Origin of the sequence: Streptomyces exfoliatus, assembly GCF_000725545.1 — a bacterium.
Classification (GTDB): domain Bacteria; phylum Actinomycetota; class Actinomycetes; order Streptomycetales; family Streptomycetaceae; genus Streptomyces; species Streptomyces exfoliatus.
The window spans coordinates 57,672-115,342 of record NZ_JNZP01000012.1 but is presented as its reverse complement, the minus strand read 5'-3'; the positions used below and the strand labels follow the sequence as shown (position 1 = coordinate 115,342).

The 57,671-nt window shown below is 73.6% G+C and carries 42 protein-coding genes and 1 pseudogene (2 of these 43 cut by a window edge); 20 read left to right on the top strand and 23 right to left on the bottom strand.

Annotation, left to right across the window (positions count from 1 at the left end):
* Positions 1-22 carry the final stretch of a family 2 encapsulin nanocompartment cargo protein terpene cyclase gene (locus IO20_RS0114780; RefSeq protein ID WP_030545353.1) on the top strand. Its footprint begins 1,124 nt before the window's first position, so the window shows 22 of its 1,146 coding nt (coding positions 1,125-1,146); the start codon falls outside the window, past its left edge; the stop codon is at positions 20-22.
* Between the two features lie 3 nt (positions 23-25).
* On the top strand, positions 26-922 hold the full coding sequence (locus IO20_RS0114775; RefSeq protein ID WP_030545350.1) for a geranyl diphosphate 2-C-methyltransferase: 897 nt from the start codon (positions 26-28) through the stop codon (positions 920-922).
* An 87-nt stretch (positions 923-1,009) separates the two neighbouring features.
* On the opposite strand, the gene IO20_RS0114770 is transcribed toward IO20_RS0114775, so the two are convergent.
* The 4 genes from IO20_RS0114770 to IO20_RS0114755 form a co-directional block, all read right to left on the bottom strand.
* Complete coding sequence (locus IO20_RS0114770; RefSeq protein WP_030545348.1) at positions 1,010-1,750, bottom strand: class I SAM-dependent methyltransferase; 741 nt, start codon at positions 1,748-1,750, stop codon at positions 1,010-1,012.
* A 220-nt stretch (positions 1,751-1,970) separates the two neighbouring features.
* Positions 1,971-2,879, bottom strand: coding sequence for a non-homologous end-joining DNA ligase (gene ligD, locus IO20_RS0114765; RefSeq protein WP_030545347.1), 909 nt, complete (start codon positions 2,877-2,879; stop codon positions 1,971-1,973).
* Positions 2,876-3,238: a hypothetical protein gene (locus tag IO20_RS40985; protein WP_063761366.1), complete on the bottom strand. Its 363-nt coding sequence runs from the start codon at positions 3,236-3,238 to the stop codon at positions 2,876-2,878. The genes ligD and IO20_RS40985 overlap by 4 nt, the downstream gene beginning before the upstream one ends.
* Before the next feature lie 46 nt (positions 3,239-3,284).
* Positions 3,285-4,079 (bottom strand): nucleotidyltransferase family protein, encoded by a 795-nt coding sequence (locus tag IO20_RS0114755; RefSeq protein ID WP_078945774.1) that lies wholly within the window; start codon positions 4,077-4,079, stop codon positions 3,285-3,287.
* 300 nt (positions 4,080-4,379) lie between these two features.
* Here IO20_RS0114755 and IO20_RS40980 point away from each other — a divergent pair, with 300 nt between their 5' ends.
* The 7 genes and pseudogenes from IO20_RS40980 (at position 4,380) to IO20_RS0114720 (ending at position 10,575) form a co-directional block, all read left to right on the top strand.
* The gene (locus IO20_RS40980) at positions 4,380-4,532 is read left to right on the top strand and encodes a hypothetical protein (protein WP_211270374.1); all 153 of its coding nucleotides are present in this window, start codon (positions 4,380-4,382) and stop codon (positions 4,530-4,532) included.
* Between the two features lie 248 nt (positions 4,533-4,780).
* Positions 4,781-5,398 carry a UdgX family uracil-DNA binding protein gene (locus tag IO20_RS0114745; protein ID WP_425423723.1) on the top strand — a complete coding sequence of 206 codons (618 nt, stop codon included), beginning with the start codon at positions 4,781-4,783 and terminating at the stop codon, positions 5,396-5,398.
* 51 nt (positions 5,399-5,449) lie between these two features.
* Positions 5,450-5,752 (top strand): annotated as a pseudogene (locus IO20_RS0114740) (thiamine pyrophosphate-binding protein); the annotation flags it as partial.
* 181 nt (positions 5,753-5,933) lie between these two features.
* A complete protein-coding gene (locus IO20_RS0114735; protein WP_051874203.1) occupies positions 5,934-6,278 on the top strand; it encodes a DUF3040 domain-containing protein in 345 nt (114 codons plus the stop codon).
* An 89-nt stretch (positions 6,279-6,367) separates the two neighbouring features.
* On the top strand, positions 6,368-6,955 hold the full coding sequence (locus IO20_RS36580; protein WP_063761371.1) for an SRPBCC family protein: 588 nt from the start codon (positions 6,368-6,370) through the stop codon (positions 6,953-6,955).
* A gap of 22 nt (positions 6,956-6,977) precedes the next feature.
* On the top strand, positions 6,978-7,403 hold the full coding sequence (locus tag IO20_RS0114725) for an STAS domain-containing protein (protein WP_211270373.1): 426 nt from the start codon (positions 6,978-6,980) through the stop codon (positions 7,401-7,403).
* Between the two features lie 145 nt (positions 7,404-7,548).
* A complete protein-coding gene (locus IO20_RS0114720) occupies positions 7,549-10,575 on the top strand; it encodes a hybrid sensor histidine kinase/response regulator (RefSeq protein ID WP_078945773.1) in 3,027 nt (1,008 codons plus the stop codon).
* 15 nt (positions 10,576-10,590) lie between these two features.
* On the opposite strand, the gene IO20_RS0114715 is transcribed toward IO20_RS0114720, so the two are convergent.
* From IO20_RS0114715 to IO20_RS0114700, 4 genes are all read right to left on the bottom strand, one after another.
* The gene (locus tag IO20_RS0114715; protein ID WP_030545328.1) at positions 10,591-12,873 is read right to left on the bottom strand and encodes a SpoIIE family protein phosphatase; all 2,283 of its coding nucleotides are present in this window, start codon (positions 12,871-12,873) and stop codon (positions 10,591-10,593) included.
* A gap of 161 nt (positions 12,874-13,034) precedes the next feature.
* Positions 13,035-15,224, bottom strand: coding sequence for a catalase/peroxidase HPI (gene katG, locus IO20_RS0114710; protein WP_030545326.1), 2,190 nt, complete (start codon positions 15,222-15,224; stop codon positions 13,035-13,037).
* 187 nt (positions 15,225-15,411) lie between these two features.
* Positions 15,412-16,974, bottom strand: a complete 1,563-nt coding sequence (locus IO20_RS0114705; RefSeq protein ID WP_030545324.1) for a DUF4139 domain-containing protein — start codon at positions 16,972-16,974, stop codon at positions 15,412-15,414.
* Between the two features lie 8 nt (positions 16,975-16,982).
* Entirely contained in the window at positions 16,983-19,076 is a 2,094-nt protein-coding gene (locus IO20_RS0114700; RefSeq protein WP_051874201.1) for a DUF4139 domain-containing protein, read from the bottom strand.
* 226 nt (positions 19,077-19,302) lie between these two features.
* On the opposite strand from IO20_RS0114700, the gene IO20_RS0114695 reads away from it, so the two are divergent.
* Both IO20_RS0114695 and IO20_RS0114690 read left to right on the top strand, forming a co-directional pair.
* Positions 19,303-20,781, top strand: a complete 1,479-nt coding sequence (locus tag IO20_RS0114695; protein WP_030545320.1) for a glutamate-cysteine ligase family protein — start codon at positions 19,303-19,305, stop codon at positions 20,779-20,781.
* A gap of 110 nt (positions 20,782-20,891) precedes the next feature.
* A complete protein-coding gene (locus IO20_RS0114690) occupies positions 20,892-21,734 on the top strand; it encodes an SDR family NAD(P)-dependent oxidoreductase (protein WP_030545319.1) in 843 nt (280 codons plus the stop codon).
* 122 nt (positions 21,735-21,856) lie between these two features.
* Here IO20_RS0114690 and IO20_RS0114685 read toward each other — a convergent pair whose 3' ends face one another.
* From IO20_RS0114685 to IO20_RS0114675, 3 genes are all read right to left on the bottom strand, one after another.
* Entirely contained in the window at positions 21,857-22,774 is a 918-nt protein-coding gene (locus tag IO20_RS0114685; protein WP_030545317.1) for a S1 family peptidase, read from the bottom strand.
* Positions 22,775-23,284: 510 nt separating this feature from the next.
* Positions 23,285-24,451: an EstA family serine hydrolase gene (locus IO20_RS0114680; protein ID WP_030545314.1), complete on the bottom strand. Its 1,167-nt coding sequence runs from the start codon at positions 24,449-24,451 to the stop codon at positions 23,285-23,287.
* Positions 24,452-24,587: 136 nt separating this feature from the next.
* Positions 24,588-25,205, bottom strand: a complete 618-nt coding sequence (locus tag IO20_RS0114675; RefSeq protein ID WP_030545312.1) for a TOPRIM nucleotidyl transferase/hydrolase domain-containing protein — start codon at positions 25,203-25,205, stop codon at positions 24,588-24,590.
* 194 nt (positions 25,206-25,399) lie between these two features.
* Here IO20_RS0114675 and IO20_RS0114670 point away from each other — a divergent pair, with 194 nt between their 5' ends.
* Together IO20_RS0114670 and IO20_RS0114665 are read left to right on the top strand one after the other, a co-directional pair.
* Positions 25,400-26,506 (top strand): glutamate--cysteine ligase 2, encoded by a 1,107-nt coding sequence (locus tag IO20_RS0114670; RefSeq protein ID WP_106978503.1) that lies wholly within the window; start codon positions 25,400-25,402, stop codon positions 26,504-26,506.
* A gap of 105 nt (positions 26,507-26,611) precedes the next feature.
* Positions 26,612-27,046, top strand: a complete 435-nt coding sequence (locus tag IO20_RS0114665) for a DUF4383 domain-containing protein (RefSeq protein ID WP_030545308.1) — start codon at positions 26,612-26,614, stop codon at positions 27,044-27,046.
* 42 nt (positions 27,047-27,088) lie between these two features.
* Here the strand turns inward: IO20_RS0114665 and IO20_RS0114660 are convergent, their stop codons facing one another.
* The 5 genes from IO20_RS0114660 to IO20_RS0114635 all read right to left on the bottom strand — a co-directional run bounded on the left by IO20_RS0114660 (position 27,089) and on the right by IO20_RS0114635 (position 36,403).
* Positions 27,089-27,757 (bottom strand): hypothetical protein, encoded by a 669-nt coding sequence (locus tag IO20_RS0114660; protein ID WP_030545306.1) that lies wholly within the window; start codon positions 27,755-27,757, stop codon positions 27,089-27,091.
* A 324-nt stretch (positions 27,758-28,081) separates the two neighbouring features.
* Positions 28,082-28,588 (bottom strand): DinB family protein, encoded by a 507-nt coding sequence (locus tag IO20_RS0114650; protein WP_030545304.1) that lies wholly within the window; start codon positions 28,586-28,588, stop codon positions 28,082-28,084.
* 113 nt (positions 28,589-28,701) lie between these two features.
* The gene (locus IO20_RS37615) at positions 28,702-34,830 is read right to left on the bottom strand and encodes a non-ribosomal peptide synthetase (protein ID WP_051874200.1); all 6,129 of its coding nucleotides are present in this window, start codon (positions 34,828-34,830) and stop codon (positions 28,702-28,704) included.
* Complete coding sequence (locus IO20_RS0114640) at positions 34,827-35,588, bottom strand: class I SAM-dependent methyltransferase (RefSeq protein ID WP_245684953.1); 762 nt, start codon at positions 35,586-35,588, stop codon at positions 34,827-34,829. The genes IO20_RS37615 and IO20_RS0114640 overlap by 4 nt, the downstream gene beginning before the upstream one ends.
* A gap of 53 nt (positions 35,589-35,641) precedes the next feature.
* Entirely contained in the window at positions 35,642-36,403 is a 762-nt protein-coding gene (locus tag IO20_RS0114635) for a thioesterase II family protein (RefSeq protein WP_051874198.1), read from the bottom strand.
* A 149-nt stretch (positions 36,404-36,552) separates the two neighbouring features.
* Here IO20_RS0114635 and IO20_RS0114630 point away from each other — a divergent pair, with 149 nt between their 5' ends.
* The 5 genes from IO20_RS0114630 (at position 36,553) to IO20_RS0114610 (ending at position 46,264) form a co-directional block, all read left to right on the top strand.
* Positions 36,553-37,314 (top strand): class I SAM-dependent methyltransferase, encoded by a 762-nt coding sequence (locus IO20_RS0114630; protein WP_030545298.1) that lies wholly within the window; start codon positions 36,553-36,555, stop codon positions 37,312-37,314.
* A gap of 152 nt (positions 37,315-37,466) precedes the next feature.
* Entirely contained in the window at positions 37,467-40,610 is a 3,144-nt protein-coding gene (locus tag IO20_RS0114625; RefSeq protein WP_051874197.1) for a type 2 lanthipeptide synthetase LanM family protein, read from the top strand.
* A gap of 186 nt (positions 40,611-40,796) precedes the next feature.
* Positions 40,797-41,000 carry a hypothetical protein gene (locus IO20_RS0114620; RefSeq protein ID WP_030545296.1) on the top strand — a complete coding sequence of 68 codons (204 nt, stop codon included), beginning with the start codon at positions 40,797-40,799 and terminating at the stop codon, positions 40,998-41,000.
* 85 nt (positions 41,001-41,085) lie between these two features.
* Positions 41,086-44,097: a helix-turn-helix transcriptional regulator gene (locus IO20_RS0114615; RefSeq protein WP_030545295.1), complete on the top strand. Its 3,012-nt coding sequence runs from the start codon at positions 41,086-41,088 to the stop codon at positions 44,095-44,097.
* 247 nt (positions 44,098-44,344) lie between these two features.
* Entirely contained in the window at positions 44,345-46,264 is a 1,920-nt protein-coding gene (locus IO20_RS0114610) for an AfsR/SARP family transcriptional regulator (RefSeq protein WP_030545294.1), read from the top strand.
* Positions 46,265-46,304: 40 nt separating this feature from the next.
* Here IO20_RS0114610 and IO20_RS0114605 read toward each other — a convergent pair whose 3' ends face one another.
* The 7 genes from IO20_RS0114605 to IO20_RS0114575 all read right to left on the bottom strand — a co-directional run bounded on the left by IO20_RS0114605 (position 46,305) and on the right by IO20_RS0114575 (position 55,319).
* A complete protein-coding gene (locus tag IO20_RS0114605; protein ID WP_030545293.1) occupies positions 46,305-47,216 on the bottom strand; it encodes an ADP-ribosylglycohydrolase family protein in 912 nt (303 codons plus the stop codon).
* Between the two features lie 81 nt (positions 47,217-47,297).
* The gene (locus tag IO20_RS0114600; RefSeq protein WP_078945772.1) at positions 47,298-49,469 is read right to left on the bottom strand and encodes a prolyl oligopeptidase family serine peptidase; all 2,172 of its coding nucleotides are present in this window, start codon (positions 49,467-49,469) and stop codon (positions 47,298-47,300) included.
* Positions 49,466-50,827, bottom strand: coding sequence for an MFS transporter (locus IO20_RS0114595; protein WP_051874196.1), 1,362 nt, complete (start codon positions 50,825-50,827; stop codon positions 49,466-49,468). Before IO20_RS0114595 ends, IO20_RS0114600 begins: the two co-directional genes overlap by 4 nt.
* Complete coding sequence (locus IO20_RS36570) at positions 50,824-51,879, bottom strand: DUF6895 family protein (protein WP_037635491.1); 1,056 nt, start codon at positions 51,877-51,879, stop codon at positions 50,824-50,826. The genes IO20_RS0114595 and IO20_RS36570 overlap by 4 nt, the downstream gene beginning before the upstream one ends.
* 2 nt (positions 51,880-51,881) lie before the next feature.
* Positions 51,882-53,111 (bottom strand): radical SAM protein, encoded by a 1,230-nt coding sequence (locus IO20_RS0114585; protein ID WP_051874218.1) that lies wholly within the window; start codon positions 53,109-53,111, stop codon positions 51,882-51,884.
* A gap of 14 nt (positions 53,112-53,125) precedes the next feature.
* Complete coding sequence (locus tag IO20_RS0114580; RefSeq protein WP_245684952.1) at positions 53,126-54,142, bottom strand: DUF6895 family protein; 1,017 nt, start codon at positions 54,140-54,142, stop codon at positions 53,126-53,128.
* Positions 54,114-55,319, bottom strand: a complete 1,206-nt coding sequence (locus IO20_RS0114575; protein WP_030545280.1) for a glycosyltransferase — start codon at positions 55,317-55,319, stop codon at positions 54,114-54,116. The genes IO20_RS0114580 and IO20_RS0114575 overlap by 29 nt, the downstream gene beginning before the upstream one ends.
* Positions 55,320-55,969: 650 nt before the next feature.
* Here IO20_RS0114575 and IO20_RS0114565 point away from each other — a divergent pair.
* Both IO20_RS0114565 and IO20_RS0114560 read left to right on the top strand, forming a co-directional pair.
* Positions 55,970-57,055: a radical SAM protein gene (locus IO20_RS0114565; protein WP_030545278.1), complete on the top strand. Its 1,086-nt coding sequence runs from the start codon at positions 55,970-55,972 to the stop codon at positions 57,053-57,055.
* Positions 57,052-57,671, top strand: partial view of an iron-containing redox enzyme family protein gene (locus IO20_RS0114560; RefSeq protein WP_030545276.1) — the 5' portion only. 43 nt of this gene lie beyond the right edge of the window; the window shows 620 of its 663 coding nt (coding positions 1-620); it begins with the start codon at positions 57,052-57,054; its stop codon lies beyond the right edge, outside the window. The genes IO20_RS0114565 and IO20_RS0114560 overlap by 4 nt, the downstream gene beginning before the upstream one ends.

Here is a 57,671-nt window from a genome sequence, read left to right as displayed (position 1 = left end):
CAGCCTGCCCGATTTCTGGTAAGAAATGGATTTATCTGTGACCAGCACCGAGTACACCACCGTCAACGACACCTCCGCCTTCGTCCCCTCGCCGGCGACCCCGTACCAGGGGGACATCGCCCGCTACTGGAACGCCGAGGCCAGGCCGGTGAACCTGCGCCTGGGTGATGTCGACGGGCTCTACCACCACCACTACGGCATCGGCGACGTCGACCACGCGGCCCTCGGGGACACCGAGGACAGCGAGTACGAGAAGAAGCTGATCGCCGAGCTGCACCGCCTGGAGTCCGCGCAGGCCGAGGTCCTCCTGGACCACCTCGGGACGATCGGGCGCGACGACACCCTCGTGGACGCGGGCTGCGGCCGCGGCGGTTCGATGGTCATGGCCCACCAGCGCTTCGGCTGCAAGGTCGAGGGCGTCACCCTCTCCGCCAAGCAGGCCGACTTCGGCAACCAGCGCGCCAAGGACCTCGGCATCGACGCGCATGTCCACTCCCAGGTGTGCAACATGCTCGACATGCCGTTCGAGACGGGTCAGGCCGCGGGTTCGTGGAACAACGAGTCGAGCATGTACGTCGACCTGCACGACCTGTTCGCCGAGCACTCCCGCGTCCTGGCGGTCGGCGGCCGTTACGTCACCATCACCGGCTGCTGGAACCCCCGTTACGGCCAGCCCTCGAAGTGGGTCTCCCAGATCAACGCCCACTTCGAGTGCAACATCCACTCCCGCCGCGAGTACCTGCGGGCGATGGCCGACAACCGCCTCGTGCCCCAGGCCGTCATCGACCTGACGCCTGACACCCTGCCGTACTGGGAGCTGCGCGCCACCTCGTCCCTGGTCACCGGCATCGAGGAGGCGTTCATCAACTCCTACAAGGACGGCTCCTTCCAGTACGTCCTGATCGCGGCCGACCGCGTCTGAGCCGTCGCCGACCGCACTCCGCGGGGCCGGGTCCCTCAGCCGACGGACCCGGCCCCTTCGGCGGTCGCGTCGAGGCCCGCTCGCGGTTCAGGCGCGGCAGCGCAGCATCTCCAGTGGCGGGTTGGCGAGGGCGTCCGCCCAGAAGTCCGCGCCCAGGGCCTCCACCCCGGCCTCGGAGACCCCTAGCGGGACCCAGGTCAGCTCGCGGAAGCCGGCCGCCTCCAGACACTTCTCGTAGACCTCGCGGCGCGGGAGGGTGCTGACGATCGTGACCGGCGGGTCGAGCAGCCCGGTGGTCCGCACCCGGGGCCCCGCCTCGGCCTCCTCCCCGGTCAGCTCGGTGACGAAGCCGTACCTCGCCAGGGACGGCCCGTCGAAGTCGTAGTCGGGCGACTGGACGAACAGGAAGAACTCGGCGCCGGGCGCCAGGTTGCGGTGCGCGTTGCGGCACATCCGCTCCATGGCGGCGATGTCCTGCGCGTAGTTGAGCAGCTGGACCGCCACCGCGACGTCGAAACGCTTGCCGAGCGGCCGCAGTTCGGCCGCGTCGCCCACCTCGTAGCGCACGCCCAGCGGCTCGCGCTCCTCGAGCCTCCGTGCCGCGGACACCATCTCGCCGGAGATCTCGACCCCGAGCACGTCGACGGCGCCGCGCCGCCTGAACTCCCTGCTGTAGAAGCCCGTGCCGGAGGCCAGGTCGAGCACGGACTTCCCGCGTACGTCTCCGACCATGCCCAGGAAGCTGGGAACCTCCCCGTACCGCACGATCGGCAGGGCCTTGAAGCCCTCGAACGCCCCGCCGATCTCGTCGTACTGCTGCCTGCCCATCGCTGGTGCCCCTCCCGTGTACCGCGTCATGACCCCGGTCATGGCCCCATCTCCGGTGCGGGGTGCGGTTTCTGACGGGCAGTCTCGCCGCACGGGGGCGGGCCGTCGCACTGGCGGAAGCCACGAAGATCCGGACCGCCTCACGGGCTCCCGTACGGGCGGGCCCCGCCCACCTGCCCCGGCGCGCCCGCCCCGCCCGGCATGCTCCGAACGAGAGGCACTAGGTCAGCTTCGCGAGCCTGCGGCGTGCGGCGGTGAGGGAGCGGCCACGGCGGGGCACCTCCCGCCAGGGGTCGCCCTCCGTGAGGCGGTCACCGATCGTGGCGAGGGTCCAGCGGCGGGCGGTGAGGCGTGGATCGTCCAGTTCTTCCCAGCTCACGGGGGTGGCGACGGGGGCGCCGGGCAGGGCGCGTACCGCGTAGGGGGCGACGGCGGTCTGGCCGTAGCCGTTGCGCTGGACGTCGAGGTACAGGCGGTCTCCGCGAGCCTGCTTGCGTGCCGCCGTGGTGAGCCGGTCGGGGTGCCGGTCGGCGAGGAGCCCGGCGACGTCGCGGGCGAACGCGCGGACCTCGTCGAAGTCGGCGCGGCGGTCGAGGGCGACCATGACGTGCAGACCGCGGGAGCCCGTCGTCATCAGGACGGTCGGGAGCTCCAGCTCGTCGAGCAGCTCGTGCACGAGTGCCGCCGCCTCCCTGACCTGGTCGAAGTCGTCCCCCGGTGGGTCGAGGTCGAAGACCAGCCGGTCGGGACGGTCCGGCCGGTCGGCCCTGGAGAGCCACCGGTGCGGGGTGACGCACGCCTGGTCGGCGAGGTAGAGCAACGTGGCCAGGTCGTCGCAGACCGGATAAGTGACGGTGCCGCCCTCCTTGGGCAGTTCGGCGCGGTGGATCCACTCCGGGAAGTGGTCGGGCGTGTCCTTCTGCATGAAGCGACCGCCGCCGACCCCGTCCGGATGCCGTTCGAGCATCAGCGGACGACCCCGGAGGTGGGGCAACATGCGCCGGGCGACCCTGCGGTAGTGCTCGGCCAGATCCTTCTTCGTGATGCCGTCGCCGGGGAAGATCTCCTTGTCGGCCCGTTTGACCACCACGGTCCGTCCGCTCGCTTCGAAGGTCTCCGTCGTCGTCATCGCCTGTCTGGATCCCTTCCGTCGTCGGGGAACCGGCCCCGGCTCCCTCCGTCGCCCGATGCCGGCTCGGCATGGGCGTCCTCGCGCGGCGGTGCCTCCGGCCGGCGGTAGGCCGTGCGCCGACCTCGTACGCCCGCGCGCCGGCGGCGGGCCGTGCCGGCGAGGATCAGTGCCAGGGCCAGGCCGAGGACCAGCGCGATGCCGATGCCGGCGAGGAAGGCCCCCAGGGGGTTCACCGTCGCCACGGTGTTGTCGAGGACCGTGGCGTCGTACCTCGGGCCACCGGAGATGTTGTCGGCGATCAGCAGACCGGTGAAGGCTCCGGCGGCGAGGAGCAGGAGAAGTCCGATGATGATCATGAGGGCTCCCTTCGTCGCCGTGGTCGACTGCCCGGAGCACGCGCGCTCAATCCGACGGTTCGCCCCCGGAGTCCTCGCGAGGGCGAATCACATCGAGCAGTTCGAGCAGGTACAGGAAGGCGGCGGCCATCGGCCCGTCCCCGGTCTCCTCGCGTACCCGGTCCCAGGCGACGCGCTCGCGCAGTCCACGGGCGACCGGCAGGAGCTTCCCGTAGTCGCAGTGGTGCTCGGACAGCGCCGCGAGCCGCCCGACCATGAGGTCGGTCGGGTCGATGACCGGCATGTGCACCGAGTCCACGGGCAGGGTCCACGCCCGTTCGAGCAGCTCGGAGGTGACCGGCCGGCCCGCGAGGGCGAAGATCAGGTCGATGTGTTCCCCGCCCCGGCGGGCCTTCACCAGCCAGTCCTCCGGGGGATCGACGATCTCGATCCCGTGGTCACGAAGTAGCCCCACGACGGTGTCGGCGTCCTCGCGCCGGACCGCGAAGTCGGTGTCGTGCTGGAGCCGGACCGGGATCCCGTAGGCGTACGCCGCGACGCTGCCGACCAGGGCGAACGGGCAGTCCGACGACTTCAGGATGCCGGCGATCTTCTTGGTGACCTCCAGAATGGCCTGGGTGTGGTCGAGGGGCAGGTCCTGTGCCGGGGGATCGTCCGCCGTGCCCGGGTTGTCCGGGGCGCTCGGAGTGCTCGGCGTGTGGGGCGAACGCGCGGCGTCGGGGCCTTCGGACCGGTCCGGTGCGCCGCCTCCCGTACTCGCCGCGAGCCCCGTGAACCGTGCGGGGAGCGGGCCGGCCGGCGTCGTGCGGGCACCCGCGTGGCGCCCTTCGACGAGGTTCATGGAGTTTCCTCCTCACGCATGCCGCCACGGATGCCGCCGCTGTTCGGCGAAGGGCGGGGACCTGCCGCTACCCCGTACGCGGGGAAGAACGCGCGCGACGGGTCACGACGTTCCCGGGCAGACGCTCCGCGCCCGTCCCCTCCCACGAGGGCGGTTCCCACGTGACCCCCGACAGCACAGCCGCACTCCTCCTGAAGGGCAACACGTGGCTTCCCGACCTGCGCCGCCGCCACGACGGGGCCCGGTGCGAGCACGTCTGCTCGGCGCCGGCCGGTACGGATCCTGCACGGGCCCCGGGACGTGGACTTCTTCCACGAGGAGCGGCACGTCCGCAGGACCGGGGCCCTGCCCGGCTTCGTCCTGGACACCCTCTTCGGTCGCGGCGCCGTCCACACCCTGGACGGCTCGCACGCCTTCCGCGTGCCCCGGACCGGTGGGGGACACGCGGGGTGACCGCGTACGGCCGCCGCGATTGGGCGCCTGGCCGGCGGGCAGCGGGTGGGAGAGACGAGAACGACACACCCCTGCCGGGGAGGCACAGGGTGCCAGGCAGCAGCGCACGCCGACCGGCTTCCGGGGCGTCCGGTACGACGACGCCCGCCGCGACGCGGACGGATACGGCGTGGCGTCGTACGGTCGCGCGTCGGACCGATACGGACCCGTCCGACGCGCGACCGTACGACGCCACGCCCTATCTGCCCGTGCGCGGTGGCCTCCCCGCGCACCGGCGGGCCGCTGCGGGCTGCCAGGGCTGTCCGCTCTACCGGGACGCGACCGGAACGGTCTTCGGGCAGGGCGGCACGGACGCGCGCGTGATGCTGGTCGGCGAGCAGCCCGGCGAACAGGAGGACCGCGAGGGCGTGCCCTTCGTCGGGCCCGCCGGACGACTGCTCTCCCGGGCCCTGCGGGACGCGGGGATCGACGAGGACGGCCTGTACGTCACCAACGCGGTCAAGCACTTCAAGTTCACCCGCGACGAGAGCCGGAAGCGGCGCATCCACAAAGCCCCCAGCCTGCGCGAGACCCTCGCGTGCCGGCCCTGGCTGATGGCCGAACTGCGACTCGTCACGCCCGAGTTGGTGATCGTCCTCGGGGCGACGGCCGGCCGCTCCCTGTTCGGTCCGTCCTTCCGCGTGGGCACCGACCGCGGAGTGCCCAGGCCGATGCCCGACGCCGAGGACGGACCACGGGTGCTCGCGACCGTGCACCCCTCCGCGGTCCTGCGCGCCACGGACAGGAAGGCCGCGTACGAGGGCCTCGTCGCCGACCTCCGCACCGCGGCCGGGTCCCTGTCGACGAACGGAGGCGACCGGTCATGACGGAGGCGACCGTCGGCGACCACCTGCTCGACCGGCTCAGGGCCTGGGGCGTCAGCGTGCGAAGCCGTCGGCCACGCCAAGTTGTCCGGACACGTCGGCGTCTGCGTCGCGACCTCGGGCCCCGGCGCCGCCCACCTCGTCAACGGGCTGTACGACGCCCAACTGGACCATGTCCCCGTCGTGGCGATCGTCGGCCAGACCGCTCGCAGCGCCATGGGCGGCTCCTACCGGCAGGAGGTCGACCCGCGCACGCTGTTCAAGGACGTGGCGAGTGCCTACCAGGAGACCGTGACCGTCCCCGAACAGCTCCCCAACGTCCCTGCCCCTACTCCGAGAGCGCCTGGCGCGAGGCGCTGGCGGCGGACGGACCCGGGGTCCTGGACTTCCGCACCGACCCCGCCACTGCAGCCGCTCCCGCGCGGTCCCGGCTGCCGGTGACAGGACGGGGCGCGGGCGGGAGCGGTTGAACCGGATCCTCCGGGGCAGCCGCGGGACAGGACAGGAGCCGCTCGGGGAACGGCGGGAGGTGTCCGCGATGGAAGAGGCACGGCTCTCGGAACGAGAGCGACGCATCCTGGCGGAGATCGAGGAGCAACTCGACCAGGACGAGCCCCTCGCCCACCGGCTGCGCACGATGCGGCGCGGACCCCGACTGGCCCGCCGCCCGGCCTCCGCCGCCCGCCGCCGGATGACCGCCCTCGGCGTCGCCGTTCTCGGCGCGCTCAGCCTCACCCTGCTGGTGCTTGCCGTGGCCACCGAGGCGCCGCCGCTCATCTGGGCCTTCGCCGCCACCTGGGTGCTGACGCTCGTCATACTGCTGCGACTCGTCGTCCGCTGGTCGAAACGCATGGCCGACTCCCGCAGAACGCCCGACCGCTGAGGCGAGGCCGCGAGGCGGGATTAGGAGGTGCCCCGTCCGGGTAGCCGCGCAGCGGTCCGATATCCCGGCGATCGAGGGAGATGACCGCGATGGTGCACGACACGATCAGGGTGGACGCGCCCCTGCGCGAGGTCTACGACCAGTGGACGCAGTTCGAGGAGTTCCCCCGTTTCATGGGCGGTGTGGAGGAGGTCCGGCAGCTCGACGACCGGCACTGCCACTGGCGGACGCGCGTCGCCGGCGTGACCCGCGAGTTCGACACCGAGATCGTCGACCAGCTCCCCGACGAGCGGATCTCCTGGCGCACCGTCGGCGGAGACGTGAAGCAGAAGGGTGTCGTGACCTTCCAGCGCCTCGACGAGGCGCACACCGAGGTGACGCTGGCGATGGAACTCGAGCCGGAGGGCATCGCCGAGAAGGCGGCGGCGGCCGTGGGCATGGTCGACAGCCGCGTCGGCAGCGACCTGCTCCGGTTCAAGGAGTTCATCGAGGAGCGTGACAGGGCGACCGGCGCCTGGCGCGGCCGGCTGCGGCCCGCCGACGCGGAGGGCACCCCGGAGGGCATGGACACCACCGGCACCACGGAGGCGGCGGACACTCCTCCCATGCCGCCGTCCGACGGCACGCCCGCTCCTCCGGCCCGTCCGATGCCCCCCGTGGACCCGGGGCATCTGTGAGGCGTAAGGAGGTACGTGACCCATGCAGGGTGACAACGGAAGGGCGTATTTCGCCCCGGAGAGTACCGCCTCGGCCGCACCTCGCGTGACCGACCCGGAGGTGGCCGATCCGCTCGTCGTCCTCGTCCGGCCGGGCACCCCCGCGGGCACGGTCGTCCTCCTCCTCCAGGGAGAACTCGACTACGGAACGGCGGCACCCCTGCGCGACGCCCTGGAAGGGAACACCGGCGCCGACCGCGTGGTCGTCGACTGCGCGGGCCTGCGGTTCTGCGACTCGACCGGCCTCAACCTGCTGCTCAGGGCCCGGCAGCGGATGCTGGAGCACGGAGGGCGGCTCGACCTCGCGGGGCTGAGGCCCTCGGTGGACCGGATGCTGGAGATCACCGGGGCCCGGACGGTCTTCCGCGTGTACGGGGACGCCGCGGAGGCCCTCGCGGCGGACGACTAGGACCCGTCCACTCGGCCCCAGGACGCGGATTTCCGGAGGACCACCGTCCGGTCCGGTCCTAGAGTGGACTCGTGGGGTACGACCGGAGGCGGCGGCATGCCGGTTACCGGCCCCGGCGCGCACAGCCCCGTACGCGAGGTCATCCATGGCAGAGCGCAGAATGGTGCATCCCGGTGGTGAGATGCCGCCGCATGTCCGGCAGTCCCCCCGCTTCCGGGCCGGTCACGAGGGCGAGAGCGGGGGCGGTGAGAGCGGCGAGGACGGGTTGCAGCGGCTGCTCGCCGGGCTGATCGCCGTACGGGACGGGGAGCTGTCCGTACGCCTCTCCGAGGGGCCCGACGGCGTCCTCGGCGAGATCGCCGCCGTCTACAACGACATGGTCGACCGGCTCTCCCTGCTCACCTCGGAGGTCACCCGCGTCGCCGGAGAGGTCGGCGGGCAGGGCCTTCTCGGCAGCCGGGTGCGCGAGGCGAGGGCCCTCGGCGTCTGGCAGGAGGTCACCACCGGCGTCAACACGATGGCCGACAACCTCACGTCCCAGGTCCGCGCCATCGCCCAGGTCGCCACCGCCGTCGCGCGCGGCGACCTCACGCAGAAGATCCGGGTGGACGCCCGCGGCGAGGTCCTGGAGCTCAAGGAGACCATCAACACCATGGTCGACCAGCTGTCCTCCTTCGCCGAGGAGGTCACCCGGGTGGCCCGCGAGGTCGGCACGGAGGGCAAGCTCGGCGGCCAGGCCACCGTCCGCGGTGTGTCCGGCACCTGGAAGGACCTCACCGACAACGTCAACTCCATGGCCGACAACCTGACCAACCAGGTGCGCAACATCGCCGAGGTCACCACCGCCGTCGCCCAGGGCGATCTGACCAGCCGGATCGACGTGTCCGCGCGCGGCGAGATCCTGCAGCTGAAGACCACGATCAACACCATGGTCGACCAGTTGTCCTCGTTCGCCGCGGAGGTGACCCGGGTGGCCCGCGAGGTCGGCACCGAGGGCAAGCTCGGGGGCCAGGCCGAGGTCGAGGGCGTCTCCGGCACCTGGATGCGCCTTACCGAGAACGTCAACGAACTCGCCGGGAACCTCACCCGCCAGGTCCGGGCCATCGCCGAGGTCACCAGCGCCGTCGCCGAGGGCGACCTCACCCGCTCCATCACCGTCGACGCCCCGGGCGAGGTCGGCGACCTCCGCGACAACATCAACGCCATGGTGGAGTCCCTGCGCGCCACGACCCGGGCCAACGAGGAACAGGACTGGCTGCAGACCAATCTCGCCCGGATCACCGGCCTCCTCCAGGGAACCCGCAGCCTGCCCGAGCTGGCCGAGCTGGTCATGGCCGAGGTACCGCCGCTGGTCTCCGCCCAGTACGGCGCCTTCTTCGCCGCGGACGAGGACGAACACGGCCCCGGCCTGGTCATGGCGGCCTCGTACGGGCTTCCCGACGCGACGGGTGACGACGGACCACGCCGCTTCCGCACCGGCGAGGGGCTCGTGGGACAGGCGGCGCGCGGCCGGTGCCCCCTGGTCGTCGACCCGGTGCCGCCCGGATACGTCACGATCTCCTCCGGCGTCGGCTCGGCGGAGCCCCGTGCGCTGATCGTCCTCCCGGTCGTCGTCGAGGGACAGGTCCTCGGCGCCGTCGAACTCGCCTCCCTGCAGCCCTTCACGAGCCTGCACCGCGACTTCCTCGACCGGTTCGTGGACAGTGCCGGCGCCGTCCTCAACTCCCTGGTCGCCAACCTGCGCACCGACGCGCTGCTCGGCCAGTCCCGCAGCCTCGCCGACGAACTCCGCTCCCGCACCGAGGAGTTGCAGGCCCGCCAGCGCGAACTCCAGCGCTCCAACGCCGAACTGCTGGAGAAGGCCGCACTCCTCGCCGATCGCAACAAGGACATCGAGTCGAAGAACCGGGTCATCGAACAGGCCCGGCAGGAGCTGGAGACCCGGGCCCAGCAGCTCTCGCGCACCTCCATGTACAAGTCCGAGTTCCTCGCCAACATGAGCCACGAACTCCGCACCCCGCTCAACAGCCTGCTCATCCTGGCGCGGCTGCTCACCCAGAACCCCGACGGCAACCTGACGCAGAAGCAGGTCGACTACGCCGAGGTCATCCACTCCGCCGGATCGGACCTGCTCCAGCTCATCGACGACATCCTGGACCTGTCCAAGGTCGAAGCCGGGAAGATGGAGGTCCGGCACGAGCCGTTCGCCATGTCCCAGCTCCTGGAGTACCTGGAGTCGACCTTCGGCCCGGTCGCGGACGAACGCGGGCTCGACTTCTCCGTGACCGTGGCGCCGGACGTACCCCACCACCTCACCACCGACGAGGGACGGCTGCGCCAGGTACTCCGCAACCTCCTCTCCAACGCACTGAAGTTCACGGACAAGGGCCGGGTCGAGCTGACCGTCGCGCACACACCATCCGACGAGATCCCGGCCGCCCTGCGTGACGGCCGGCCGGTCCTCGCCTTCCGGGTCACCGACACCGGGGTCGGCATCGCCGCCGACCGCCTCCGTCACATCTTCGACGCCTTCCAGCAGGGCGACGGCACCACCGCCCGCCAGTACGGCGGAACCGGCCTCGGCCTCTCCATCAGCCGGGAGGTCGCCACCCTCCTCGGCGGCACGATCGAGGTCGAGAGCATGCCCGGCCGGGGCAGCACCTTCACCTTCCACCTGCCCGAGCGCGCGGGTCCCCGCACGCCCGCCGCCACCGAACCGGCGGACGGGCCGCAGGACCGCGGCGGCGACCTCCCGGACCCGGCCGCCGGAATCGACAGCCCGTACACACGGGGGAGCACCGTGCTCGTGGTGGACGACGACACGCGCAACGTGTACGCGCTCACCGAGGTCCTGGAGGCGCAGGGACTGCGGGTGCTGACCGCCGACGGAGGACGCCGGGGCATCGACCTGGTGGCCGAACACGACGAGATCCGGCTGGTCCTGATGGACGTCATGATGGCCGGGACGGACGGCTACCGGGCCATCGGGGAGATCCGGCGGCTCCCGGGCCGGGCCGGCCTCCCGATCATCGTCGTCACCGCGAAGGCCATGCCGGGCGACCGCGCCGACGCGCTCGCGGCGGGCGCCGACGACTACCTCGCCAAACCCGTCGACCAGGCGGAACTCCTCGTCAAGATCCGGCAGGGCCTCACCAGCGGCCCGCTCACCTGACGGCGGTCCCCTCGCTCACGCGCCCGTGTCCCGCAGCCGTACCGCCACCACGCTCGTGTCGTCGTCGGTGTCACCGGTCACCATGCCGAGCAGCCCGTCCACCACCTGCTCCAGGTTCTCCACGGCGGCCAGGTCCTCCGCCGCCGCGACCAGCCGCCCGAGCCCCGAGCCCAGGCCGTCGTGACGCCGCTCAACCAGGCCGTCCGTGTACAGCAGCAGGGTGTCCCCGGGCCGTAGCGCGGTCCTGCGCTCCTGGTACGCGGACGAGGGCACGGCGCCCAGGAGGATGTCCTGCGGCGGGTCGAGCAGCGTCGCCCGGCCGTCCCTGAGCAGCAGCATCGGCAGGTGCCCCGCGCTCGACCAGACGAGATCGCCGTCCCCGGGGTCGTACAGCGCGCACAGCGCCGTCGCGGTGCTCCCGCCGCCCGTCCGCAGCGTGACCTCGTTGAGCCAGCCGAGGAGCTGCCCGGGGCCTTGACCGGTGAACGCGAGCGCCCGCTGGGCGTTCCGCAGGGCGACCATGCCGGTGACGGAGTCGATGCCGTGCCCGGCGATGTCACCGACCGCCACCAGGACCTTGCCGCTCGGCAGCGGCAGCACGTCGTACCAGTCGCCGCCCACCTGGTACTCCTCGGCCGCCGGCCGGTACCGGACGGCCACCACGAGGCCGCCCGGCAGCTCCTGGACGGCGGGGACCTCGGGAACGATCGCCTGCTGGAGCTGGAGGGCCAGCTGATGGCGCACGTCCGCCTGGTCGCGGACGGCGGTGAGGTGGTCGAAGGTCGCCGTCAGGGCGAGTTCGGTGCGTCTGCTCGCCGACACGTCCTGGTACACCCCGACGCAGCCGGTGACCGTCTCGCCGTCGAGCAGCGGCTCCGCCGCCACCCGGACATGGCGCACCGAGCCGTCGGGGAGCAGCACCCTCAGCACCGTCTGGGCGCCGGCCCGGCGTTCCGTCAGTGTCGTGAGCAGCCGGGTGAGGGCCTCGCCGTCCCCCCTGTGGATCCGCCCGCGCAGCGCCAGGATCGGCACCGGCGGGTCGTTCCGCGACATCCCGAAGATCCCGTACGCCTGCTCGGACCACACCGTCTCGCCCCCGTCCAGGCTGTCCTGGAACGTGGCGACGGTCTGCAGCCTCGCGACCGCCCGGCCCATCGCGAGCCGCGGGTCGCCCGTGGTGTGCCAGAAGACGGTGGACAGGTCCGCTCCGACGGGCAGCACCCGCACGTCCAGGAGCGGCGGGGGCGGTTCTCCGGGCCCGGCATGGGCCGCCACCGGCAGCCGGGGGGCGTGCTGGGGACGCCGGGAGTGGTGGGCCCTCCGCACCAGTCGGGTCAGCTCCCGGTGGCTCAGCGGGAAGGCACGGGGCAGCGACCGGTTGTCGAGGGGAAGGGGACCGCCGATGGCGGCGACGGCCTCCTCGTTGAGATGCGCCACCACCGGCGCGCCGGTGGCGGCGTCGGTCCGCAGGAGTGCCGCCGGGTGGGTCAGGGCGTCGAGCATGTCCACGAGGACCGGGGGTCCGGGCTCGGGCGAGTCCGGGTTGTCGAGGACCGTGCTCGCCACGGTCATCAGCCGGGTGACGGCCCGCCGCGTCCGGGTGTCGAACTCCGTGGGCTCCGGCCAGCCGACCAGGGCCAGGCCGCTCGTCACGCCCCGCCGCCGCAGCGGCAGCAGTGCGCGGCCCGCGACCGCGGACGCCCCCGGCAGCTCGACGGGGTCGGCCGGTCCCGATCCCAGCCACAGGGGCGCGTTCTCGGCGAGGACGGTACGGATGGGGTTCGGGGCCGCGGGAGGGATCCCGCGCCAGGCCGCCGCCTCCGTCGCGGAGACCCCGGCGTACCCGGCGAGCCTCAGGTGCCCGGCATCCGAGCGCCGCCACAGCCACAGGCTGTCCGCGCCGAGGGGGACGAGACCGCCCTCCAGGAGCGTACGGGCCGCCTCGCCGACGCTGTCCGCCGTCTCGGCGGCGGCGGCCGTGCGGCGGAGCCGGCGGGCGGGGAGCGGCGGGGAGCCGACGGGGGCGAGGTGCGGCTCGCGGGGCAGGGCGACGGCGTTCACGATGTCGGCGGCGAGGTCCTCGGGGGAGGTGCCCGTGGCGCGGGCGAGTTCCGCCAGGTGGTCGGCCGCGTCGGCCGTGGACTGCCGCAGCTGGGCGGAGAGCATCCCGGTGGCCAGGTCGATCAGGTGGTGGCGCGCCATGGCCTGCCGCAGGCGTCTGTTCTCCGCGGCGAGCCCGGCGAGGCCGGACGCCGTACCGGCGGTGTACGCCCCTGAGTGACCCCCGGGAAGCGTCACGGCGACCTCCGATCCGCCCTCCCGTGGACGACGTCTGGAGCGGGCGCGCGCACGCGTTCGTGGTCCACGCGCGCATTCGTAGTCTACGTGCGGATGCCCCCACGGGCGGGGAGACGCCCGGCAGGCCGAAGCCTGCACCGGGCGTCCCCCGGACGCCGGGCTCAGGCCAGGTCGAACCGGTCGAGGTTCATCACCTTGTCCCAGGCCGCCACGAAGTCCCGTACGAACTTCTCGTCCGCGTCCCGGGACGCGTAGACCTCCGCGAGGGCGCGGAGCTGGGAGTGCGAACCGAAGACCAGGTCGACGGCGGTGGCGGTCCACCGGACGTCGCCCGTGGCCCGGTCCCGGCCCTCGAACACGTTCTCCGTGGCGGTCGACGGCTTCCACTCCGTGCCCATGTCCAGCAGGTTCACGAAGAAGTCGTTCGTCAGCGTCCCCGGCCGGTCGGTGAACACGCCCTCCCGGGACCCGTCGAAGCCGGCGTCCAGGGCCCTCATGCCGCCGACGAGCACGGTCATCTCGGGTGCGGTCAGCGTCAGCAGGTTGGCGCGGTCGAGCAGGAGCGTCTCGGGCGACAGCTTCTCGCCGGCCGGGAGGTAGTTGCGGAACCCGTCCGCCCTCGGTTCGAGGACGGCGAACGACTCGACGTCGGTCTGCTCCTGCGAGGCGTCCGTGCGCCCCGGCGAGAACGGCACCGTGACGTCGTGCCCGGCGTTCCGCGCGGCCTGCTCGACGGCCGCGCAGCCGGCGAGCACGATCAGGTCGGCGAGCGAGACCTTCACGCCGTCGGTGCGGGAGCCGTCGAACTCCTGCCGGAGCCCGTCGAGGACCCGCACCGTCTCCGTCACCTCGGGCCGGTCGTTGACCTCCCAGTCCTTCTGCGGCGCGAGCCGGATCCGCGCCCCGTTGGCGCCGCCGCGCTTGTCGGTGCCGCGGAAGCTCGCCGCCGACGCCCACGCGGTGGTCACCAGCTGCGAGGTGGAGAGCCCGGAGGCGAGGATCCTGCGCTTGAGGTCGGCGACGTCCGCGTCCGAGACCAGCGCGTGGTCGACGGCGGGGAGCGGGTCCTGCCACAGCTGCGGCTCGGGGATCCACGGCCCGAGGTACCGCGAGATCGGCCCCATGTCGCGGTGCAGCAGCTTGTACCAGGCCTTGGCGAACGCCTCCGCGAGCCTGTCCGGGTTCTCGTGGAAGCTCTTCGCGATCGGACCGTAGACCGGATCCAGCTTCAGCGCGAGGTCAGTCGTCAGCATCATCGGAGCGTGCCGCTTCGAGGGATCGTGGGCGTCGGGCACGGTGTCCCGTGCCGCCGGGTCCGTGGGAGTCCACTGCTTCGCCCCGGCCGGGCTCGTCGTCAGCTCCCAGTCGTACCGGAACAGGTTGTCCAGGTACCCGTTGTCCCACTTCGTCGGCTCGGAGGTCCACGCCCCTTCGAGGCCGCTGGTGAGGGCGTCCGCGCCGGTTCCGGCGCCGCACGTGTTCCGCCAGCCGATGCCCTGCGCCTCGATGGGCGCGGCCTCCGGCTCGGGACCGATGCAGGAGGCGTCGACCGCGCCGTGGCACTTGCCGAACGTGTGGCCGCCGATGATGAGAGCGGCCGTCTCCTCGTCGTTCATCGCCATGCGCGCGAACGTCTCGCGGATGTCCCGGGCGGCCGCGAGCGGATCCGGATTGCCGTTGGGGCCCTCCGGATTGACGTAGATCAGGCCCATCTGCACGGCGCCGAAAGGACCGGTGAGTTCCCGGTCGCCGCTGTAGCGCTCATCTCCGAGCCAGGTGTCCTCGGGACCCCAGAAAACCTCCTCGGGTTCCCAGATGTCCTCCCGTCCGAAACCGAATCCGAACGTCTTGAATCCCATGGATTCCATGGCGCAGTTTCCGGCGAACACCAGGAGATCCGCCCAGGAGATCTTCCGGCCGTACTTCTGCTTGACCGGCCAGAGCAGCCGGCGTGCCTTGTCGAGGCTCGCGTTGTCGGGCCAGCTGTTGAGCGGAGCGAAACGCTGGGCTCCTGAGCCGCCGCCGCCCCGGCCGTCCTCGATGCGGTACGTGCCCGCCGCGTGCCAGCTCATCCGGATGAAGAGCGGACCGTAGTGACCGTAGTCGGCCGGCCACCAGTCCTGGGACGCCGTCATCACCTCGAAGACGTCCCGCTTCAGCGCCTCGACGTCCAGGGTCGCGAACTCCGCCGCGTAGTCGAAGTCCTCGTCCATGGGGTCGGCCTTGGGCGAATGCTGGTGGAGGACCTGGAGGTCCAGCTGATTCGGCCACCAGTCACGATTCGTCCTGGGGCGACTCGCCGTGGGGGTGGGGGAGGGGATTGCCGGGTTCTCGCTTTCGCTGCCGGACACGTCCGTCCTTCTTTCCTGTCGCGGTGTTTCCGTCCGCCGGCCGCCCGATTCTCGACGTCGTCCGCGTTTCCGGGTCGAGAAACAGGCGAGTCGGCGTCCGTATGGTCGCGCACCGCACACCGCACCACGGAGAGAACACGCAGGGCACCCCCCGCGTAAAGAGAACACGGGGGTGCCGCCGCCCGGATCAGAGCCCGGCGACCTTGCCGCTCGCCGACAGCTCGTAGACCAGGGTGACGGTGCGGCGACCACCGGGCGGGAGGGCGACGTCCCAGCGGACGACACCGTCGGCGTCGACCGCGTCGGGCGCCGGGGAGCAGGCCTCCTTGCGGAGACGCACCTCGACCGCCGACACCTCGGAGACCGGGATCCGCTCCCGCAGGACGACCACCCGTTCGCCGCGCTCCCCCGGGGCGGAGAACCGGGACACGTGCAGCCGGACCGTGCGGGTGACCACCGTCCGCTGGGTGATCCCGGTGGACTCACGGGACTCCTCGGCCTCCCGGACGACCCGGTGGTCGTCCCGGCTGCCGAAGGCCAGTTCGACCGGGGTGCCGGGCGTCGCGAACTCCAGCGTGCCGCGACCGCTGAAGCCGCTGCCGCGGACCAGGTCCACGGGCCCGGCGAGCAGCACATGGCCGGACAGGTTGTCGAACCGCACCACCTGGGTGACCAGCGGAGACACCTCGGGCGAGCAGGCGTACTCGCTGCTCGCGGCCGTGGTGAACGCGGACAGCGGCACCCGGTGGGCGCGCCCGTCCGAAGGCACGGAGACGGGCGCCGGCGCATGGAGCACCCGCGTCTCGCCGCCGTCGTCCACCCCCGGCAGCCCGAGTACCGGGGCGGCGCCGAGGTCTCCGATCGCCTCCTCGCGCAGCTGGACGTCGACCGTGCGCCGCTCCTCGGCCGTGCGCTCCTTGAGCGTCAGCCGGTCCTCGGCGAGCCGCGGGGGATCGGTGGCGAGCGCCGACCGGGCCGTCGACAGCGCCAGCCGTACGCCGGACCAGTCCTCGCCCGTGCGCTGCCAGACCATCGCGTCGGTCTCCAGGGACAGCGCGGCACCGTCGAGCACGGCCCGGTAGGCGGGCCGCCACAGCGCACACGGGACGAGGTGCCTCAGACGCAGCCCGACGGGCCCGGCGACCGGGGACTCCACGGTCAGCTCGATGTGGCCGAGCAGTTCGGCGGGCTCCTCCTCGGTGAGGTCCATGGCCCGCTGGACCGCGCCGAGTTCGGTGGCCAGCGTGGTCAGCCGGGCGTCCACGGTACGGAGCCGCTCGCCGTAGGTGTCGCGTTCGGCGTCCACCCGGTCCAGTTCACGGGCCCACCGGGTCCCCTCGGTCTCCCCGTGGCCGACGCCCTCGCCGATCTCCCGCAGCACGTCGGCGGCGAGACGGCCGAGGAGGCCGAGGCGGGCCCGCAGCCGGTCGCGCCGCTGCTCCAGGGCGAGCCGCTCCTCCTCCAGGGCGTGCGCCCGGCGGCGCAGGACGGAGTCGTCGTCGGCCGGCGGCAGGGGCCCCCGCGGCGTCCAGCCGCGGACGACGCGCACGTCGAGCACGGTGGCCGGGTGGTCGGAGTCCAGCTCGGCATGGAGGGTGCGGTCGACGGTCAGCGCGCTGACCGGCCCGAGGCGCAGCCGCTGGACCCCCGCTGCCAGGTCGAGCACGACGGCACGCTCGACGTGGGCGCGGTCCTCCAGACAGGTGACGGCGGTGACGGGGACGGCGATCGTGTTCGAGGCCGTGGACATGGTGTGTCTCAGCTCCTGCGGTTGCCGCCGACCAGGGCTTTGCCGGCCGGGATGCGGATCTCGTAGCCGCCGTCGAGGGCGACGGTGCCGCCTGCGGGCAGTTCCACCCGCCAGACGCGGGTGCCCGGGGCGTGCCGCTCGGCCCCCGCGCCCTCCGCGGGTGCCGTCCAGTCCGACCGCTCCTCGATGCGGACGTCGGGTTCGGAGGCGACGGGCACCCGCTCGTGGACCTCGACGGTGGCGGGCCGCGCGAGGCGGTTCGCCAGCTCGACGTGGACCCGGTGGTCGAGCACGGTGATGTGGTTGCGCAGTCCCGCGGTCGACTCGCGCAGGTTCGTGCGGCGGGTGACCCGGAGGCCTTCGGCGGGCCCGAGCCCCACCCGGCGGACGCCGCCGGGCGCGAGTGTGGGCAGCGCGGCGGTCAGCAGGAAGTCGTCGTCGACGGTGACCTCCACCGGGCCGGCGAGCAGGGCCTGGTCGGTGGCGTTGGAGAGGACGAGCGTCGCGTACACCGTCTCCTCGACGGACGGCACACAGAGGTACTCGGTGCGCAGACCGACCGGGATCTCGGCGACGGTGACGGTGTGCCAGGTGCCGTCCGAGGGGACGTCGGCGCGGGCGGCGGCGTCGAAGCGGTGGTCGAAGGACCCCGCCGACTCGCGGGGCCGCACGGCGTGCCCCGGGAGCGGCAGCGCGGCCACCGTCTCGGCGCGACGTCGGTACTCGGCCGCCACCGCGTCGAAGGACGACGCGGGGAACAGCCGGCCCCTGCGGCCGGCCTGCTCGTCCGGACCGCTGAGGACCAGGGAGCCGTAGTCGAGTTCGGCGCCGCTCGGCCGCGGCGGACAGGCTGCCGGAGGCGGTGACGGCGGTGACGCCGGTGCGGGCGGTGGCACGGCGGAGCCGGGAGGGGCGGGGGCCATGGGGGCGGGCGCCGCCGCCCGCGCGCGCGGCGCGGCACCGGCCGCGGAGCCCGGCCGGCCGGGGGCTCGCGGTGCGACGCCCGTCGGCGGGGGCGGCGCGCCGTAACTCGGCGGAGGCGGCGGGGGCCCGCCGTAGCCGGCCGACGGCGGTGGCGGAACCTGGCCGTACGCGACGCCCTCCGGTACGGCCCCGGCGGCGGCGCCCGGGGCAGCGGGGCGTGCGGGGCGTGTGGGGCGGGGACCGGCCGACGCGTACCCGGTGAACAGGTCGGCGAGCCCCGCCGGGGGCTCGCGCCAGCCGGAGGGCGCGGGGGCGGCCTGGCGTCGTCCGATCCTCAGCGAGCGGAGCCTCGGCAGATCGGTGCGGCGGTCGAGATCGGCGGTGGCCAGGGCGACGCGTACGCCGGTCCAGTCCTCGCCGGTGCGCTGGGCGACCGAGGCGCGCAGCACCAGACGCCCGCTGTCGTCGCCCTGACGGTGGGTGAGACGGTAGGCGGGCACCCACACGGCGCCCGGTACCCCGTACTCCAGCTCCACCTCGACCTCCGCGCCGGCGGTGCCGGTGAGGGTCAGGAGGGCGGAGACCGTGGTGTCCACGTGTGCCGAAGGCGCGTCGGTTGAGGCGCGGGCGAGCCTGTCGGCGGCGACGGAGAGCTCGTGCTCCGCCAGACGCAGTTCCTCCTCCAGTTCGACGAGACGCGTGTGCAGAACGTCCAGCCGCTCGTCGACGAAGTCGGCGAGCGCGAGCCAGGCGTCGACCGGGGTGCGGCGGTGCGGGTCCTCGCGCTTGCGCTGCGGCGGCACCGGGTGCAGCCCGCTGATCTCGGCGATCAGGCCCAGCTGCCGGTCACGGCGGCCCCGTGCGGCCTCGCACACGTCGCGCAGCCGCTGGACCTCACGTGCGTCCGGCACGTCGGTGGCGACGTTGTCGGCACCGACGGCGGCGGCGAGCGGCTCCGCCTCGGCCTCCACCCGGGCCTCGGTGACCCGCACCCCTGAGGTGCTCAGGACACGGGCTCGCAGCGAGCCCGGATCGATGGAACGGGGCAGTCCCGTCACCCGCACGCGGCCGTCCTGCGGCACACCGCCGCGTGCCAGCCGGTGGCAGACCGCGCCCCGCGCGTACACCACGACCGCGTCGAGGGTCGATCCCCACCTCTGCGCCGTCTCAGCCGTCATCCGTTACGCCCCCGCCCCGCCGGCCCTTCCGATCCTTGCCGGGCGAAGCCTACGCCCGAGCGGCCGCGCGGCGGCAGGTCCGGGGTGCGGGGCCGGGTGTACTGGGCGGGATACGGGCCGGGATACGAGTCGGGAACAGGACGCGTGAGCGCTTCGGTGGTTCAGGTGCCCCAGGAGTGGGACGCTGAAGGCAGGGGTCCGTGCCGACGAGCTGCGGGAGGGACCGATGGGACGTGACGTCCCGGCGCTGGAGTTCACCCGTGACGACCGCCGCCGGTTCCGCGACAAGGTACGCACGTGTCTCGACGTGTTCGCGCGGATGCTGAGGGAGTCCCGGTTCGACTTCGAGCGGCCCCAGGTCGGTCTGGAGATCGAACTGAACCTCGTGGACGCGGACGCCGAGCCCGCCATGCGCAGCACGGACGTCCTGGAGGCGATCGCCGATCCGTCCTGGTCCACCGAGCTGGGCCGGTTCAACCTGGAGATCAACGTCGAGCCGAGGCTCCTCTCCGCGGGCGGTCCCGACTCCTGGGAGCAGGAGATCCGCGGCGCGCTCAACCACGCCGAGGAGAAGGCCGCGGCGATCGGCGCCCACCTGGTGATGATCGGGATCCTGCCGACCCTTGAGCTGAAGGACGTGGGTCCGGAGTCGCTCTCCGAGAACCCCCGCTACCACCTGCTGAACGAACAGATCTTCGCCGCACGGGGAGAGGATCTGCTGATCGCGGTGGACGGCGTGGAGAGACTGCGGACCTACGCGGAGACGATCACGCCGGAGGCGGCGTGCACCAGCACCCAGTTCCATCTGCAGGTCGCACCCGAGGAGTTCGCCGACTACTGGAACGCGGCGCAGGCCGTCGCCGGGGTACAGGTGGCCCTGGCGGCGAACTCCCCGTTCCTGTTCGGCAAGGAACTGTGGCGCGAGACGCGCATCCCGCTGTTCGAACAGGCCACCGACACCCGGCCGGACGAGATCAAGGTGCAGGGCGTACGGCCGCGGGTGTGGTTCGGCGAGCGGTGGATCACGTCCGTCTTCGACCTCTTCGAGGAGAACGCGCGCTACTTCCCCGCGCTGCTGCCCGTCTGCGACGACGAGGACCCGGTGGAGACGCTGGCTGCCGGCGGGGTCCCCGGCCTCTCCGAACTCACCCTGCACAACGGGACGGTGTACCGCTGGAACCGCCCCGTGTACGCCGTCGTCGACGGCGTACCGCATCTGCGGGTGGAGAACCGGGTGCTGCCCGCCGGGCCCACGGTGGCCGACGTGCTCGCGAACGGTGCCTTCTACTACGGACTCGTCCGCGCCCTGGTCGACGAGGACCGGCCCGTCTGGTCCCGCATGTCGTTCGCCGCGGCGGAGGAGAACCTGCACACCGCCGCACGGCACGGCATCGACGCGCATCTGTACTGGCCGGGCATGGGCGAAGTCCCGGTGACCGAACTGGTGCTGCGGCGCCTGCTGCCCCTGGCGGACCGCGGTCTCGAACGGATGGGCCTGGACGCGACCCGGCGGGAGCCGCTGCTCGGGGTCGTCGAGCAGCGGTGCGTCAGCGGCCGCAACGGCGCGGTGTGGCAGTCCGAGATGTTCCACCACCTGCACGACGTCGTCCACGCGGACCGGCACCAGGCCCTGCGTCGGATGACCCGGCAGTACATCGAGTACATGCACCTGAACGCTCCGGCCCACACCTGGCCGGTCGACTGAACCCGTCGGTCCCGGTGGTGCCTGGTGACGCCTGATGGTGCCTGGTGGTGTCAACACCAGGACCACTTCCCGCTCCCCAGCGGGCCGGCGACCCGGCCAGGATGGCCGACATGAACGCACGTACGGCACACACCGTCCTGATCACCGGCGCGACCCAGGGACTGGGGCGAGGAATCGCGCTGGACCTCGCCGCACGCGGCTGCACCGTCCTGCTGCACGGCAGGGACCCCGACCGCCTCGGAGCGACCGCGGAGGAGGTACGGGCACGGGCCCCGCACACCGAGGTCAGGACGTTCCTCGCCGACCTCGGCGACCTGGACCAGGTCCGCGCGATGGCCGACCGGCTGCGCGCGACCGAGCCCCGGCTCGACGCGCTCGTGAACAACGCGGTGGCCGGCGGGGGCGCCGAACCGCTCCGGCGGGAACGGAGTGCCCAAGGGTACGAACTGCGCTTCGCCGTGAACCACTTGGCGCCCTACCTCCTGACCCGGGCGCTCCTGCCGCTGCTCACGGCCTCGGCGCCCGCCCGCGTCGTCAACGTGGCCTCCATCGGGCAGGAGCGCATCGACTTCGACGACGTCATGCTGGAGGAGGGGTACGAGGGGCTGCGGGCGTACTGTCGCAGCAAGCTGGCGATGATCATGACGACTTTCGAGCTGGCGGCCGAACTCGAAGGCACGGGAGTCACCGTCAACACCCTCCATCCCGCCCATCTGATGGACACCCGCGGAGTGCGCGAGTACGGGCTCACCCCGGTCGTCGCGATCGAGGAGGGGGTGCGGCCGACCGTGCGACTGGTGACGGACCCCGACCTGGCGGGAACCACCGGCCGGTACTTCGACCGGTTCACGGACGCCCGCGCGCACGACCAGGCCTACGACGCGGAGGCCCGCAGGCGGCTCATGGAGCTGACGGACAGGCTCGTCGGCGCCGGCGTCGGAGGGACGGCCTGACGTACCGCTTGCGACGACGGGGCCGGCGGCCCCCCGAGGAGGACCGCCGGCCTGTCTGTGGCTCCAGTGTGTCCGTGGTTCCGGCCGAAGAGCCGAAACCGGAAGGACTGGAACCGGAAGGGCTAGAAGACGCTGACGCCGTACGCGCTCAGGGCCTCCGTCACCGGCTGGAAGAACGTGGTCCCGCCGCTGGAGCAGTTGCCGCTGCCGCCGGAGGTGAGGCCGAGCGCGGTGGTGCCGGAGAAGAGCGCGCCGCCGCTGTCGCCCGGCTCGGCGCAGACGTTGGTCTGGATCATGCCGTAGACGATGTCGCCATTGCCGTAGTTGACGGTCGCGTTGAGCCCGGTGACCGTCCCGCTCCGCAGACCGGTGGTGCTGCCGCTGCGCTGAACGGACTGGCCCACGGAGGCGTTGGCCGCGCCGGTGATGTCGCGGTAGCTGCCGTTGTAGAGGTAGACCCGGCCGTCCGCCGCCGAGGCGTTGGAGTGGCGGATGATGCCGTAGTCGTTGGTCGGGAAGCTGGTACCGGCGCGGGTGCCGAGCACCGTGGTGTTGGCCGAGTTGGTGTACCAGGTGCTGCCGATGTTGGTGCAGTGACCCGCGGTCAGGGCGTAGTAGGTCGTGCCGCTGCGGACGTTGAAGCCGAGCGAGCAGCGTCCGCCGCCCGCGTAGATGGCCTGGCCGCCCGCGATGAGCTTGTTGAACGTGCCGGGCGTGCGCTTGATCTCCAGGGAGGAGGCGCGGTCGCCGGCGGCCTTCTTGATCTTGGCGATCTCGGCGGCGGAGACGGTGGAGTCGGCGGTGAGGACGATCTTCCCGGTCGCCTGGTCGGTGTACCACGCGGTGCCGGGCACGTCGGCTCCGCGGACGGCCTGGTCGGCGGCGGCGAGTTGGGCGGTGGTGGCCCGGCCGTCCGCCGCGGTGGCCGCGGACGAGCTGGGGACGGCAAGCGCTGAGGCGGCGAGCAGCGCGGACGCCACGGCGACGAGCCGTGCGCCCTTGGCCGCGCCGCCGAGGGGGGACAGACGCTTGAGCTTCACTGGGATCCTCCGGTGGGGGAGTGGGGGAATCGCTGGGTGGGCGATCCCTTCGGTGCGGAGTGGACGGGTCCGGGGCGGAGGGGTAGTCCGCCATGGACCTGTCAAACCCGACAGGGGGAATCCTCGGATCCAGGTGACCTCCGCGGCAAGAACGCCTTTCGGCCGCTCTACGCGCGTTCAGATGGCCTGTCGTCGGCGGGGTGCGGATCGCTCTCGTCGCACAGGGCGTGTCCGGTGCGACGGGACGGCCTCGCGCAAACGCTTACGGGAATTTGCTGACGCCCTTTCAGGGGCGTTGCGGCGCTGGCGGGCGACCCGGCGGACGGAACCCCGAAGCCCTCTCGGGGGAGTAGCGGGCGCACAGTTCCGGCGCTCGGTCCCAGGGGGGAGGGTGCCCCTGCCGTGACCGGAGGCGAGGTCCTCCGGATGCGGCGGCGGAAGCGGGGGCACCCCCTCAATGCCGGAATCGTGCCCTCCGTCCCTGTCGGCCGGGTGTCCGGTTCCCGTCGGTCAGAGCGCCGCGTACACGGCGTCGACGAGAGTCATCTTGCGGGGATCGTCCGCGATGCCGTGACCCATCCGGTTCATCACGTACCCCAGGGAGAGGCCCGACTCCGGGTCCGCGAGGCCGCAGGAACCGCCGAAGCCGTCGTGACCGAAGGCGCGCGGATTCGGGCCGTACGAGGCATGGGGGCCGCTGAGCCAGAGGCCGAGGGCGCATTCGGTGTCGTGGGCGAAACCCGCGCCCAGGACCAGGTCCCGGCCGGCCCCCTGCCCCTCGCGGGCCCGTTCGACGGCCGCCTCGGACAGCATCCGGTGCTCGCCCGACCGCCCGCGCCCGGCGAAGACGCCGTACAGCCGGGCGACCGCGCGCGCCGTCCCGTGACCGTTGGCCGCCGGCAGCTCGGCCGCGCGCCACTCGGGGCTGTTGGCCTGCGTCGCACCCACCAGCGGATTGGCCAGGGCGGCCTGCGCCGCGGGCTCCAGCTGGGCGAAGGCCGCGGCCCGCGCACTCGTCGAGGAGTCGCGGGGGTGGACGAGTTCCGCCGCCCGGCCCGCCTCCTTCTCCGGAAGCCCGATGGAGAAGTCGATGCCGAGGGGGCCGGTGATCTCGTCGCGGAGGAAGGCGCCGGGCAGCCGTCCCGTGATGCGCCGGATCACCTCGCCGACCAGGAAGCCGTACGTCATGGCGTGGTAGCCCGAGCGGGTGCCGGGCTCCCACCACGGCTCCGTCGCCGCGAGCCGGGCGGTCGTCACCTCCCAGTCGTAGAACTCCGCGAGCGAGAGCGGCTCACGCAGGCCGGCGAGGCCCGCCCGGTGGGAGAGCAGATGACGTACGGGCAGCGCCTCCTTGCCCGCCGCGGCGAACTCCGGCCAGTACGAGGCGACCGGCGCGTCCAGGTCGAGCAGACCGCGGTCCGCGAGCAGGTGCGCGCAGAGGGCGGTGACGCCCTTGGTCGTGGACCAGACGTTGACCACGGTGTCGCGCTCCCACCGGCGCGTACGGGCGGCGTCCGCCCAGCCGCCCCACAGGTCGACCACGGTCTCGCCGTGCAGTTCGACGGTGACGGCGGCCCCCAGCTCCGCGCGGGTACGGAAGTTGGCCTCGAAGGCCTCCCGTACGGCGGTGAAGCGAGGGTCGCAGTGGCCGTCGATCACGGCCTCGGGCTCGGGCATGACGTCCTCCGGGATGCTCAGCGGTCGCGAGCAACATACCGACTGGTCGGATCGGAGGGAAGGGAGTGGGCGAGGGAGGGGCCGGGGAGTGTGGATCGGCGGCTCGGCGTGGCCGCCGCGCCCACCTGAGGCGGTGTCACAGGCTCGCGAAGAGTTCGTCCAGCGGCGCCGGCACCTGCCCGGGGGCGAGAGCCTCCACCAGCAGCAGGCCGTAGCGGATCTTGCGGCCCTTCTTCGTGCCCAGGAAGCGACGCAGCTGCTGGTGCCGGGGGCGATCGTGCTGTGCGGGCTGGCGCAGGAAGGTCTGCCAGGCACGCAGGTCTCCCTCCGCCCGGATGATCTCCTCGACCCGCGCCGTGCCCAGCGCGCGGATGAGCTCGTCCTCCAGGTCCGCCACGCACACGAAGAACCCACCGGACGACGCCCCGGCCCGGCGCAGCGCACGGTCGTAGTAGCGCTGCTCGCGCTCGTCGCACAGCCCTGTCAGGCGCAGACCGAGACCGGACGGCCCGAGCAGATCGGCGTAGCGCCCCACGCTCATCGCCCCGCCCAGGGACAGCACGCTCACGCCCTCGGCGGCGAGGTCCCGGCCGCGCAGCGACGCCAGGGCCTCGACGGCCGCGAGGTCACTGCGCCCCTCCAGGAGCACCGCCGTCCGCAGCCCCAGCCGCACCGCCGACTCGTCCGCCGGACCGCCGGGGCCGCCGGCCGCCCAGCGGTCGACCGCGTCCCGGAACGCCCACATGTCCACCATGGGGCGAGTCTCCACGTCCTCGGACCGCACCACCACGGAATATCCGGGGACCAGCCGCCGACGTCCGGGCGGGACGCGTCACGCGCGCGGAAGTGGGCAGACGCGTGACGTCCCTGTCCCGTCCCGCGCGCGGCCCCCCGGTGGGCCCAACGGCGGGGCGGGGCACCCGCTGTCGAACAGGAGCGTCCATGCGCATGCCAGGAGTCCGCACGGTAGGAGTCGAGGAGGAGCTCATACTCGTCGACGCCCGGACGGGCGAACCCATCGCCGTGTCGTCGGCGGTACTGGCCTCGGCGGCGCTGCGCGGGGACGAGGCGGGGGAGGTATTCGAGAAGGAGCTGCACCAGGAGCAGCTGGAGTTCGCCACCCGGCCGATGACGGACATGGGCGAACTCCGGCAGGAGATCGTCCGCTGGCGGGGCGAGGCGCAGCGGTACGCCCGTGAGGCCGGAGCGCTCGTGGCCGCCCTCGCCACCTCGCCGCTCCCCGTGGAGCCGTCCCGCCACCTGGGCGTCAGGTACCGGTGGATGGCCGAGCAGTTCGCCCTCACCACCCGGGAACAGCTCACGTGCGGGTGCCACGTCCACGTGGCCGTGGAATCCGACGACGAGGGCGTCGCCGTCCTCGACCGGATCCGTCCCTGGCTGTACCTCCTGAGCGCGCTCAGCGGGAACTCGCCGTTCTGGCAGGGGCAGGACAGCGGCTACAGCAGCTACCGCAGCCGGGTGTGGAACCGGTGGCCCTCCGCGGGCCCCTACGAGCTGTTCGGCAGCGCGGAGCGGTACCACGAACAGGTGGAGGCCATGCTGGCCACCGGCGTCCTGCGCGACCCCGGGATGATCTACTTCGACGCCCGTCTGTCCTCCAGCTATCCGACGGTCGAGATCCGGGTCGCCGACGTCTGCCTCGAACCGGATACGACCGTGCTCGTCGCCACCCTCGCCCGCGGCCTCGTGGAGACCGCCGCCCGCGCCTGGCGGAACGGCGGGACACCGCCCCGCGTCTCCGCCGGCCTCCTGCGGCTGGCCTCCTGGCGCGCCGCCCGGTCAGGCCTCCGCGGGCCGCTCGTCCACCCGGTCACCCTGCGGGAGACCACCCCCGAAGCGGCGTTCGACGCCCTCGTCCGGCACACCGAGGAGGCGCTGCGGGATTCCGGGGACCTCGACGACGTGCGGCGGGGAATCGCCACCCATCTGACCCGCGGCGGAGGGGCGGACCGCCAGCGCGCCCTGCTGGCGGAGGGGCTCAGCCTCGGCGAGGTGGTGCGGAGGTGCGCCCAGATCACGACGGCCGCCCGGTGATACGGGCCGCACGGCGACGGGGAGGTGCCTGCCAGGGATGAAGCGCGTGCGCCGGGGAAGTCGCCGACGTGTGCAACCCGATCAGGAACAGGTGGTTCGATCATGATGACGACACACCGTGCGGGGCTCGCGCGGACTCCGGTGCAATCGGCCGCACTGGTGGTCGGGGCCGTCTTCCTGCTGGTGGGCGTCCTGGGATTCATCCCCGGTGTCACCACGGACTACGACAGCATGGAGTTCGCCGAGCACCACTCCGGGGCCGAGCTGTTCGGGGTCTTCCAGGTGTCGATCCTGCACAACCTCGTGCACCTGCTCTTCGGCATCGCGGGCATCGCGATGTCCCGTGCCGCGTCCACAGCCCGGGGCTTCCTCATCGGAGGCGGCGTGGTGTACCTCGTGCTCTGGCTGTACGGCCTGATCATCGACCAGGACAGCGGAGCCAACTTCATACCGGTCAACACCGCGGACAACTGGCTGCACCTGGCACTGGGCCTGGGCATGGTCGTGCTCGGCCTCCTGCTCGGCCGACGCCGCAGGTGACGGTACGATCCCCCGGCCCGGGTCCGGGGGATCGCCGCCCCGCTACGACACGGACACGCCGGGCCCTGTGAGGCCCGCGAGGGCCAGGGCCCGCGCGACGGCCGGCGGGTCCAGCGGCTCGTCGTCGGGATCGGTGGAGCACAACCGCCCCAGCAGCAGCGCCGGGTCCAGCCGGTGCGCCTCCGCGTCGGCGAGCAGGGCGTCCGCGCTCGGCCCGTCCACCGTGCCGTCGACGTACTCCGACAGCTCCCCCAGGACCCTGCCCCGGTCGACGAAGCCGCTCATGCCGCAGTCGAGACCGTCGTCGTGGAGGTCGTCCGGGTACGGCGCGCGGGCCCAGGCCCCGTTCTCGTACCAGTAGACGCAGCCCAGCTCGTACCCTTCGAGCCGGTCACGCAGCTCGTCGTACGGAAGCCAGTCGGGACCGCCCGCCAGCATGTCGATCGGCGTCTCGTGCCACTTCACACCGCTCGACTCGTCCTCGCCGTACAGCACGAACCGGCCCTCGCCCATCCGGGACATGGTCCACCACGTGCAGCCGCTGTCGTCGTAGTGCAGCCCCGAACCGTCGACCCAACGCCCGGTCCGGTACCCGCTCTTGCGCTGCTCCTCCTCGGTGGTCGCCGAGACGGCGGCGAGCAGCGCCCAACGCGCCCACAGAGCCTCGCCGGACGGAAGGTCATCCGGCAGTCCCGGACGGTGAATGGTCATGTGGTCGCCCCGTGTGTGGTCGTACGTTCGGTGATCGCGGGACACACTAGGACATCGCGGTGCGCGTCGGTGCAGGGAGCGTGACGTCGCGTTCGTGGGGCGCCCCAGATCTGGAGGTTCGGGGCGGTGTTCGAAGGGCGGCGAGGTGTCGGTGGTCGACGCCATGGTTCCCCGCCATGGGGTTCTCCGGGAGGACCTGGTCCTCGCGCTCCTGCACGCCTTGGGGTTCCGGTTCCGGTTCGGTGAGGGGGCCGATGGAGCCGACACGGCCGGCCTCGAAAGGCCGGCCGTGTGACAACCGCCGACGAGTCCGGCGGGACGCTCTCAGTCGCCGGTCGTGCCGTCCAGCATCTCCCGGAGGATGTCCAGGTGGCCGTTGTGGCGGGCCGTCTCCTCGGTGAGGTGGAGGAGGATCCAGCGCAGGTCGACGTGGCGGCCCTCGCGGCCGGCCCTCTTGGCCTTCGTGTCCAGGCCGTTCCCGGCGACGAGTTCGCGGTAGCGGGCGCTCTGTTCCGCGTACTCGTCGAGCAGCTGTGTGAGCGGGAAGTCGACGGCGACGCGCATCTCGCGGTCGGGGTCCTCCTCGGTCCAGGGGCCCTCGTCCTCCTCGCCGAGGAAGACCACCTGGAACCAGTAGTACTCGACCCAGCGGAGGTGGTTGATCAATCCGCTCATGGTCATCAGGGGCGAGCCCGGCAGGACCGCCTTGCGGGCGTTCTCCGCGGAGACGCCCTCGCACTTCACGCGGGCGGTGTCGCGTGCGTAGTCGAGGAACGTGGTGAGCTGGGTGCGCTCGTCCCACGCGGGCGGTGTGTCATCGATTCTGGTCATCGCGCGAAGCCTCCCCGATCACCGCGACCGATGTCGACGCATTTATCGACGGCCCGGTACCGCACCCCGGGCGGGACGTCGGACGCCCGCCCGGGGTGCGGTTGACCGCCGGGTCAGTCCCTGGTGCTCGCCCCGCTCACCCGGCCTGCCCCACTCGTCCCCCGCTCCTCGTTCGTCTCCTCCCGGAGCCGGTCGACCGTGACCGCCAGTTCCGCGACCGTGCGCGAGGTGAACACCTCCCGGAGGCTGATCGCGGCCTGGAACCGGTCGCGCAGCCGGGCGACCAGTCGGGTTGCGGCCAGCGAGTTCCCGCCGAGCTCGAAGAAGTTGTCGTGGACGCCCACCCGGGACAGGCCGAGGACCTCGCACCAGAGGGCGGCGAGCCGTTCCTCCGTCGGTGTGCGCGGCGCGACGAACCCGGCGGCTTCCCCGTCCTCCCTGGGGGCCGGCAGGGCCCTCCGGTCGATCTTGCCGTTGGCGCTCAACGGCCAGCGGTCCAGGCTCAGCACGTGGTCGGGGACCATGTGCGCGGGCAGCCGGTCGCCGAGCCATCCCCTGAGCCGCTCGGTGAGCGGCCCGTCAGGCGTCGCAGGCCCGGTCGCCTCGGTGGGCCGGGCGCCTGCGCCACGGTCCACCCGGCCACCGAGCATCGAGTGCGCGAGCACGTGGTTCTCGCCCAGCGCGAGGAGCGGCCTGACTGGGTCGAAGTCGAGCGCGCCGACCGGACAGAGACCGATGTCGCCGTCCGTGGCGCGTTCCATCAGGAGCTGCCCCATGTACCCGGCCTCCACCAGACACAGGTCACGGGCGAGCGAGCCGTACAAGGGCTCGATCGCGTCGAGATCGGCGACGAGGAACAGGCTGAATCCGGCGGCGTCGAAGACGGCGCGGTTGTGCGCGGCATGGACCGCGGCCTCGACGGTCGCGCCCTCGTGGAGGGTGACCAGGGCGTTGTCCCGCGGGTCGAGGTAGTACGTGCCTCCCGGCAGGCCGGAGACGGCACCGGCCTTCACGTACAGGTACGTCTGGACCGGGTAGAGGCCGCCGCCCGACGGGTAGCGGCACCTGGCGAGGCCGTCCACCTCGTCCTGCCGCAGGACGCCCAGGCAGCCCGCCAGTTCGGCGAGGTCGATCGGCCCGGCGAGGAAGGCCCGTTCGCTGCGCCGTCGTGACGGCTCCTCCCGGACCGGCGGGAGGACGACCCGGGGCCGGTCGGGTTCCCGGCGCAGGCCGTGCCGGGCGAGTTTGAACGCGGCCCGGGCCACAGGGTCGAGCACGGTCACGCCGCTGCGCCGCGCCTTCTCCGCGTCGGCCGCGTCCCGTCGAGCGGCGCCGGAGTCCGGCTCGGGGACGACGTAGGCGACCAGACCGTCGTGGCCGGGCCGGTCGGCGCGGCCGGTGGCGGTGACGACGGCCGAGGCGACGGCGGGGTGCGCGAGCAACGTCGCCTCGATCTCGCCGAGTTCGACGCGCTGGCCGCGGATCTTCACCTGGAAGTCGGCCCGGCCCATGAACTCGATGGTGCCGTCCGGCCGCCACCTTCCCAGGTCCCCGGTGCGGTACATCCGCTCCCCGGTTTCGGGATGCGCGGTGAACACGGCGTCCGTGCGCTCGGGGTCGCGCCAGTAGCCGTCGGCCAGACACGCACCGGAGACGTACATCTCGCCGGTCACCCACTCCGGGCACTCGCGCAGCCGCTCGTCGAGCACGCGGTAGCGGACGTTGGCGAGGGGCGTGCCGTACGGGACGCTCCGCCAGGCCGGATCGACCTCGGCGACGCGGTACCAGATGCTCCACACGGTCGTCTCGGTCGGACCGCCGACGGAGACCACCTCGATACCGGGCGCCGAGTCCGCGAGGCGGCGCGGTACGGCCAGGGGGATCCAGTCGCCGCCGAGCAGGGCCAGTCTGAGCGAGCCGAGCCGGCCGTCCTCGCCGGCGCTCTCCAGGAGCATCTCCATCATCGCGGGCACCGAGTTCCACACCGTGACCCGGTGCGCGGCGATCAGCTCCGCCCCGTGCGCCGGATCGCGGCGGTCGGCGGCGGCGGGCACGACCAGCGCGCCGCCCGCGGCGAGCACGCCGAAGAGGTCGAAGACCGACAGGTCGTGGTGGAGCGCGGTCACCGCGAGGCAGCGGTCGTCCTCCGTGATCCGGAACGTCTCGACGGTCTCCAGCAGGCAGTTGACGACGGCCCGGTGGTTGACCATCACCCCCTTCGGCTCGCCCGTCGAACCGGAGGTGAACATCGTGTACGCGAGGTCGGCCGGGCTGCCGTCCGAGGGCAGCGGAGTGTCGGTGTCGGCGGGCAGCGGCCGGTCCAGGCACAGCCGCAGCGGTCCGGCGGGCCAGTCCAGGGTGTCGTCGAGCCGTGACCGCGTGAGGACGAGCCCGACCTCGCCCTTGTCGAGCAGATGGCGGATCCGCGGCCCTGGCAGCTCGGGGTCGATCGGCAGGTACGCGGCGCCCGAGAACAGCACCGCGTAGGCGGCGACGGCCTGCTCCCAGCCCTTGTCCATGACGACGGCGACCAGCTGTCCTGGCCCGGCGCCGTGTGCGCGCAGCCAGCGGGCCACCTGCCGGGCGGCGGTGTCGAGCTGGGCGTAGGTCAGGGTCCGGTCCGGGGCGATGACGGCGGGGGCGTCGGGCCGGACCGCCACCTGCCGCTCGAACAGGTGCTGCACCTGGACGTCCGGAACCGTACGGGTCGGGCCCGTGCCCGCCGCGCGCCGTTCCGCCTGCGCTGCCGGCAGGGCGATCGGCGTCTCGCGCGACCAGGTGTCCTCGTCGGTCGCGAGCCGGTGCAGCAGCTCCGTGTGGGCGGCGAACATGTCGTCGACGAGACCGGAGGGGAACAGCTCGTCGACCGAGTCCCAGTTCAGCAGCAGCGCGCCCTCCACCTCCCGCACCTGCTCGTCGAGGGACACCTGCGGGGTCTGCGAGACGGCGAACACCGGGGACAGCAGCGTTTCGAGGGGAGTCTTCCCCGCCGTGGCGAAGGCCAGGTTGCTGGTCATCACCACCGGCATGAGCGCCTGGTCGAACCCGCCCTGGAGCCGCATCAGCTCCCGGAGCACCTCGACGCCGCTCACGTCCTGGTGCCGCAGGTCGGACCGCAGCCGCCGCTGGAGCCCACGCGCCCGGTCCAGGAAGCCGGCACCGGTACGGAAGTCGACCTCGAGGAGGTTGAAGGACGCGAACTGGCCGATCACCTCGTGGTACGCGGGGTCCTGCACGGGCCGGGTGAGGCGCGGCACGTTGAGCGTGAAGTGCCGGCTGGTGCTCCAGGTGGCCAGGACCTCGGCGTACGCGGCGAGCAGCAGCCCGGTCGGGGTCAGCCCTGCCCGGCGCGCCCGCTCCTTGAGGTCCTGCCACAGCTCGGAGGGCAGGGTGGTCTCGCGCCGGGTGAACCGCGGCCGGTCGATCGACCCGGCGCGGGCGGCGGCGGGCAGCTGGGGAGCCGGGGGCAGCTGGGGCAGCCTGCTCCACCAGTAGTCGCGCGAGCGCCGGTACGCGGCGGTGTCGCGGCGGTCCGCCTCGGCCCGTACGTGGTCGCGGAAGGACCTCTCGGGCGGCGGCGGCTGGGCGTGCGGCTCGGCGTAGAAGCGGGACAGGTCGTCGAACAGGACGCGGCCGGAGGAGAAGTCCGCGATCAGCGAGTCCACGCTGAGGTGGACGCGCAGGCCGTCGTCGAGCCGGGTCGCGGCGACCTCGAACAGCGGCCACTCGTCGGCCGGGCGCACCTCGTGCGACAGTCGCTCCCGCACGGCAGCCAGCTCCGCCTCGGCCTCCTGCCGGTCACGGCCGCGCAGATCGGTCACCCGGATCTCGTACAGGGGTACGTCGGGGAGGATCCGCTGCTCGTTGGTGGCGGGCACCATGACGGCACGCAGCATCTCGTGCCGGTCGATCACGCGCCGCCAGGCGTGTTCGAACCGGGCCAGGTCGAGCCCGGGTGCGTCGAACTCGAGGTACACGTGGGTGGAGACGTTCCCCAGCTCGAAGGCGCCCGTGCGGCCGAGGGAGTAGGCCTGCTGGGTGTCGGTCTGCGGGAAGGGCGCATGGGGGGCGGTGGGTCCGGCGGCCGTCGAGGGGGGACCGGTCGTCGTGCTCGTGGTGGCGGTGGAGCCGGGACCGGTCGCGTCGGTGAAAGGCGTCGGACCACCGGCGGGGACCTCTACCGGAAGCAGCAGGCCCTCGTCGGTGAGCGGGAGTCCCGACGGGCGCCGCTCGACGATCACGGCCGCGAGTGTGGCGACGGTCGGATCGCCGTCGAAGACGGCGTCGGAGACGTCCACACCCAGGTCGCGTTCGATCCGGCCGGCGAGCCGGAGCATGGTCAGGGAGTCCATGCCCAGGTCGAGCAGCGGGCGCTCCCGGTGCAGGGCGTCCGGGCGGTCCGGGACCAGCGTCGTCACCAGGGCGCCGAGATAGGCCTCGACGGCGCCGCTGCCGGGGCCGCCGGCCGGCGCTGCCTGGGCGCTGTCCGTACCGGCCGTCCAGTCGCCGATGACGGTGAGCGTGCCGTCGAGGAGGGCCCGCAGGGTGGCTCGGCGCCGGATCTTGCCGCTGGAGGTCTTGGGAACGGTGCCGGCCCGGACGAGGACCAGCCGGTGGAGCCGTACGTCGAACTCCGAGGCGACGGCCCGGCCGAGCTGCCGTGCGACCTCGGCCACGGGCGGAAGCTCCGCCCCGCGCCGGACCTCGGCGACGAGTACCAACCGCTCCGCCCCGCCGTCGTCGACGGCCACGGCGGCCGAGGAGTTGGCCTGCAGGGCCGGATGACCCCGCTCCGCACAGCGCTCGATGTCCTGCGGGTAGAGGTTGCGGCCCCGGACGATGATCAGGTCCTTGCTGCGGCCGGTGACGAACAGCTCGCCGTCGCGGAGGAACCCCAGGTCACCGGTCCGCAGAAAGGGTCCTTCCCCGCTGGCGAGCTCCGCCTCGAAGGCCGCCTCGCTCTCGTCCGGCCGCCCCCAGTACCCCTGGGCGACGTTCGGGCCGCCCACCCAGATCTCACCGACGCGGTCGGGGCCGCAGACGGCGGCGGTCGCCGGATCGACGACGAGCAGCCGCTGTCCGTCGACGGCGGAGCCGCAGCCCACGACCTCGCGGCTCCGGCCGGGCCCCGCGTCGGCGTCGCCGGGCACGACGCGGTGCGCCTCCAAGGCCGCGGTGTCGACCGTGACGGCGGTCGAGCGGGTGAGGTGCTCCCCGCAGGACACCATCAGGGTGCTCTCGGCGAGGCCGTAGCTGGGCCGCAGCACCTCCCGGCGCAGCCCCCAGGGGGCGAAGCGGGCGGCGAAGCGGTCGAGGGTCGCGGCCCGTACGGGTTCCGCGCCGACGACGATCGTCTCCAGGGTGCTCAGGTCCAGCGGGGTGTCGTGGCCGGCGGGGTCGATCCGCTCGACACAGAGGTCGAGCGCGAACGGCGGGGACGGGGAGACCGTCGCACCGTAGGCGGAGATCGCGCGCAGCCACTGGACCGGGTCGAGGACGAAGGTGCCCGGCGCCATCAGGATCCCGGGGCACCCGGCGGTGAGCGGCTGCAGGATGCCGCCGATGAGCCCCATGTCGTGGTACGGCGGCAGCCAGCTGACGCCGACCGAGTCCTCCGTGGTCCGCGAACGCCGCTGGATCTGGAAGGAGTTGTGCAGCAGATTGCCGTGCGAGACCATCACGCCCTTCGGCGCGGCGGTGCTGCCCGAGGTGTACTGCAGGAACGCGAGGGTGTCGGTGCCGACGAGCGGATCGGCCCACTGCCCGGCGTCGGCGGTGAGCGCCCCGGTCGGCAGCCAGGTGACGGCCGCGAGCTCGGGTGCGTCGAGGAGCCGCTCGCGGACGGCGGCCGGGACACGGTCACCGGTCAGCGCCGCGGTCGGAGCCGCGTCCGCGGCGACGGCGAGGAGCCGGGGGAGGTTGCGGGAGTGCGGCGGATAGCAGGGGACGGCGACCGTCCCCGCGTACAGGCAGCCGAAGTACGCGCTCACGTAGTCCGCGCCCGGCGGGAGCAGGATGAGCACCCGGTCGCCGGTCTTGGTCTCCGCCTGCAGGGTCGCCGCCACCTCCCGTGCGCGCCGGTCGAGTCCGGCGTAGGTGAGCCGGGACTCCTCCTGGCCGTGGCTGTCGAGGTGGAGGTGGGCGAGCCGGTCGGGCTGCCGGGCGGCCCGCGACCGCAGCAGGTCGACGAGGCTGCTCGGCCGCACGCCGTTCACCTGCGGGAAGGGGGTGGACACGCTCATGACCGGCGCTCCTCTTCCAGGTCGCCGTCGCCGTCCGGGGCGGCCGGCTTCTCCGCGCTCACAAGCAGGGTCCGGACCCACGGGCCGCTCCACCACATCCGGGGGCCCGCATCCGTGCACGTCACGCCGACGGCACCCGCCGCGCGCAGGATCTCCCGGTAGCGGCGGGCGTGGAAGATGTCGGCGATGAGCAGCCGACCGCCCGGCCTGAGGACCCGGTACGCCTCGCGGACGGCCTCCTCGCGCCCCCGCGTACCGCCGATGTTGTGGATCGCCATGCTGGACACCACGAGGTCGAACGTGTCGTCGGCGAGCGGGATCCGCCTCATGTCCGCGGTGACCAGGTCGACCCGGTCGGCGACCTGGGCACGCTCGGCGTTCGCGGTGGTGGTCCGTTCGTCATTGCCCGACTGGTCGACCGAGCGCCAGATGTCGACCCCGGTGACATGGCCCTTAGGCACCCGGTCCGCCACCGCGGTGAGGACCGCTCCGCGCCCGCAGCCCAGGTCCAGTACCCGCTCGTCGCCGCGCAGGTCGAGCGCGTCCAACTGCTCCTCCCACACGAGGAACTTGCCCCGTACGGTCGCGTGCAGGTACAGCCCCGCCGGAACCGCCACCACGGGCGCGACCCGCAGCAGCCAGCGGGGCGCGCCCGCGGCGACCGCCGCCAGCGGTGCCACGACCCCGCCGCCGAGGGCAAGCAGCCAGCCCGGACCATCGACGCCGTAACGCCCTTGTCGTACAGCTTTGTTGCTCACGAAAAACATTCCTTGATTCGCCATGAAACAGAAAGACGGAAGGTCTGAACGGATCAGTACGGATCAGCGAGACCGCAGAGCGCGGACACCACACCGAGGACCTGGTCGCTCGACGAGAAGGGGAAGAAGTGGTCGCCGGGGAAGACGCGGACCGTCACATCGGTGCCGAGCTCGCGCCAGCGCTCCACCTCGGCGGGCGGGGCCGCCGGGTCGTCGGCGCCGCCGAGGGCGACCAGTGGCACGCCGGCCGACAGCGTCCTGCCGGTCCGGTACGTCTCGGCCGCCTCGAAATCGGCCCGCAGCAGCGGCAGGAAGAGTTCGAGCCACTCCTCCTCGGCGAGCAGCTCAGGGGGAATCCCGCCGAGCACGCCGAGACGGCGGCGGAACTCCTCGTCCGGGAGCAGGTGCATCGCCGCCGTGCCGCGCGGCACGTGCGGAGGCACGGTGCCGGAGACCACCACCGCCGCAGGCGGGCAGGGGCCGTCCTGGAGGGCGAGCCCCAGTTCGTACGCCACCAGGGCACCCATGCTGTGCCCGAACAGCACGTAGGGGAGCCCCGCGGCGCGGTGGGCGACCGGGCCGGCGAGCCGCTCGGCGAGCCGGACGACCGACGTCTCGGCAGGCTCCGCCATCCGGACCCCGCGCCCCGGCAGCTGCACGGGCACGACGTCGATCGCGGGCCCCAGGACGCTCCGCCACGGCCGGAACACCGACCCGTCCGCCCCGCCGTGCGGGACGCAGAAGAGGCGGGCGCCGACGGGGGACGCCACGGGCCGGTCGGGGGGAAACCACAGGTCCTCGAAGGTGACACTCACGTGGGACACGTTCTTTCGGTTCGACGGTGACTCTTCGTCACCCCAATGGATCTTTGGGTGCAACGACCACCCCGAACGAAGGAAACGGTGATCTTCGGGCCATCGGAAACGTCTTCGCCGAACCGCCCGCCGAGTGAGACGATCAAGGCATGGCGCGCACATTCGAGGATCTGGTCAGGGAGGCCGAGTCGGCCCCGGTGGAGGGCTGGGACTTCTCCTGGCTGCAGGGACGGGCCACCGAACAGCGCCCGTCATGGGGCTACCAGCGCATGATGGGCGAACGGATGGCCGCGGCCACGGCCGCGCTCGACATCCAGACCGGCGGCGGGGAGGTGCTCGCCGGGGTGTCGAAGCTGCCGAACCTGGTGGCGGCGACCGAGTCCTGGCCGCCGAACGTGGCCAAGGCCACCCGGCTGCTGCACCCACGCGGCGTGGTGGTCGTCGCGGACGAGGACGAGCCGCCGCTGCCGTTCGCCGACGAGGCGTTCGACCTCGTGGTCAGCCGGCACCCGGTGACCGTCTGGTGGGACGAGATCGCACGGGTGCTGCGGCCGGCGGGCACCTACTTCTCCCAGCAGGTCGGCCCTTCCAGCGTCTTCGAGCTGGTGGAGTACTTCCTCGGCCCGCAGACCGAGGAGGTGCGCCGCGCACGCCACCCCGACGACGCCCGACGGAACGCGGAGGCGGCCGGACTGGAGGTCGTGGACCTGCGCTCGGAGTCCCTCCGTACGGAGTTCCTCGACATCGGCGCGGTGATCTACTTCCTGCGGAAGGTGATCTGGATGGTGCCCGGCTTCACCGTCGAGCAGTACCGCGACCGGCTGCGGGAACTGCACGGGAGGCTGGAGGCCGACGGCCCGTTCGTCGCCCACACCACGCGCTTCCTGATCGAGGCCCGCCGGCCGTCCTGACCGCGGCCTCATCCGCGACTCATCCGGGCCCCACCGTGCGGTCCGCGTACGGGTGGAGAACATGGGGGTCCATTCCCCATGTCGCCGGCCCACCGTCCGTACAAGGATCGGGCGAGGCGCCGAGAGGTGCACCGGACGGCGGGGGAGGGACGATGGCGGCGGAGACGGGGCAGGGGCGGGCCGAGGCTTCGCTGTCGGCGGTCGAGCGCTGGTGGGAGGCCGGACGGGTCTCCGGTGGCCACGACGGCGGCGACGCGGACGGACCCGTGGGGGGAGCCGGGGACGGGACCGGCGGCGGGCCCGGGGCCGGAGGGCGGCCGGACTGGGCCGCGCTGGCCGAGGAGGTGGCGGCCGCCGCTCCCGAGGAGGCCGTGGCGCCCGAGGGGGAGTATCCGGGCCTGAGCGGCTTCGCCTGGGTCCTGCGGCCCTTCACCGCCCTCGCGGGGGAGCGGCTGGAGCGGGGCGTGTCGGAGCGGGCCCGGAAGCTCGTCGACATGACCGTCGTACGCGGGGACCTGGAGCGGCAGCTCAGCGGCAGGCTCGCCCGGGCGGCGGCCCGCACGCTGGTCCTCGAACTGCACGAGGCCCGGACCGCCGGACGCCTGGAAGGGGACGACTCCCGGGCCAGGTTCCGTGACTTCCTCGGGCGTACGGCGTCCCGGCGCGGCCTGGCGGCCCTGCTGGCCGGACGGCCGGTCCTCGCGCGGATCCTGGGGCGGGCCGCGCTCGACGCCGCGGACGCGGTCGTGGAGGCGCTGGAACGGCTCGCGGCCGACCACGCCGACCTGACGGCCGGTCTCCTGGGAGGCCCCGACGGTGACCCGGGCCCGCTCGTGGGCGTCGAGACCGGGGCCGGCGACGGACACCGCGGCGGGCGGAGCGTGATGCTGCTGCGCTTCGCCGACGGGACCCGGCTGGTCTACAAACCCCGTCCCCTCGCCGTACACCGCCACTTCAACGACCTCGTCGTCTGGTTCAACCGGCTGCCCGACGCCGTCGACCTCCGCACCCTGCGCCTGCTCGACCGGGGCGGCTACGGGTGGGTGGAGTTCGTCGCCGCGCGGCCCTGCGCCGATGTCCGGGAGGTGGAGACGTTCTACCGGCGCCAGGGTGCCCTGCTCGCGCTCCTGCACCTCCTCGACGGGACGGACCTGCACCACGAGAACCTGATCGCCGTCGGCGCCCATCCGGTGCTCGTCGACGTGGAGACCCTGTTCCACCCGCCGGTGCGGGGCGCCGCCGCCACGGAGGACCCCGCGGCCCGCGCCCTCCACGACTCGGTGTACCGGGTCGGGCTGCTGCCCCAGCTGCTCGTCGGCGACCACAGCGCCCTGGACGTGTCCGGCGTCGGCGGCGGGCACGAGGCCCAGTCGCCGGTGGCCAGGGCGGACTGGGCCGATCCCGGCACCGACCGGATGCGCCTGGTGCGCCGGGCGGGCAGGTTCGGCGAGTCCGCCAACCGGCCCCGCCTCGCGGGCGGCGGGCCCGTCGAGCCCGGAGCCCACGTCGAGGCACTCTGCGCCGGGTTCCGCGCCGGATACACGGCGATCAGCACGGCCAGGGAGGAACTCCTCCACGAGACGGGCCCGCTGACGGCGTTCGCCGAGGACGAGATACGCGTGGTGGTGCGCCCCACCTGGATCTACAGCACGCTGCTCGACGAGTCGACACACCCTGATCTGCTGAAGGACGCGGACGCCAGGCAGCGGGTCCTGGAGACCCTGCGGACCGACGTCTTCGGACCGGTCCTCGAACTCGGCCTCGTCGCCGAGGAGATCGCGCAACTCTGGGCCGGAGACGTGCCCTTGTTCACCGCCCGGCCGGGCGGCGACCGCCTGTGGGGAGCGCCCCGGCGGCCGCCGGCGGGCCGCGTGGAACCGCCGGGAATCGCCCGCGTCGCCGCGAAGCTCGCCGCCCTGGACACCGTCGACCGGCAGGACCAGGAATGGATCGTGCGGGCCGCGATGGCGACCACCTCCCGCACGCCGGCCCACCGGCCCGCCGAGGGCCGCCGCACCCGCACGGCGGACCGCGCGCCCGAACCGGAGCGGCTCCTCTCGGCGGCCCGGTCCGTCGGGGACCAGCTGGTCTCCCTCGCGTACCGCGACGGGTCGCGCGCCAACTGGATCGGCCTGGAACTCCTCGACGACCGGTACTGGCGGATCGGCCCGATGCCGGCCGACCTGGCAGGCGGCTACACGGGACCTGCCCTCTTCCTCGCCCAGCTGGCGGCGCTCACCGGGGTCGCGCACTACGCCGAGGCCGCCCGCACCGCCCTCGCGCCGGTGCCCCGACTGCTCGACGCGCTCGCCTCGCGGCCCGGGGACCTCGCCGCGGTCGGCTCGGGGGCCTTCTCGGGCCTCGGCGGCATCGCGTACGCGCTCGCCGAGACGGGACGACTCCTCGACGACCCGGAGGTCACCGCATGGGCGTCCGCCACGCTGCGGCTGGTCGGACCGGCGGCGCGGTCCGAACGGGAGTACGGGGTGGGGGCGGGCGTCGCCGGGGGGCTTGCGGCGCTCCTCGCGGCGTGGGAGGGCGGCCCCGGCCCCGGGTCCGGCTCCGGAGACCCGGAGCGGGAGATCCGGCGGGACGCGCGGGCCTGCGCGGACCGGCTGGCCGCCGCCGATCCCACGGCCGCCGGGAGGGGCTTCGCGACGGGCGCCGCCGGGATCGGCTGGGCCCTGCTGCGGTTCGCCGACGGGGAAGCGGCCGACGGCGGCGGGGACGGTGCCGCCGGTGAGAGGATCCGGGCCGCGGGACTCGCCGCACTGCGGGCGGCCGTCGGCGGTGAGCAGGACGGGGGCCACGGGGGAGTCCCCGTCTGCTCGCCGGTCGATGGACCCGCGGCGGAGGCCCGGGCGTCGGCCTGGTGCCGTGGGCGCGCCGGCATCGCCCTCGCGGTGCTCGACGCGCCGGGTGCCCTGGACGACCCGCTCCTCGCGGACTGGTCGCGCGCGGCCGTCGAGGAGCTGGGCCGGGACCGTCCGGCGCCCGACGACAGCCTCTGCCACGGGGAGGCCGGCCTGTGCGAACTCCTGGGCCACAGCGCCTTCCCGGAAGCACGTGCGCACTGGGTCCGGCGGGCCGGAGCGCTGCTCGCGTCCGTCGAGGAGACCGGCGCCCTGAGCGGCGCCCCGGACGGGGTCGCCCACCCCGGCCTGTTGACCGGCCTGTCGGGGATCGGCCACGGACTTCTCCGGGCGGGCTTCCCGGACCGGGTGCCGTCGCTGCTCCTCCTGCGGACGTCCGGCGCGGGGGCCGTCACGAGGGAAGGCCCCCGCGCCCTGCCGTGACCTGCTCTGCCCTGCCGTGGGCCTGGCGCCCTGACCACCGACCGTACGACCCCACAGACCACTCCGACCGCATGACCGGCACACCGAACCACCAGCACCACCGGCACACGGCATCACCAGCTCATCGCACCACCGCACACACCAGCACGACCACCACTCCTGCGGACCAAGGACGAGTGAGGACCCATGCAGATCAGTGACTCGGTGACGTACGTCGACGGCGGTACCGGCGCGGAGACCGCGGCGCAGGACCACCCGGTGGGCGAGGTGACGTTCGGTGCCGGCGGGGCGTTGGGGCTGCGCGCCAGGCTGCTCGGCACGGGGGGCCTCGGCGCCGCCGCCTCCCTGGACACGCCGTACACCACCTGCACCGTCCCGCTGTCCCTCTAGGCACGGCGGGGGAGGGGCCGGGGGATCCCCCGGCCCTTTCCCATGCCCCCTGCCGTGAGCGGAGGGGAGCAAGTAGCCTGCGGCCATGCGCGCGACGTCGTCGGTCATCGTGGGGCGGAAAGCCGAGATCGGGCTGTTGGGCGATGCCCTGGGGAGCGTCAGGAGGGGTGCCGGACGGGCCGTGTTCCTCGTCGGCGAGGCGGGGATCGGCAAGTCCCGGCTGGCCGGTGAGTGCGCCCTCCGCGCGTACGACCTGGACATGCCGGTCCTGCGTGGCCGCGCCACGTCCACCGGGCTCGTCGTGCCCTTCCGGCCACTGATCGAGGCGCTGTCCTCCCGGTTCCGGGCCGCGGGCGCCCCGGACGATCCCGAACTCCTGCCCTACCGGCCCGCGCTGGCCGCGCTCATCCCGGAGTGGCGGTCCGGTGCCGTGGCGCCCGGGTACGCCATCTCGCTGGTCGAGATGGCCGAGGCGTTACTGAGACTGCTCGCGGTGCTCGGCCGCGAGCGGGGCTGCGCGGTCCTCCTGGAGGACCTGCACGACTCCGACACCGAGACGATCGCGGTCGTCGAGTACGTCGCCGACAACGTGGCGGACCTCCCGGTCCTGCTGGTCGGTACGCTCCGGCCCGACCCCGGCCCCGCGCTGGACCTCGCGCTCGCCGCGGAACTGCGCAACACCGCAGAGCTGCGGGAGTTGGGGCCGCTGGACGACGCGGCCGTACGGGACATGGTGGACGCGTGTCTGGACGCGGGACCGGGGCAGGTTCCCCCGGCCGCGTACCGCACCCTCGCGGAGCGGGCGGGCGGGAACCCGTACCTCCTGGAGGTGCTCCTGGCCGACCTGCTGGACACGGGACGGCTGAGCAGGACCGACGGCCGGTGGCAGCTGGCTGACCAGGGCGAGGCGACGGTGCCCACGGGGGCTGTGCGCAGCTGGGCGCGCCGGCTCGACCGGCTCGACGAACCGGTGCGCGACCTGCTGCTCATCGCGGCGACCCTCGGCGGCCGGTTCTCCGTGGGGGTACTCAGGGCGGTGACCGGGCTCGACGACCGGGCGCTGTTCGCCCACCTCCGCTCGGCCTCGGAGGCGGGGATCATCGCCCCGGACGGGGCCGCCCACGACGACTACACGTTCCGTCACGTCCTGACCGCGGACGCGCTCAGGGCCTCGCTGCCGCCCGCCGAACAGGCCGCGCTGGCCCGGCGGGCGGCCTCGGCCATCGAGGAGTCCGTCGGCCCGCTGTCCGGCGAGGAGCGGCAGTTGGTGGCGACCCTGTGGCTGGCGGCAGGCGACAAGGCCACGGCGTCCCGGCAGTTCGCCCAGGTCGGGCGGCAGATGCTGGACGCCGGAGCGTCGGGTTCGGCCGCCGTGCTGCTCGAGCGGGCCCGGGGGCTCGCGGCCGACGAGGAGCGGGACGAGGTCGCCGTACAACTGGCCGTCGCACAGGCCGAGTCAGGACGCCTCGACGAGGCGTCGGCGCTGCTCGACGATCTTCCGCCGGTGGTCGCCGGGTCGCCCCTGGCGGAGGACAGGGCCCAGGCGCACACGCAGGTCGCGTGGGTGGCGGCCATGGCGGAGCGGCAGGAGGAGGCGCGCCGCCGGATCCGGGCGGCCCGCGTGCTGTTCGGGGGTTCGCCGCACCCGGAGCAGGAGGCGGCGCTCGTCGTGGTCGAGGGCCATCTCGCGCTGCTGCCGGAGCGGGGCGGCCGGGGCGACGAGGAGGGCGGGGAAGGACGGAGCGGTCGCGAGCGACTCGAACTGGCGGAACGTTCCGCCAGACGTGCAGCGCTCACCGCGGAGCAGCGCGGCCGGCCCGTGGTGGCGTGCCGGGCATGGCAGTTGCTCGCGCTGCTGTCGCGGGAGCGCGGGTTCGACGAGGCCGACGCCTGCCTGGTGCGGATGCTGGAGGTCGCGGAGAAGCACCGGCTCACGGTGTGCCGGGCCGAGGCGCTCGTACGGCTCGGCACCAACGCGTTCATGCGGACCGGAGAGGCGACCCAACTGGAGACCGCCCGCGCGGCGGCTCACGAACTCGGCTCCCTGGCCCTGCTCCAGACCGTCGACGGGTCGCTCGCCATGCAGAGCGTGCTGGCCGGACGATGGGACCGTGCCGGGGAGATCGTCGAGCGGTCGGTGGAGGCGAGTGCCCGACTCCAGAACCTGTCGGCGCACCGCTATCTGCTCCTCGTCGACGCGATGCTCGCCGCGCACCAGGGGCGGGCCCGCGAGCAGGACCGGGCCCTGGCCCGGTTCCGGCGGGCGGGCGGCGAGGAGTCCATGCTCGTCCCGCTGCAGCGTGGCCTGTGCCAGGCCGTCGGCGCGCTGATGGCGGAGGACCGCAAGCGGGCGCAAGCCGAGCTCGACGCGGCGGTCGCCTGGGAGCGCGAGCACCCGAGCTTCTTCTACCTCAGCGGCCGGTACGGGCTCCGCCCCCTGCTGCGGATCCTCGACGGCGACCGTGATGACGCCGGGGCCGACGGCGGTCGGGAGGCGCTACAGGAGGCGCTGGCGTCGCCCGGCGGGCAGCTGGCCTGGAACCGGATGTTCCTCGGCATGGCCGACGCGGTCCTGCGCGGCCGGGACGGCGACCCCGACGGCGCGCGGCGTGCCGTGGAGGAGGCCGGCCGCGCCGCGCCGGTGTTCCCGCAGGCCTGGCACCTCGCCCTGCGCCTGGTCGCCGAGGCGGCGCTCGACGATTCCTGGGGCGAGCCGGTCGCCTGGCTGCGCACCGCGGAGGAGTACTTCCACGAGGCGGGCGTGCCGCCGGTGGCAGGGGCCTGCCGGGCCGTCCTGCGGCGGGCGGGGATCAGCGTGCGGCAGCGCCGGGGCGGCCGGGAGCGGATCCCCGCGGAACTGCGTACGGCGGGTGTCACCCCGCGCGAGTACGAGGTGTTCGCCCTGCTCGGCGAACGGCCCGGCAACCAGCAGATCGCCCAACGCCTCTGCATCTCGCCCCGCACGGTGGAGAAGCACATGGCGAGCCTGATGACCAAGACCGGCTGCGTGGACCGCTCGGCGCTCTGCGCCCTGTCGGCGGAGCGGGCGGACGAACAGGGGCCGCCGGGCGCGGGGGCACGGGGGTGGCAGGCCTGAGCCTGGGTTCGGGCTCGGGCGTAGGCATCGGTGGGTGGCGTCGGCCCGTGTGGACGGGTTCTCGGGCGTTCGTGGGGGGCGACGGGCTCGGGATGGGGGCGGGGGCGGTCGGTATGGGGGTGTGGTCCCCCATGCCGTGGCCGTCGCCGGTGCGACTCTGCGGGTCCGGCACCGATGTGGGACGGGTGCGGGCGGTGGATCATCGAGCCGACCGACCAACTCCCGTCCCCCTACGGAGGTTCGCTCGATGTCGCGTCCGTCCGCGCAGCCCGTGGCGCCACCCGGCACACTCCGGTTCTCCGTCCTCGGCCCCCTCGCGGTCCACCGCGACGACCGGGCGCTGTCCCTCGGCCCGTTGAAACAGCGCGTCGTGCTCGCGACGTTGCTCGGTTCCGCCAACTCCCCAGTTTCCGTCGACACGTTGACCGACGCGGTCTGGCCGGAGGAACCCCCTCGTACCGCCCGCAAGAACCTCCAGGTGTACGTCAGCGCCCTGCGCGCGCTGCTCGGCGAGGACGCCCCCGACCGGCCGCGGCTCACCCACACCTGCGGTGGGTACGTGCTGCGCGTGGCCGAGGACGAACTCGACCTCCTCCGGTTCCGTTCCCTGGTGCGGGCCGCCGAGGGGCAGCGGCCGGAGCCCGCCGCCCGACTGCTGCGTCAGGCCCTCGGCCTGTGGCAGGGGCCGCCGTTCGGCGACGACCTGCGGCAGTCGCCCCGGATCGCCGAGGAGGCCGAGCGCCTGGAGCTGCGCCACCTGACGGCGTACGAGAGCTGGGCGGAGGCCGAACTGGCCGTCGGTGGCGCCTCGGTGGTCGTCGAGGAGCTGCGCGACCTGGTGGAGCGCCACCCGCTGCGGGAGCGGCTCCGCTGCGCCTGGATGCGCGCGCTGAGCGAGGCCGGCCGGCAGGCCGAGGCGCTCGCGGTCCACGACGACTACCGGCAGCTCCTCGCCCGGGAGCTGGGCCTGGAGCCCGGCGGCGCGATGGCGGCCAGCTACCGGGCGATCCTCACGGGCAGCTCCGGCAGCTCCGGCAGCTCCGGCAGCTCCGGCGGCTCCAGCTCCGGCGGCGCCGGCGGTTCCGGCGGGGCAGGGGCGGACGCGCACGCCGGACCGCAGGGCGTGCCCGCCCCGGCCCGTCGCGGCGCCGCGTCCGCCCTCCTGCCGCCCGACCTCGTCGACTTCACCGGACACGGCGAAGAACTGCGCGGTCTCGTGGACGAGTTGGAGGACGCCGACGGGCGCGGCGTCGTGCTGCTGTCCGGCCCCGCCGGGGCCGGGAAGACCACCCTCGCCGTGCGGGCCGCCCATCGGCTCGGCGAACTCTTCGCCGACGGGCGGATCTGCGTGTCCCTGCGGGCGGCCGACGGGGCCACCCGCCCGCTGCCCGCCGTCCTGGCGGAGATCGGCCGGGGTGCGGGCGTCACCGGGTTCTCGGGGCCCGAGGCGTTCCGCACGTGGCTCGCGGACCACCGCGCACTGGTCATCCTGGACGACGTGCCCGACGAGCGCGCCGTCCGGCCCCTGCTCCCGTACGGCGGGCACGGCAGGGTGCTGCTCACCGCACGCGGCCAACTGGGCGGTCTGGCACCCGTGCACCGGATCCCCGTGCCGCCGCTCGGCACCGCCGAGGCGCTGCAACTGCTCGCCGGGCTCGTCGGACAGAGCCGGGTACGGGGCGACCGGGAGGCGGCCCTGCGCATCGTGCGGGCGTGCGGCGGGTCGCCGCTGGCGGTCCGGGTCAGCGGCATGCGGCTCGCGGTGCTCCGCCACGTACCCCTGAGGGAGTTCGCGGACCGACTCACCGACCCTGCCGGGGCCCTCGACGAACTGACCTCGGGGGACGTGTCCGTACGGCGGTGGCTGGCCCAGGGGTGGGAGGCGCTGCCCGGGGACTGCGGCCGGAACGCGGGAAGGCTGGCCACGGGCACCGGCGACGGTCCGTTCGGCCTGAGCGAGGCGGCCGAGGCCCTCGGCTGCGACGAGCGGCACGCCGTACGGGTGGTGGAGGCGCTCATCGACGCCGGAATGGTCACCTCGCCGTGCGGCGAGGTGACCGCGCACGCGGCACAGTACGAACTGCCCCATCTGGTACGGCTGTACGTGCGCGGGTGCGGGCAGGGCGCCCCGGTGCCGGTGCCGGTGCCGGTGCCGATGCCCGGCTGAGGGGAGGCCGTGCGCGGTGGGAGGCCTGCGGCCCGCGCTTCTACTGTGCCACGACCGGCGGCAGCGGTTCGCGTGCCGTGTGCCAGGCGGAGGGCAGGGCGGCGACACCCGTGCGCGCGGCGATCACCCCGCCCGCGATGGCGCACGTGGTGTCGATGTCACCGCGCCCGGCGACCGTGCGCCACAGGCCCTCCTGGAGGTCGTCGAGGTGTCCCGCCGCGCACCACAGGGCGTAGGGGACGGTGTCGGGCCCGGACATGCGGTACCCCGAGCCCAGGACCTCCGCGGCGTGCCGCACCGAGGTGCGCTCCGGCATCCGCGCTGCGATCCGGATCCCCGACCGGACGTCGCTGTCGGGAAGCAGGTCCGCCACCGCCCACAGGAAGTCCGGCTGGGCCGGGGCGGGACCGCCCCGGCCGCGGGTGGCGAGCGCCGCGGCGAGGGCGACCGCCACCGCCCCGGCGACCGCCTCCGGGTGGTGGTGCGACACGGCGCCCTGGCGGGCGGCCTGCTCGGCGACGGCGTCCAGGTCGTCGGCGTGCCAGGCGCCGAGGGGCGCGACGCGCATGGCCGCGCCGTTGCCCCAGGAACCCTGGCCGTCGAACTGCCCGGCGACGACATCCCGCCAGGGCTCGCCGTCGCCGATGCGGCGGAGCACGTCGTGCATCGACGCCCCGTAGCCGCGGTGCGTGTCGTCGGCGTAGGCGGTCGCGAAGCGCAGGGCGAGGCGGTCCTGATCGACCGCGCCGCCGCCTTCCGCGAGTTCCCGTACGAGGACGACCGCCTGTGCGGTGTCGTCGCTCCACCGCCACAGCGGCTCCGGGGGCAGCGCCCGTTCGTCCAGGGCCGCCACGCCGTCCCTGCGCAGGATGCCGAACCAGCGGTCGCCGAAGGCGTCGCCGAAGGCCAGTCCCTGCAAGGAGTCGAGTGCGGCGGGAGGCGGAGTCGTCATCGGGGCAGTATCACAGCGTGACGCCGCACCGGCACGGCGATTTCGGCGCGGGGACGCCTGCCGGCCGGGGGTCGTGCAGGGTCAGGCGTGGTCGCCTTCGCCTTCTTCCACCTCCGCCTCGGTCCTCGGTGCCGGGAGGCCCACGTGGTGGGCCAGGAACGCGAGGCACTCGGCCTGCAGCGCCACCGCGCGGGACGCGGCCCGGTCGCCGTGGCCCACGCCGTGTTCCAGGCGCAGCAGGACCGGTCCCGCGCCGGACGTGGCGTGCTGGAGCGCGGCGCACATCTTGCGCGCGTGCAGCGGATCGGTCCTGGTGTCGCCGTCGGCGGCGGTGAGGAGCACCGCCGGGTACGCGGTTCCGGGCGTGACGCGGTGATAGGGGGAATAGCCCAGCAGCGTCCGCAGCTGGTCCGGGTCCCGCGCGCTTCCGTACTCGGGCGTCCAGCTGGGCCCGAGGCCCGACAGCTCGTACCGGACCATGTCCAGGAGCGGGGCCATGCACACCACGGCGGCGTACGTCCCGGGCCGCTGGGTGAGGGCCGCCCCGACGAGCAGTCCACCGTTGGAGCCGCCCATGATCGCGAGCCGGCCCGGCGCCGTCCACCCCGCCGTGGTCAACAGGTCGGCCGCGGCGGCGAAGTCGTCGAAGGTGTTCTGCTTGTTCTCCCCGCTGCCGGCCCGGTGCCACGCCTCGCCCTCCTCGCCGCCGCCCCGCAGCCCCGCCCACGCGAACACCCCGCCGGCCCTCACCCAGGCCAGGACCTGGGCGCGGTACCGGGGCGACATCGTGCGGCCGAAGCCGCCGTACCCGGTGAGCAGCGCCGGACGCGGCCTGTCCGGGCGCCCGGTCGGAGAGATCACGAACATCCGTACCGTCGTCCCGTCGGCCGAGGGGAACGCGACCTGACGCGTGACCGCGCCGCCGACCACAGGCGCGTCCGGGGCGTCGCGCTCCCAGCGCGCCACGCGACACGTCCGCGCGTCGAAGCGGAGCACCCGTGGCGGCGTCACGAAGTCGGTGTACGCGAACCAGGCCTCGTGGCTGCCGGGCGGCCCGGCCGAGAAGTCGCCGACCGCGCCGGTCCCGGGGAGCGGGACGGTCGCCACCTGCCGGCCCTCGGCCAGGTCGTGCACGGTCACCTCGGCCACCGTGTCCCGGGTCCAGGCGGCGAGGCCGAGCGGGTGCGCCGGATCCGGTCCCGTCAGCACCACGAGGTGGGTCAGTACCGCGTCGGGCCGTTCCGGGATCACCTCGTGCCACGCCTCCGGGCCCAGGTGGAGTTCGGCCGGCCGGCAGGCGACGACGCGACCGCGGGGCGCGCCGCGGTCGGTGCGCAGCCACACCCGGTCCAGGGGACCGGTGCCGGAAACTGCGTGCAGCCGGGTGGCCGCCTCCCTGCCCTCCTGGACCGGTCGCAGCAGCGGGCGGTCCCATGGTCCCGCCGTCAGGTCGGCGAGGTAGAGGTCGGTGCCGCGGCCGGTGCCGAGGGTGGCGGTGACGCCGAGCCAGCGGCCGTCCGCCGTCACCGACACGCTGTAGAACTGCGTCCTGTCCCGTCCCTCACCGAAGACGACGGCGTCCGCCTCGGGCACCGTCCCGATCCGGTGCAGACAGACCCGGCGGTGGTAGCGCTCCTCGCCCGGGTTGAGGCGCGGGTCCAGGCGCCGGACGTAGTAGAACGCCTCACCCCCGGGAAGCCAGCCGACCGAGGACTTCCGCACCCGGTCCACCGGCCCGTCGACGAGCTTCCCCGTCACCACGTCGATCACGTGGAGCAGGGAGTCCTCCGTGCCGTCCCTCGACACCTGGAAGGCCAGCAGCCCGCCCTCGACCGACGGTTCCCAGGCGTCGAGCACGGTCCGCCCGGACGGATCGAGGACGAGGGGGTCCAACAGCACCCGCTCGGCCGCGCCTTCTCCGGCCTCCGCCACCACGAGCACGGGGTGTTCCTGCCCCGCGTCCTGCCGCAGCCAGAAGACCCGGTCACCGCGGACCTCGGGCGACCTGGCGCGATCGACGGCGTCGAGCGCCGCCACCTCCGCCGCCCACCGCTCCAGACCGGGCAGGGCCGCCCGCTCCGCCGCGTAGAGTGCCTCCTGCTCCGCGCTCCAGCGTCGCGTCGCGGCGGACTCGGCGTCCTCCAGCCAGCGGTACGGGTCGGGGACGCGCAGCCCGTGCGGTTCCTCGACGACGTCCTGCCGCTCCGCTTGGGGGTACCGGCGCCGTGTCGGTCGCACCTCGTCGGCGGTCACTCACTGCTCCTTCGTTCGTGGTGGGGCGGCCGGCCGGCCTTCTCCGTGCCGGGCAGCGCGATCCACGCGTAGACGCCGGACAGCACGACGATCAGGCCGGACACCGCGAAGATCGTGTCGATCGGGCCGAACCGAATACCCCCGACCGAGCCCGCCAGATCGTGCAGCACGGAGCCGGCGAGCCATCCGGAGAGGACCGCCGACAGCATCGACGCCAGCTTCGTCACCGGATAGAACACGGCCATCACCCGGCCCCGGTACTCCGGCGGCGCCGCCGCGAGCAGCAGCGGCGCCATCGCGGTGTTCAGCACGGTGAGCGGGACGGTGAAGACGAACAGCAGGGCGATGCCGCCGAGGAAGGAACTCTGACGGGAGTAGGCGACGAGCAGCACACCGCTCACCAGGAGACTGATCCAGGTGCTCCGCCGTGCCCCGAACCACTGCACCACCCGGCCCGCGCACAGCGCGCCGGTGATGCCGCCCACGCCCATGGCCATGCCGATGTATCCGTACAGGTGGGCGTCGGCGTGGAGGTTGTCCGTGGTGAAGAAGACGTTCAGGGTGCTCAGCGCGCCGATCCCGAACTGGCCGATGACCGCGAGCAGGAGCAGCGCGACCAGGAACCTGCTGCGCGCGAAGAAGCGCAGGCCGTCCATGAACTCCCGCCCCAGCGCGCCCTTTCCGCGTCCGGCGGGCTTGGACGTGGAGTCCTCGCCGTCGGCCGGGGTCGGGGCCGGGGTGGGCGTACGGACCCCGATCGAGCGGATCGCGACGTACGACACCGCGTACGAGAGCGCGTTGAAGAGCAGGGCCCACTGCAGGCCGGCGGTGAACAGCAGCGGCGCCGCGAGAGGCGGCCCGATGATCCAGGCCGTCTCCCCGGTCGCCTGCGCGATGCCGGCGGCCCGGGCGCGGTCGGCGTCCCCGGTCACGAGGTCCGCGAGGATCGCGAAGCGGGCCGGCGAGAAGAACTGGCCGGCCGCGTGCAGCAGGAGCACCGTCGCGTAGACCAGGCCGAGCCAGACCCCCGCAGGGAGGGCGTCGACCGGCAGGAGGGAGACGACGGTCAGCAGGGCCACGAGCCCGCCGCGGACCGCCTCGCTCAGCAGCATCGTGCCGCGCTTGTCCCAGCGGTCGACGAACACGCCCGCGAGCGGACCGATGACCAGGACGGCGGCGCTCGACGCCATCAGGACGCCGCTCACCGCCACCGGCGCCCATGTCTCGTCCTTCGCGAGGACGGTCGCCACCCACAGCACCAGGGTGGTGCTGAAGACGGCGTCGCCGACGGACGAGACGGCCTGCCCGAACCACAGCCGGGTGTAGTCGCGGTTGATCAGCGTCAGGCGCGGTGTCATGAGGGCCTCGGCGACAGGACGGTCAGCGCTGTCAGGGCGGTCACCAGGGTCGTGTGGTACGCCTTCCGGAAGAGCTCGCCGGCCGCGGCCGACGGGGGTGCCGCGAGCGCCGCCGACCGCCCCGGGATCGCGCCGTCGGGCCGCTGGGCCCGCACCAGGCACTCCACGGCGGCGGCCCCGGAGGGCGTGTCCAGCGGATCGCTTCCCAGGATGAACTGGGTGAGGACGAGTTCCGCGGCCAGGTCCCACCGCTCGTGCCCGACGCAGTGCCGCAGCATCCGGTCGACCAGATCCCGCGCGTGCGCCAGGGCGGACCCGGTGAGGCCGGTGGTGGTCCGGCCGAAGTCGCCGAGGTAGAAGCCGGTATGGGTCAGGGCGTACGCCTCCGGGGTGGTCAGCGGCGCCGTGTCCACGGAGGTCGTGTGGACGGGGGTGGCCGGCTGGAGCGTGACGAGCGGGCTCCCGGGGAGGAGTTCGGTGTACGGCTCGACGGCGTGCCGGACACCGGCCATGTCCGCGTAGTAGCGGATCTCGATGCGGCGGTACGGCGACTTCCCGCCCGGCGAGAGGAACGCGGGGTCCAGCAGACCGAGCGCGGCCTGGCACTGCGTGTCGTCGATCCCGTCGGGCGCCAGCGCGGCGTAGACGAGCCGGTAGGTGGAGGCGTACGCGGGGACGTCGTCGAAGAGCCGCGGGAAGTCCGGGTCCTGCCAGAGTTTCCGGACGAGGGCCGTCGCCCCGTCGAGCGCGTTCGAGGCGCCGGAGGGGGAGCCACCCGGGCCGCTGCCCACGGCACCCTTCGGTCCGCTGCCCACGGCACGGCTCGGTCCGTCGGCCACCGCACCCGCCGTTCCGCCGGCCACCGCGTCGCCCGGTGCGGCGGGGCCGGCGGGGCGGGACGCGCAGTGGCAGAGCAGGGCCAGTTCCAATGCGGCCTTCGCCTTTCCGTGCGTCGCCGACCGGCCGCTCGCCGAGAACGGGTCGAAGTGGTCCAGCCGCGCGCCCAGCCAGGCGAGCGCGCCGGCGGAGAGCTGCTCCAGGGGTGACGGCATGGCTACAGGCGCCCCGTCTCGTGCAGATGGTCGAGCAGCGCGGTGTCCACCGTGTCCCGGAACCTCGCCAGCGTCCGCGCGTTCTCGTCGTAGCGGTAGAGGTCCTGGCAGGCGATCCACCGGTCGCGGGTCTCCGCGGCGGGCAGATACCCGTCGGCGACGGTGCCGACCTCCCAGTCGGGCTTGCCCGCGGTCTCCCAGCAACTGGCCAGGGTCCCGTCCGCGCTCACCACCGCGCCGTAGCGTCCGTCGGCGTGACCGCAGGTGACGCAGGTCTTGCGGGCACCGGGGCGGCTCACGGTGAAGCCGAGGTCGAGTGCCCGGCGCTGCCACCGCGTGAAGGCGGCCGACAGGTCGCCGTTGTGCAGCAGGCTGTTGGCGTATCCGACGCCGACGTCACCGACCCGCGCGAAGTACAGGGTGCACCGCGCCGGGTCGACCGCGCCCACGAGCCTGTCGATGAGCGCGTCGACGCCGTGGAAGGTCTCCTGGGAGACGTTCACGCGCAGCGTCCACTGGATCGGCGAGACCTCGGAGGCCTTGACGATGTTGCGGACGATCTTGTCGAAGGTCCCGCCGCCGTCCGCCCTTCCGACGCGGATCCGGTCGTGGTCGTCCCGGTCGCCGTCGAACGTGACCTGGATGGACGTCAGTCCACGGTCGGCGAGCCGCCGGGCCAGCGGCGGGGTGAGCAGCGTCGCGTTGGAGATCATCCAGGCCGACGTCGGCGCGATGTCCGCGGCGCGTTCCAGGAGTTCGAGGCAGCCGCGGGGGTTGAGCAGCGGCTCGCCGCCGAAGAGCAGGATCCTGAGCTTCTCAAGGCCGACGGCGGCCATCTGCCGCTCGGTGAAGCCGAGGATCGAGGTGATCGTCTCCGAGGTGAGACGGGTCCGGGCGATCCGGGGCGGCCGGGTGCCGCCCGTCTGGTCCTGCGCGGTGTTCTGGAAGCAGTATCCGCAGCCCAGGTTGCAGTGGGTGCTGGTGAGGACGGTCAGCGCGTAGGCACGGACCCGGGCGGGGGCGAACAGGCCGCTCTCGCGCAGCCGGTGTTCCGCCTCGGGGTGCAGGGTCCCGTCGGCGGCGACGTGCCGGTCGCCGAGGCGGGCCACCCCTCCCGGGCCGAGGAACCACCAGTTCCGCCGGCCCTGGAGGAGGCGCGCGCCGGACGGGAGGGGGGCGGGGCCGGGGACGCCCACCGTGTGACCGGTGGTCGTCGTTCCTCCGACGCTCATCGCCTGGTCCGTGCTCATCGGGCCTCCCTCGCCGTCGATGTCGATGCGGATGCCGATGTGGATGCCGATGTGGATGTGGCTGCTGACGCCGATGCTCCGGTGGAGGACAGCGCACCGGTCCGCCCGCTCGCGACGATCAGCGTCGCGAGCGCCGTGACGAGGGTCGCCTGGTACGACCTCCGGAAGAACTCCACGGGCGTCGCGTCCCCGGGGGCGCGCTTGCCGACGGACCGTCCCGGGATCGCGCCGCCCGGCGACTGCGCCTCGGCGAGCATCCGTACACCGGCCGCCCCCGAGGACGTGGCCAGCGGATCCGCGCCCAGGCAGTACTGGGCGAGGACGAGCTTGCCGACGAGATCCCACTCGCCGAGGCCCACACAGTGGTCCGTGAGCCGTTCCACGACACGGAGCGCCTGCCCACGGGCCTGCTCCGTCAGACCGGGATCGCGCAGGCCGAAGTCGCTGAGGTAGAAGACGGTGTGCGTGACCACGCACACGTCGAGGTCTGCCACGGGCAGTGTGCCGGCGCGGGCCGGCAGGCTCGCCGCGTACAGCTCCGGGTACGAGGCGAACCGGTGGTCCGCGCCCGCGAGATCGGCGTAGAACCTGGCCTCCAGATGGAGGTACGGGGGCTTTCGGCGCGGCTCCAGGTAGCCGTCGGCCTTCAGGCGGGCCAGTACCGCGCGGGGCGCGCCGGTGACGGCCCCGGCCGGAGCCAGCGCCGCGTACATCAGCTCGAACTGCCTCGCGTACCGCCGGTCGAGGGTGAGGAGGCGAGGGAAGTCCGGGCGTTCCCAGGCGCGTTCGACCACTCCGGACACCTCGTCCAGGGCCGGGTCCCCGGGGGCGATCCGTGCCCAGTGGCGGCGGAGCAGCGCGAGCTGCAGCAGGGCCTTCACCCGCGGGGTCACCGGCAGCTCGGCGTGACCGGCCGGGGAGTCGAGGTATCCGGCGTGCCGTCCGATCCACTGCCGCACACCCGCGGACAGACTCGTCACGGCCTCATCGAGGCCGGCTGATCGCGTACTCATGGTCCTCCTTCGGGGTGGTGGATGCGGATGGCCGGGCCGCCCGCTCGACGACGTCGGCCGCGAGGGCCGTGCCGTCCGGCGCGGCCAGCCGGTCGCCGAGCGCACGGGCGCGCGTGCGCAGACCGTCGTCGTGCCACGCCTCTTCGATGAGCGGCGACAGGCCCACGGACGGGGTGTTCGGTACGCGCACGGCCACGCCGGCCCGTACGCAGGCGCCGGTGAGCAGCGGCTGCTCGGAGCCGTTGGGCGAGAGCGCGAGGGGCCGGCCGCGCAGCAGGGCGGCGAGGACGGGGGCGGAGGTGCCGTTTGCCAGCACAAGGCCCGCCAGGTCGACGAGCGGTCCCATCCACGGCTTGCGGACCAGCATGATGTCGGCGCCCGGGGCGGGCCGCGGCTCGGTGGACCGGCCCTGCTCCACCACGGCCTGGAAACGGCCGCCGGTGAACGCCTCGTTCAGCCGGGGCCACAGGCTGTCGCCCCCGAAGAAGCGGCCCAGGTGGACGTAGACGACGGGCTTCCCCGACCGCGCCAGGTGCTCCGTGACCGCCTCGGTCTCCGCCCGCTCGGGCGTCGGTTCCCAGGCCAGCGGACCCACGTGCCGCACCCGCTCGGGGAGTCGCGCGCCCGGGTACTCCAGCGCGGGATCCCCGCGGAGCAGCAGCGCGTCACCGAGGAGCGGGTCGTCCGCCCACCGGGGGGCGCGCCCCGCGAGGCCGACCTCCTCCCGCGTGGCGGCGTGGAGCCCCCGGCAGTCGAGGGTCCGGCTCCTGCGGGTCCTGCCCAGGTGCGGTTCGTCGTCGCCGCCCGACCGGTAGTCCCACAGGTGCGCCGCGAGTCCGATCACCACGACCGGAACGTCCAGCGTCTCGGCGGCGAGCAGGGGGCCGTTGCACAGCACGGAGGTGACGAGCAGGTCGGCACCCGTCTCCCGGGCCGCGCGCAGCGTCGCCCGGTACTGCGCAGGACCGGTCTGCCCCCACCACGTGGCGGAGAACGCCCGGCGCCCACCCAGCTCCTCGGCCGTCACCAGCGGCAGTCCGGCCTCGGCCACGACGGGCGCGACGGAGGCCCGGGCCAGGACGCTGACCTGATGGCCGCGCCGGCGCAGCTCCCGTCCGGTCGCGAGGGCGGGGTAGAGGTAACCGCCGTCGCTGAGCGGGCAGAGCAGGATCTTCACGACGGCGTGCTCCCTCGGGCGTGGATGGTCGACACGGGCCTCGGGTGGACACCGGATGTCCGGCGACGGGGTGTCCGTCGATCGGCTGTCCGGCGGTCGGCGCCCGAGGTGGCCGCGGGCCACCCGGTCCCTGGCACGATGTGCCGAGAACCGGATGGCCCGCGCGGTGCTTCAGAACTCGATGACCTCGGTCAGGAGAGGTCGCTGGAGTTGTTGACGATGCAGCCGGCCTCGGCCTCCTCGTCCTCGCTGTGGGCGACGACCTCGATGTCCTCGTCCTCGGTCGGCTTCGGGTTCGTGTTCTCGGGCATGTTCGTCCTCCTCTGTCGGCGGCGTCGCTGCGCCGGCTGGGAATGAACGTACGGACGCCCGGTATGGGAACGCCTGGGCGATGGTTCGACGCCGGTAAACGGCGACCACAGGGACGCGGAACGACCACGGAACCCGGGCCGCGCGCTCCTTCACGCGCCCCCGCCCGCCCCTCGTACCGGCGTCCACACCCGCCCGGACGAGGGAGTTAACCGGAAACCAGGCGTTCCCGAACCGGAAGTCTGCCGCCCCGGTCCACGATCCGAGCGACGCACGGCGCCACGCAACGCGCCACGCACCGCGCGGCGTACGGGCGGCGTACGAAGCACGGAGGAGGAGCCATGGATCTTGCGGAGCTCATCGGCCTGCGGCCGGTGCCCTGCGGCGGCCTCCTGATGACGCTCACCCGTCGCTGCCCCCTCAGCTGCGCGCACTGCTCCACCGACTCCTCCATGGCGGCGTACGAACGGCCCGACCCGGAGCATCTGCTCCGCTTCGTCGGCTCGTTCGGTACGGAGGACCGCCCGGAGGTCGTCATGCTCACCGGCGGCGAACCGCTGCTGCTGCCCGAGCTGGTCGTCCGCCTGGCCGGACGCGCGCACGAGGCGGGTTCACGGGTGGCGCTGCTCAGCGGGATGTTCTTCGCCCGCGACGAACGCGTCCCCGACCGCATCATGCGGGCCATCACGGCCCTCGACCACTTCTCGGCGAGTCTCGACGTCCACCACGAGCGCGAGGTCCCCCGCGCGGCGGTGCTGCGTACCCTCCGGACCGTGCTCGACGCCGGTGTTCCCGTCAGCATCCATCTCACCGGCACGGGCGCCGACGACCCCTACCTGGCGGACGCGGTCGCGGACGTACGCCGCGCCTTCGCGGCGGAGGTGCCCATGCTGGTCAACGAGATCCGGCCGCTCGGCCGCGCCGCGGGACTCGTCCGGCCGACACCACCCGGACCCGACGGCGACGTGGCGACACCGTGCGCCCTCGCCGCCTGGCCGGTGGTCGCCTTCGACGGGACCGTGGCCGCCTGCTGCAACCAGTGGACGGTGGACCGCCGCCCCGTTCCCCCACACCTGCGGCTCGGACACATCGCCCACGACGACTGGCCGGCCGTCCGCGAGCGTTCCCTCGGCTCCCCGGTGCTGCGGATGCTGCGCGCCGTCGGCCCCCGGCGGCTGCACTCCCGCTACGGGACCGCGCCCGCCCCGGCCGGCTACTGCCGCAGCTGCCACGCGCTCGGCGACCGCCCGGAGGTCCTCGCCGGCGTGGCCCGCGACGCCTCGGGCCGGGTCGGGGAACTCCTCGACCGGCTCGGCGCGGAGCAGCAGCGCGCCGCGGGACCGGCCGCCCTGGTACGTCGTCTGGGCTGCGCCCCCTACGCGCACCTGGTCGAATCGCCTTCCGCAGAGGAGCAGAGCCGCCGATGAACCCGCCCGCGTCCCTCGCGCTCAGGACCACGCTCACGCCCACCACCCCCGTTCTCAGGGCCGCCGTCGCGTCCCTCTGGCGACCGGACGGACTGCGGCGCAGGTATCCCCGCTACCTGGCGGCGATGCACACGCTCGTACGGGCATCGGTGCCGCTCCTCGAAAGGACCGCCGCGCGGTGCGCCGAACTGGAAGGTCCGGCGGCGCGGCGCCTCGCGGCGTACTGCGTCCGTCACGCCGAGGAGGAGCGCGGCCACGACCTCTGGCTGCTCGACGACCTGGCCGCCGCCGGTGCCCGGCCGGACGCCGTGCCGCACCCCGTCGCCGTCGAACTCGCGGGCGCACAGTACTACCGGACCGAGCACGAGCACCCCGTCACCCTGCTCGGCTACATCGCCGTCCTGGAGGGCAACGCCCCCGGGCCGCGGCTCGCCGACCGTCTCGCGGCGACCACCGGGCTTCCCGAGGGCGCGTTCCGCACGCTCAGGGCACACGCGGAACTCGACGGCGGCCACCTCGACGACCTCTTCGGGGTCCTCGACGAACTCCCGCTGACCCCGGTCCTTCGGACAGCCGTCTCCGTCAGCGCGCTGCACACGGCGAACCTGCTCACCCG

Coding starts and splice junctions, on each gene's coding strand:
- IO20_RS0114775 (WP_030545350.1), top strand. CDS start 26: ATGGATTTATCTGTGACCAGCACCGAGTACACCACCGTCAACGACACC.
- IO20_RS0114770 (WP_030545348.1), bottom strand. CDS start 1,750: ATGGGCAGGCAGCAGTACGACGAGATCGGCGGGGCGTTCGAGGGCTTC.
- ligD (WP_030545347.1), bottom strand. CDS start 2,879: ATGACGACGACGGAGACCTTCGAAGCGAGCGGACGGACCGTGGTGGTC.
- IO20_RS40985 (WP_063761366.1), bottom strand. CDS start 3,238: ATGATCATCATCGGACTTCTCCTGCTCCTCGCCGCCGGAGCCTTCACC.
- IO20_RS0114755 (WP_078945774.1), bottom strand. CDS start 4,079: ATGAACCTCGTCGAAGGGCGCCACGCGGGTGCCCGCACGACGCCGGCC.
- IO20_RS0114735 (WP_051874203.1), top strand. CDS start 5,934: ATGGAAGAGGCACGGCTCTCGGAACGAGAGCGACGCATCCTGGCGGAG.
- IO20_RS36580 (WP_063761371.1), top strand. CDS start 6,368: ATGGTGCACGACACGATCAGGGTGGACGCGCCCCTGCGCGAGGTCTAC.
- IO20_RS0114725 (WP_211270373.1), top strand. CDS start 6,978: ATGCAGGGTGACAACGGAAGGGCGTATTTCGCCCCGGAGAGTACCGCC.
- IO20_RS0114720 (WP_078945773.1), top strand. CDS start 7,549: ATGGCAGAGCGCAGAATGGTGCATCCCGGTGGTGAGATGCCGCCGCAT.
- IO20_RS0114705 (WP_030545324.1), bottom strand. CDS start 16,974: ATGTCCACGGCCTCGAACACGATCGCCGTCCCCGTCACCGCCGTCACC.
- IO20_RS0114700 (WP_051874201.1), bottom strand. CDS start 19,076: ATGACGGCTGAGACGGCGCAGAGGTGGGGATCGACCCTCGACGCGGTC.
- IO20_RS0114695 (WP_030545320.1), top strand. CDS start 19,303: ATGGGACGTGACGTCCCGGCGCTGGAGTTCACCCGTGACGACCGCCGC.
- IO20_RS0114690 (WP_030545319.1), top strand. CDS start 20,892: ATGAACGCACGTACGGCACACACCGTCCTGATCACCGGCGCGACCCAG.
- IO20_RS0114680 (WP_030545314.1), bottom strand. CDS start 24,451: ATGCCCGAGCCCGAGGCCGTGATCGACGGCCACTGCGACCCTCGCTTC.
- IO20_RS0114675 (WP_030545312.1), bottom strand. CDS start 25,205: ATGGTGGACATGTGGGCGTTCCGGGACGCGGTCGACCGCTGGGCGGCC.
- IO20_RS0114670 (WP_106978503.1), top strand. CDS start 25,400: ATGCCAGGAGTCCGCACGGTAGGAGTCGAGGAGGAGCTCATACTCGTC.
- IO20_RS0114665 (WP_030545308.1), top strand. CDS start 26,612: ATGACGACACACCGTGCGGGGCTCGCGCGGACTCCGGTGCAATCGGCC.
- IO20_RS0114660 (WP_030545306.1), bottom strand. CDS start 27,757: ATGACCATTCACCGTCCGGGACTGCCGGATGACCTTCCGTCCGGCGAG.
- IO20_RS0114650 (WP_030545304.1), bottom strand. CDS start 28,588: ATGACCAGAATCGATGACACACCGCCCGCGTGGGACGAGCGCACCCAG.
- IO20_RS37615 (WP_051874200.1), bottom strand. CDS start 34,830: ATGAGCGTGTCCACCCCCTTCCCGCAGGTGAACGGCGTGCGGCCGAGC.
- IO20_RS0114630 (WP_030545298.1), top strand. CDS start 36,553: ATGGCGCGCACATTCGAGGATCTGGTCAGGGAGGCCGAGTCGGCCCCG.
- IO20_RS0114625 (WP_051874197.1), top strand. CDS start 37,467: ATGGCGGCGGAGACGGGGCAGGGGCGGGCCGAGGCTTCGCTGTCGGCG.
- IO20_RS0114620 (WP_030545296.1), top strand. CDS start 40,797: ATGCAGATCAGTGACTCGGTGACGTACGTCGACGGCGGTACCGGCGCG.
- IO20_RS0114615 (WP_030545295.1), top strand. CDS start 41,086: ATGCGCGCGACGTCGTCGGTCATCGTGGGGCGGAAAGCCGAGATCGGG.
- IO20_RS0114610 (WP_030545294.1), top strand. CDS start 44,345: ATGTCGCGTCCGTCCGCGCAGCCCGTGGCGCCACCCGGCACACTCCGG.
- IO20_RS0114605 (WP_030545293.1), bottom strand. CDS start 47,216: ATGACGACTCCGCCTCCCGCCGCACTCGACTCCTTGCAGGGACTGGCC.
- IO20_RS0114595 (WP_051874196.1), bottom strand. CDS start 50,827: ATGACACCGCGCCTGACGCTGATCAACCGCGACTACACCCGGCTGTGG.
- IO20_RS36570 (WP_037635491.1), bottom strand. CDS start 51,879: ATGCCGTCACCCCTGGAGCAGCTCTCCGCCGGCGCGCTCGCCTGGCTG.
- IO20_RS0114585 (WP_051874218.1), bottom strand. CDS start 53,111: ATGAGCGTCGGAGGAACGACGACCACCGGTCACACGGTGGGCGTCCCC.
- IO20_RS0114580 (WP_245684952.1), bottom strand. CDS start 54,142: ATGAGTACGCGATCAGCCGGCCTCGATGAGGCCGTGACGAGTCTGTCC.
- IO20_RS0114565 (WP_030545278.1), top strand. CDS start 55,970: ATGGATCTTGCGGAGCTCATCGGCCTGCGGCCGGTGCCCTGCGGCGGC.